The sequence below is a fragment of the uncultured Psychrobacillus sp. genome, assembly GCF_938022135.1.
Lineage (GTDB): Bacteria > Bacillota > Bacilli > Bacillales_A > Planococcaceae > Psychrobacillus.
The window spans coordinates 1-57671 of record NZ_CALIED010000023.1 but is presented as its reverse complement, the minus strand read 5'-3'; the positions used below and the strand labels follow the sequence as shown (position 1 = coordinate 57671).

Annotated in this window: 64 protein-coding genes and 1 riboswitch (1 of these 65 running past the window's edge); of the genes, 27 read left to right on the top strand and 37 right to left on the bottom strand. The window is 37.2% G+C overall.

All coding sequences use genetic code 11. From position 1 onward, the window contains the following. The 5 genes from Q0371_RS05835 to Q0371_RS05815 form a co-directional block, all read right to left on the bottom strand. Nucleotides 1-186, bottom strand: the 5' portion of a protein-coding gene (locus Q0371_RS05835; RefSeq protein ID WP_298469370.1) for a DUF4652 domain-containing protein. It extends 1173 nt beyond the left edge of the window; 186 of the gene's 1359 nt are visible here — the first part of the coding sequence; the start codon lies at nt 184-186; its stop codon lies beyond the left edge, outside the window. Beyond that, on the bottom strand, nt 179-703 hold the full coding sequence (locus tag Q0371_RS05830) for a sigma-70 family RNA polymerase sigma factor (protein WP_240949683.1): 525 nt from the start codon (nt 701-703) through the stop codon (nt 179-181). The genes Q0371_RS05835 and Q0371_RS05830 overlap by 8 nt, the downstream gene beginning before the upstream one ends. A 111-nt stretch (nt 704-814) precedes the next feature. Then, a complete protein-coding gene (locus Q0371_RS05825; RefSeq protein WP_298469365.1) occupies nt 815-1264 on the bottom strand; it encodes a hypothetical protein in 450 nt (149 codons plus the stop codon). 312 nt (nt 1265-1576) lie between these two features. Beyond that, nucleotides 1577-2143 (bottom strand): type II CAAX endopeptidase family protein, encoded by a 567-nt coding sequence (locus tag Q0371_RS05820; RefSeq protein ID WP_298469362.1) that lies wholly within the window; start codon nt 2141-2143, stop codon nt 1577-1579. Nucleotides 2144-2163: 20 nt separating this feature from the next. After that, nucleotides 2164-3051 carry an EamA family transporter gene (locus tag Q0371_RS05815; RefSeq protein WP_298469359.1) on the bottom strand — a complete coding sequence of 296 codons (888 nt, stop codon included), beginning with the start codon at nt 3049-3051 and terminating at the stop codon, nt 2164-2166. 90 nt (nt 3052-3141) lie between these two features. Between Q0371_RS05815 and Q0371_RS05810 the strand changes: the two genes are divergently transcribed. Continuing rightward, nucleotides 3142-3372 (top strand): excisionase family DNA-binding protein, encoded by a 231-nt coding sequence (locus Q0371_RS05810; protein ID WP_169359239.1) that lies wholly within the window; start codon nt 3142-3144, stop codon nt 3370-3372. Between the two features lie 65 nt (nt 3373-3437). Here the strand turns inward: Q0371_RS05810 and Q0371_RS05805 are convergent, their stop codons facing one another. Next, nucleotides 3438-4424: a homoserine dehydrogenase gene (locus Q0371_RS05805; RefSeq protein WP_169359240.1), complete on the bottom strand. Its 987-nt coding sequence runs from the start codon at nt 4422-4424 to the stop codon at nt 3438-3440. Between the two features lie 124 nt (nt 4425-4548). Beyond that, on the bottom strand, nt 4549-5841 hold the full coding sequence (locus Q0371_RS05800; RefSeq protein ID WP_298469356.1) for a PLP-dependent transferase: 1293 nt from the start codon (nt 5839-5841) through the stop codon (nt 4549-4551). Between the two features lie 121 nt (nt 5842-5962). Further along, nucleotides 5963-6079, bottom strand: a riboswitch (SAM riboswitch). A gap of 144 nt (nt 6080-6223) precedes the next feature. Between Q0371_RS05800 and Q0371_RS05795 the strand changes: the two genes are divergently transcribed. Further along, nucleotides 6224-6865 carry a glycerol-3-phosphate acyltransferase gene (locus Q0371_RS05795; protein WP_298469353.1) on the top strand — a complete coding sequence of 214 codons (642 nt, stop codon included), beginning with the start codon at nt 6224-6226 and terminating at the stop codon, nt 6863-6865. Between the two features lie 18 nt (nt 6866-6883). Continuing rightward, the gene (locus Q0371_RS05790; protein ID WP_251555227.1) at nt 6884-7471 is read left to right on the top strand and encodes a YdcF family protein; all 588 of its coding nucleotides are present in this window, start codon (nt 6884-6886) and stop codon (nt 7469-7471) included. Nucleotides 7472-7561: 90 nt separating this feature from the next. Here the strand turns inward: Q0371_RS05790 and Q0371_RS05785 are convergent, their stop codons facing one another. Beyond that, nucleotides 7562-7963 (bottom strand): hypothetical protein, encoded by a 402-nt coding sequence (locus tag Q0371_RS05785; protein WP_298469348.1) that lies wholly within the window; start codon nt 7961-7963, stop codon nt 7562-7564. Nucleotides 7964-8079: 116 nt separating this feature from the next. Next, nucleotides 8080-8835: a DUF2087 domain-containing protein gene (locus Q0371_RS05780; protein ID WP_298469345.1), complete on the bottom strand. Its 756-nt coding sequence runs from the start codon at nt 8833-8835 to the stop codon at nt 8080-8082. Nucleotides 8836-8982: 147 nt separating this feature from the next. Between Q0371_RS05780 and Q0371_RS05775 the strand changes: the two genes are divergently transcribed. The 3 genes from Q0371_RS05775 (at nt 8983) to pepT (ending at nt 12778) form a co-directional block, all read left to right on the top strand. Further along, nucleotides 8983-10680, top strand: coding sequence for a M3 family oligoendopeptidase (locus tag Q0371_RS05775; protein WP_298469342.1), 1698 nt, complete (start codon nt 8983-8985; stop codon nt 10678-10680). Nucleotides 10681-10864: 184 nt separating this feature from the next. Then, on the top strand, nt 10865-11518 hold the full coding sequence (locus Q0371_RS05770; RefSeq protein WP_298469339.1) for a lysoplasmalogenase: 654 nt from the start codon (nt 10865-10867) through the stop codon (nt 11516-11518). Between the two features lie 33 nt (nt 11519-11551). Further along, nucleotides 11552-12778, top strand: coding sequence for a peptidase T (gene pepT / locus Q0371_RS05765; protein WP_251555248.1), 1227 nt, complete (start codon nt 11552-11554; stop codon nt 12776-12778). A 70-nt stretch (nt 12779-12848) separates the two neighbouring features. Here the strand turns inward: pepT and Q0371_RS05760 are convergent, their stop codons facing one another. Both Q0371_RS05760 and Q0371_RS05755 read right to left on the bottom strand, forming a co-directional pair. Continuing rightward, nucleotides 12849-15005 carry a YhgE/Pip domain-containing protein gene (locus Q0371_RS05760; RefSeq protein WP_251555250.1) on the bottom strand — a complete coding sequence of 719 codons (2157 nt, stop codon included), beginning with the start codon at nt 15003-15005 and terminating at the stop codon, nt 12849-12851. Between the two features lie 147 nt (nt 15006-15152). Further along, nucleotides 15153-15500, bottom strand: a complete 348-nt coding sequence (locus Q0371_RS05755) for a DUF6054 family protein (protein ID WP_298469330.1) — start codon at nt 15498-15500, stop codon at nt 15153-15155. A gap of 925 nt (nt 15501-16425) precedes the next feature. Between Q0371_RS05755 and Q0371_RS05750 the strand changes: the two genes are divergently transcribed. Both Q0371_RS05750 and Q0371_RS05745 read left to right on the top strand, forming a co-directional pair. Then, nucleotides 16426-16740, top strand: a complete 315-nt coding sequence (locus Q0371_RS05750; protein ID WP_169359253.1) for a DUF3243 domain-containing protein — start codon at nt 16426-16428, stop codon at nt 16738-16740. Next, a complete protein-coding gene (locus Q0371_RS05745; protein ID WP_169359254.1) occupies nt 16730-16942 on the top strand; it encodes a hypothetical protein in 213 nt (70 codons plus the stop codon). Before Q0371_RS05750 ends, Q0371_RS05745 begins: the two co-directional genes overlap by 11 nt. A gap of 61 nt (nt 16943-17003) precedes the next feature. Here the strand turns inward: Q0371_RS05745 and Q0371_RS05740 are convergent, their stop codons facing one another. The 4 genes from Q0371_RS05740 to Q0371_RS05725 form a co-directional block, all read right to left on the bottom strand. Then, nucleotides 17004-17558, bottom strand: coding sequence for a biotin transporter BioY (locus Q0371_RS05740; protein WP_169359255.1), 555 nt, complete (start codon nt 17556-17558; stop codon nt 17004-17006). A gap of 144 nt (nt 17559-17702) precedes the next feature. Beyond that, complete coding sequence (locus Q0371_RS05735) at nt 17703-18092, bottom strand: DUF1992 domain-containing protein (RefSeq protein WP_169359256.1); 390 nt, start codon at nt 18090-18092, stop codon at nt 17703-17705. 9 nt (nt 18093-18101) lie between these two features. Then, the gene (locus tag Q0371_RS05730) at nt 18102-18548 is read right to left on the bottom strand and encodes a PH domain-containing protein (RefSeq protein WP_169359257.1); all 447 of its coding nucleotides are present in this window, start codon (nt 18546-18548) and stop codon (nt 18102-18104) included. Between the two features lie 11 nt (nt 18549-18559). Continuing rightward, nucleotides 18560-19648, bottom strand: a complete 1089-nt coding sequence (locus Q0371_RS05725; RefSeq protein WP_169359258.1) for an AI-2E family transporter — start codon at nt 19646-19648, stop codon at nt 18560-18562. Nucleotides 19649-19785: 137 nt separating this feature from the next. Here Q0371_RS05725 and Q0371_RS05720 point away from each other — a divergent pair, with 137 nt between their 5' ends. The 3 genes from Q0371_RS05720 (at nt 19786) to Q0371_RS05710 (ending at nt 21668) form a co-directional block, all read left to right on the top strand. Further along, entirely contained in the window at nt 19786-20229 is a 444-nt protein-coding gene (locus Q0371_RS05720; protein WP_298469322.1) for an NUDIX hydrolase, read from the top strand. A gap of 729 nt (nt 20230-20958) precedes the next feature. Beyond that, nucleotides 20959-21117, top strand: a complete 159-nt coding sequence (locus tag Q0371_RS05715; RefSeq protein ID WP_298469319.1) for a hypothetical protein — start codon at nt 20959-20961, stop codon at nt 21115-21117. Nucleotides 21118-21209: 92 nt separating this feature from the next. Continuing rightward, nucleotides 21210-21668 (top strand): PepSY domain-containing protein, encoded by a 459-nt coding sequence (locus Q0371_RS05710; RefSeq protein WP_298469317.1) that lies wholly within the window; start codon nt 21210-21212, stop codon nt 21666-21668. Between the two features lie 119 nt (nt 21669-21787). Here the strand turns inward: Q0371_RS05710 and Q0371_RS05705 are convergent, their stop codons facing one another. Continuing rightward, nucleotides 21788-23224, bottom strand: a complete 1437-nt coding sequence (locus tag Q0371_RS05705) for a DEAD/DEAH box helicase (RefSeq protein WP_298469314.1) — start codon at nt 23222-23224, stop codon at nt 21788-21790. Between the two features lie 248 nt (nt 23225-23472). Between Q0371_RS05705 and Q0371_RS05700 the strand changes: the two genes are divergently transcribed. Next, nucleotides 23473-23694, top strand: a complete 222-nt coding sequence (locus Q0371_RS05700; protein ID WP_169359263.1) for a DUF2187 family protein — start codon at nt 23473-23475, stop codon at nt 23692-23694. Here Q0371_RS05700 and recQ read toward each other — a convergent pair. Together recQ and Q0371_RS05690 are read right to left on the bottom strand one after the other, a co-directional pair. Next, complete coding sequence (gene recQ / locus Q0371_RS05695; protein ID WP_298469310.1) at nt 23679-25445, bottom strand: DNA helicase RecQ; 1767 nt, start codon at nt 25443-25445, stop codon at nt 23679-23681. The genes Q0371_RS05700 and recQ overlap by 16 nt on opposite strands. A 40-nt stretch (nt 25446-25485) precedes the next feature. Further along, on the bottom strand, nt 25486-25725 hold the full coding sequence (locus tag Q0371_RS05690) for a hypothetical protein (protein WP_251555282.1): 240 nt from the start codon (nt 25723-25725) through the stop codon (nt 25486-25488). 186 nt (nt 25726-25911) lie between these two features. Between Q0371_RS05690 and Q0371_RS05685 the strand changes: the two genes are divergently transcribed. Then, nucleotides 25912-27105 carry a class I SAM-dependent rRNA methyltransferase gene (locus tag Q0371_RS05685; protein WP_298469306.1) on the top strand — a complete coding sequence of 398 codons (1194 nt, stop codon included), beginning with the start codon at nt 25912-25914 and terminating at the stop codon, nt 27103-27105. A 322-nt stretch (nt 27106-27427) separates the two neighbouring features. Here Q0371_RS05685 and Q0371_RS05680 read toward each other — a convergent pair whose 3' ends face one another. Next, a complete protein-coding gene (locus Q0371_RS05680) occupies nt 27428-27853 on the bottom strand; it encodes a GatB/YqeY domain-containing protein (RefSeq protein WP_298469303.1) in 426 nt (141 codons plus the stop codon). A 137-nt stretch (nt 27854-27990) separates the two neighbouring features. Between Q0371_RS05680 and Q0371_RS05675 the strand changes: the two genes are divergently transcribed. The 5 genes from Q0371_RS05675 (at nt 27991) to Q0371_RS05655 (ending at nt 32021) form a co-directional block, all read left to right on the top strand. Then, entirely contained in the window at nt 27991-28326 is a 336-nt protein-coding gene (locus Q0371_RS05675; RefSeq protein ID WP_298469300.1) for a metalloregulator ArsR/SmtB family transcription factor, read from the top strand. 18 nt (nt 28327-28344) lie between these two features. Further along, nucleotides 28345-29640: an arsenic transporter gene (locus Q0371_RS05670; protein ID WP_298469297.1), complete on the top strand. Its 1296-nt coding sequence runs from the start codon at nt 28345-28347 to the stop codon at nt 29638-29640. Nucleotides 29641-29659: 19 nt separating this feature from the next. Then, nucleotides 29660-30079, top strand: coding sequence for an arsenate reductase (thioredoxin) (gene arsC / locus Q0371_RS05665; protein ID WP_298469294.1), 420 nt, complete (start codon nt 29660-29662; stop codon nt 30077-30079). 89 nt (nt 30080-30168) lie between these two features. Next, a complete protein-coding gene (locus Q0371_RS05660; protein ID WP_298469291.1) occupies nt 30169-30615 on the top strand; it encodes a MarR family winged helix-turn-helix transcriptional regulator in 447 nt (148 codons plus the stop codon). 71 nt (nt 30616-30686) lie between these two features. Further along, nucleotides 30687-32021 carry an NAD(P)-binding domain-containing protein gene (locus Q0371_RS05655; protein ID WP_298469288.1) on the top strand — a complete coding sequence of 445 codons (1335 nt, stop codon included), beginning with the start codon at nt 30687-30689 and terminating at the stop codon, nt 32019-32021. Between the two features lie 294 nt (nt 32022-32315). Here the strand turns inward: Q0371_RS05655 and Q0371_RS05650 are convergent, their stop codons facing one another. The 3 genes from Q0371_RS05650 to Q0371_RS05640 all read right to left on the bottom strand — a co-directional run bounded on the left by Q0371_RS05650 (nt 32316) and on the right by Q0371_RS05640 (nt 34576). After that, nucleotides 32316-32756, bottom strand: coding sequence for a cell wall hydrolase (locus Q0371_RS05650; RefSeq protein WP_169359273.1), 441 nt, complete (start codon nt 32754-32756; stop codon nt 32316-32318). Nucleotides 32757-32907: 151 nt separating this feature from the next. Beyond that, nucleotides 32908-33729: a phytoene/squalene synthase family protein gene (locus tag Q0371_RS05645; protein ID WP_298469283.1), complete on the bottom strand. Its 822-nt coding sequence runs from the start codon at nt 33727-33729 to the stop codon at nt 32908-32910. A gap of 79 nt (nt 33730-33808) precedes the next feature. Next, nucleotides 33809-34576, bottom strand: coding sequence for an SDR family NAD(P)-dependent oxidoreductase (locus Q0371_RS05640; protein ID WP_298469280.1), 768 nt, complete (start codon nt 34574-34576; stop codon nt 33809-33811). A gap of 150 nt (nt 34577-34726) precedes the next feature. On the opposite strand from Q0371_RS05640, the gene Q0371_RS05635 reads away from it, so the two are divergent. Beyond that, complete coding sequence (locus tag Q0371_RS05635) at nt 34727-34930, top strand: spore coat protein (protein ID WP_169359275.1); 204 nt, start codon at nt 34727-34729, stop codon at nt 34928-34930. A 62-nt stretch (nt 34931-34992) separates the two neighbouring features. Then, nucleotides 34993-35262 carry a spore coat protein gene (locus Q0371_RS05630; protein WP_298469276.1) on the top strand — a complete coding sequence of 90 codons (270 nt, stop codon included), beginning with the start codon at nt 34993-34995 and terminating at the stop codon, nt 35260-35262. A gap of 37 nt (nt 35263-35299) precedes the next feature. Here Q0371_RS05630 and Q0371_RS05625 read toward each other — a convergent pair whose 3' ends face one another. The 9 genes from Q0371_RS05625 to Q0371_RS05585 form a co-directional block, all read right to left on the bottom strand. Beyond that, entirely contained in the window at nt 35300-36958 is a 1659-nt protein-coding gene (locus Q0371_RS05625; protein ID WP_298469273.1) for a hypothetical protein, read from the bottom strand. A 387-nt stretch (nt 36959-37345) separates the two neighbouring features. Then, nucleotides 37346-38386, bottom strand: coding sequence for a siderophore ABC transporter substrate-binding protein (locus tag Q0371_RS05620; RefSeq protein WP_298469270.1), 1041 nt, complete (start codon nt 38384-38386; stop codon nt 37346-37348). A 219-nt stretch (nt 38387-38605) separates the two neighbouring features. Then, nucleotides 38606-39370, bottom strand: a complete 765-nt coding sequence (locus tag Q0371_RS05615) for an ATP-binding cassette domain-containing protein (RefSeq protein ID WP_169359281.1) — start codon at nt 39368-39370, stop codon at nt 38606-38608. Then, a complete protein-coding gene (locus Q0371_RS05610; protein WP_169359282.1) occupies nt 39367-40323 on the bottom strand; it encodes an iron chelate uptake ABC transporter family permease subunit in 957 nt (318 codons plus the stop codon). Before Q0371_RS05610 ends, Q0371_RS05615 begins: the two co-directional genes overlap by 4 nt. Further along, nucleotides 40310-41266: an ABC transporter permease gene (locus Q0371_RS05605; protein WP_169359283.1), complete on the bottom strand. Its 957-nt coding sequence runs from the start codon at nt 41264-41266 to the stop codon at nt 40310-40312. The genes Q0371_RS05610 and Q0371_RS05605 overlap by 14 nt, the downstream gene beginning before the upstream one ends. Before the next feature lie 845 nt (nt 41267-42111). Beyond that, on the bottom strand, nt 42112-43347 hold the full coding sequence (locus Q0371_RS05600) for an MFS transporter (RefSeq protein ID WP_298469267.1): 1236 nt from the start codon (nt 43345-43347) through the stop codon (nt 42112-42114). Between the two features lie 146 nt (nt 43348-43493). Further along, a complete protein-coding gene (gene helD, locus Q0371_RS05595) occupies nt 43494-45680 on the bottom strand; it encodes an RNA polymerase recycling motor HelD (protein ID WP_298469264.1) in 2187 nt (728 codons plus the stop codon). 208 nt (nt 45681-45888) lie between these two features. Beyond that, the gene (locus Q0371_RS05590; protein ID WP_298469261.1) at nt 45889-46575 is read right to left on the bottom strand and encodes a GNAT family N-acetyltransferase; all 687 of its coding nucleotides are present in this window, start codon (nt 46573-46575) and stop codon (nt 45889-45891) included. A gap of 14 nt (nt 46576-46589) precedes the next feature. Further along, nucleotides 46590-47702: a mandelate racemase/muconate lactonizing enzyme family protein gene (locus Q0371_RS05585; RefSeq protein ID WP_298469258.1), complete on the bottom strand. Its 1113-nt coding sequence runs from the start codon at nt 47700-47702 to the stop codon at nt 46590-46592. An 86-nt stretch (nt 47703-47788) separates the two neighbouring features. Here Q0371_RS05585 and Q0371_RS05580 point away from each other — a divergent pair, with 86 nt between their 5' ends. Then, a complete protein-coding gene (locus Q0371_RS05580; RefSeq protein ID WP_298469255.1) occupies nt 47789-49024 on the top strand; it encodes a hypothetical protein in 1236 nt (411 codons plus the stop codon). A gap of 94 nt (nt 49025-49118) precedes the next feature. Here the strand turns inward: Q0371_RS05580 and nhaC are convergent, their stop codons facing one another. The 3 genes from nhaC to Q0371_RS05565 form a co-directional block, all read right to left on the bottom strand. Beyond that, nucleotides 49119-50558: a Na+/H+ antiporter NhaC gene (gene nhaC, locus Q0371_RS05575; RefSeq protein WP_298469252.1), complete on the bottom strand. Its 1440-nt coding sequence runs from the start codon at nt 50556-50558 to the stop codon at nt 49119-49121. 92 nt (nt 50559-50650) lie between these two features. Continuing rightward, the gene (locus Q0371_RS05570) at nt 50651-51754 is read right to left on the bottom strand and encodes an amidohydrolase (protein ID WP_298469249.1); all 1104 of its coding nucleotides are present in this window, start codon (nt 51752-51754) and stop codon (nt 50651-50653) included. A gap of 60 nt (nt 51755-51814) precedes the next feature. Next, nucleotides 51815-52009: a YwbE family protein gene (locus Q0371_RS05565; protein ID WP_169359290.1), complete on the bottom strand. Its 195-nt coding sequence runs from the start codon at nt 52007-52009 to the stop codon at nt 51815-51817. Nucleotides 52010-52223: 214 nt separating this feature from the next. Between Q0371_RS05565 and Q0371_RS05560 the strand changes: the two genes are divergently transcribed. From Q0371_RS05560 to Q0371_RS05535, 6 genes are all read left to right on the top strand, one after another. Next, a complete protein-coding gene (locus Q0371_RS05560; RefSeq protein WP_169359291.1) occupies nt 52224-52664 on the top strand; it encodes a peptidylprolyl isomerase in 441 nt (146 codons plus the stop codon). 141 nt (nt 52665-52805) lie between these two features. Further along, a complete protein-coding gene (locus Q0371_RS05555) occupies nt 52806-52988 on the top strand; it encodes a hypothetical protein (protein WP_240949685.1) in 183 nt (60 codons plus the stop codon). Nucleotides 52989-53088: 100 nt separating this feature from the next. Continuing rightward, nucleotides 53089-53370 carry a metalloregulator ArsR/SmtB family transcription factor gene (locus tag Q0371_RS05550; protein ID WP_251555368.1) on the top strand — a complete coding sequence of 94 codons (282 nt, stop codon included), beginning with the start codon at nt 53089-53091 and terminating at the stop codon, nt 53368-53370. Between the two features lie 25 nt (nt 53371-53395). Beyond that, a complete protein-coding gene (locus Q0371_RS05545) occupies nt 53396-54088 on the top strand; it encodes an SRPBCC domain-containing protein (RefSeq protein WP_251555383.1) in 693 nt (230 codons plus the stop codon). A 417-nt stretch (nt 54089-54505) separates the two neighbouring features. Further along, nucleotides 54506-54697 (top strand): hypothetical protein, encoded by a 192-nt coding sequence (locus tag Q0371_RS05540; RefSeq protein ID WP_169359294.1) that lies wholly within the window; start codon nt 54506-54508, stop codon nt 54695-54697. Between the two features lie 192 nt (nt 54698-54889). Continuing rightward, nucleotides 54890-55093, top strand: a complete 204-nt coding sequence (locus Q0371_RS05535) for a YjcZ family sporulation protein (RefSeq protein WP_169359295.1) — start codon at nt 54890-54892, stop codon at nt 55091-55093. 91 nt (nt 55094-55184) lie between these two features. On the opposite strand, the gene Q0371_RS05530 is transcribed toward Q0371_RS05535, so the two are convergent. From Q0371_RS05530 to Q0371_RS05520, 3 genes are all read right to left on the bottom strand, one after another. Next, nucleotides 55185-55856, bottom strand: coding sequence for an SOS response-associated peptidase (locus Q0371_RS05530; protein WP_298469234.1), 672 nt, complete (start codon nt 55854-55856; stop codon nt 55185-55187). 113 nt (nt 55857-55969) lie between these two features. Continuing rightward, on the bottom strand, nt 55970-57082 hold the full coding sequence (locus Q0371_RS05525; protein ID WP_169359297.1) for a DUF5808 domain-containing protein: 1113 nt from the start codon (nt 57080-57082) through the stop codon (nt 55970-55972). Between the two features lie 3 nt (nt 57083-57085). Further along, nucleotides 57086-57469 (bottom strand): GntR family transcriptional regulator, encoded by a 384-nt coding sequence (locus tag Q0371_RS05520; RefSeq protein ID WP_169359298.1) that lies wholly within the window; start codon nt 57467-57469, stop codon nt 57086-57088. Nucleotides 57470-57671 lie beyond the last annotated feature (202 nt).

The following is a 57671-nucleotide window of genomic DNA, read 5'->3' as shown; positions in this document are numbered from 1 at the left end:
GACTAGTAGGAAGCAAGCAACAGCTATCAAACCTATAAAAGCTGCTATAGCTGTATAGCTAGCCAAACGCTCCGACTTTCTTTTTATGTGGGTCCCTTTTTTCTTTTGAATCTGCTCCTTCACTCTATCACCACGTTCGGAGGTGTTCCCTATTTTCAACAGCAGCTGTTGTTTAATATCATTCATTTACAAGCACCTCCCATTCCCCATCCTTTAGTTTTTCCTTCAATAGTGACCTAGCTTTTCTGAGCCTTGTCTTTACGGTACTATCTGAAATGATTAACAGCTGAGAAACCTCCAGGACTGATAACTCTTCAAAATAATAGTGTATGATCACTTCACGATATTTCAATGGGAGCTCTAGCACTGCTTCTGCCAGTTCTAATTTTTCATCACTTTCTATCATGACATTTCGAGACCTTTTAGTTGGTGATTTAAATGAATTAGTTAATGTATGAGTTCGATATCGCCAGCTCTTCAAATAATCCTTACATCTGTTAATGGTTATTCGTGCAAGGTATGTCTTCAAAGATGCTCGTTCTTCAAACTGCTCGAATTTCTGATAGAAGGTCAAAAAAACCTCTTGAACAATATCCTCTGCTGCAGGCCACTCCTTTACATATAAGTAAGCAAGCTTAAGCAGATAATCCATATTCTCCTGCATTACCTGCTGAAACCTCTGTTCTTCTAAATAACTGTCCAAATCCCATCCCCCTTCCAATCCCTTTTAATAATAGACGAGGCACCTGTACTGCACGTTTTAAAAACAGACATATTAATAAAAGCTGCTTCGACTCTTGCTCGAAACAGCGTGTTAATTTAAAAACAGTATTTCCTTTGTATATCGGTTAAAGATTACAACAATTTCATTGGAATCCTGAATAACATTCATACGATAATTCTCTTTACCTGTCTCCGCTTGAGGTATAGTAGTTAGAAAACTATCTTGGACCTCTACGTCATACTCCCTCGCTACTATTTGCTTTGCTTCTTCATACGTATAATTAGGCTTAACTATTTCATACATCAAAGTAATACAAACAATACCTAATAAGCACAATCCTGTCGTTTTAAAGAATTTTTCTCTTTCATCCATCCAAATAATATAAATTTGAACATACGATAATAAAATTAACGGAATGTAAATGGATAAAAAGTGTAGAGTTGGATCAATCCTTAAATATTTGCTGGAATCATAAAAGAAGTAAAGAAAGAAAGCAATGGACGCTATAAAATAAATAATAGACACAATTATTTCCTTCATCTTTTCAACTCCTCTTCCAGATTTCTATTTAGCAGAATTAGCATTACTTTTTTATATTATTCAACAAGTTGTTCTCTTTTACCTTTCAACCAAATTTGGAAAGCTTCACAAGAAAAGCGCAAGCGCCTGTCACTGCCCCGACAGGCAAATGGGAAAATGCGAGGAGGCAGTTCCTCAGCCACCGTAGTATTTTTCCATTTGACCCCGAGGGGCAAGGCGGTGGAGCTAGACATCAATTTATCCACAGGTTCAGAATTTTTAATTTCCTAAACTAAAATAAAAACAGCCTCTAAAAGAGACTGTCTTTCTAAATTATGCCTTTAGCGTAATCTTATTAAATTTAAACAATAAGGTCATACTAACATTCAATATAAAATGGACAATAATAGGCACCAATAAATTATCTGTATAAAAATAACACCAGCCAAAAACTAGGCTCGGAACTGTGATATTAAGGAGCATCAACGGTTTTTTATAGTACTGGACGTGAAATGCCACAAATAAAAAAGAAGTTAGTAAAATGGCGAGCCATCGATGATCGACGATTATAAATAAAACATTTTGTATAATTCCTCGAAAAAGTAATTCTTCAAAAAGAGCAGCCAGCAACATAAACGAGATAATTTCTAAAACTGAACTATCTTGATAACTTTTATTCATTTCATCTATGTACTTTTCCGGGGTTAGATAAGTCAGTAGGACTCCGAATAGAGTTAAACTAATCGAAGCCAAGATGATGACCAATATTATTTTTGAAGCTTCGTTAAAGGCTAAGACAGCGCCATATGCCAAATAGCCTTCTAGTAGCATAAAAAAGAGAATAGCACTACAAAATAAATTTAAGCCGATATAAGCTGGAATCATACTCTTTAAATTCATTTTATTTATTTGTCCTTTCCTCACTTGAGCTTGTTTGGTTTGGTTGCTTTACTACCCAAAGTTAAAATGACGATACTTCCAAGCAACAAACCAATTCCTATCCACGATGTAAACCCTAAAATTTCTCCCACTACCACTACACCAAGCAGTGCAGCTGTAGTTGGCTCTGCTAGCGATAGTGTCAATGCAGAGGATGCTGGTATCTTCCGAAGACCCCACCCATACAAAACATATGCCACACTCGTTGTAGCCAAGCCTAAATAGACGATGATTCCCACGTTACCTGGATCAGCTAGCCAGCTTATGTCATAGATAAAGAAAAATGGCGTTAACAGCAACGCACTTAGTGAGAATGTCACTGCCACTACAGGGATGGCTTCTTCTTTTTGTAAAAGGGACTTGCTCGTAAGCGTATAAAAAGCAAATATAAGCCCGGCAACTAGTGAATATAAAATACCTACCGGATCGATTGTTACTTCACCCTTCGTCAAAAATAAAAACAGACAGCCAACAATTGCTAGCCCAGTAGAGAGCCCCCACACTTTTGTAGGTTTCATTTTTAAGAAAATCCATTCAACCACGCCAGAAAAAACAGGCGCGCTTCCGATAGCAACTACACTGGCAATGGCAACACCGGTTAATCGAACGGATGAAAAAAACAAAAGCTGAAACAAGGATATGCAAATAGCAGCATATAATGTCTGTTTCCAAGGCCAAGTATGAAGCTTTATTTTTTTTAGTAAAATCATAATGATTAATAGGGGAATGCCTCCGGTTGCCGATCGTCCAGCGCTAATAATAAAGGGATGGGCATTATCTGGTAAAAATGTTTGGGCCGTTCCTGTCGTTCCCCAAAACATCGCTCCCAGTAATACGAATATGTATGGTATAACAGCCACTCTTTTCATCCTTTCTACTACAACTATTTTCTATGTGAGGACATTGAGTTACCTCCTTGTCTCCATTATACTAATAAATACGTAGGAGGGATTTGTACCATGTACATGACAGTAGAAGAAACAGCTGACTTCTTGTCGATGCCACTTGAACAAGTCAAAAGGTATATCGCCGATAAAAAGATACGTGCTGTCTTTGACGGAGAGCAGTATGTTGTCAATAGTGCACAGTTCGAAACCCATTTAGAGCAAGTGGAAGAATTAAAACGTCAAATTGATGAGTGGCGCAATACTCCAATTCCAGAGGACATTGATGTAAAGGACGAGGACTAGCCAATCCAATTTATGCATATCAGACAAAAAGGACTTTTTCCGAAGGGAAATTGTCCTTTTTGATTTTATATTGTAATAAAAAAGCCTGCTCTCTTACCGATAATCTCTGCGTAGTCCTCAACCATCACACTAGCAGTAGGATACATCCCCGCTCCAGGACCTACTAGTGTAAGTGTCCCAATATAGTTAGTATCAAGAGAAACAGCATTATTTACTCCTTCGATTGCATACAACGGATGATCTGCTCCTACCAGCTGAGGCCCTACTGATGCATATAACTCTCCATTTTCATCCTGTTCAATTTCTGCTACATGACGATAACGAAGACCTTTGTCCTTAGCTTCACGTACATCCTCTAATGTAATTTCATCGATTCCTACTACACGTACATCGTCCCAATCTGGCTGTTTTCCAAATGCCAATGCGCTTAAGATCATTAGCTTGCGAAATGCATCCTGACCAGATATATCGTTGTAAGGATCAGCCTCTGCATATCCAAGCAGCTGTGCTTCTTTTAAGGCACTCTCAAATGGCGAATCCTCTATACGCATTTGCGTCAAAATATAGTTGGATGTTCCATTCAATATTCCTTGAATTTTCTTTACAGAGTTCACTTGAAGCAGGTTTTTTAGAGTCTTGATAATTGGCACCCCACCAGCTGTAGTAGCCTCATAGCCTACAAATACACCTCGTGATTTTGCGCGCTCCTGTAAGGGAATACTATATTTAGAGAACATGACTTTATTTGCAGTAATCACGTGACAGCCTTTGTCAATCGCTCTGCATAAATAGCTATATGCGGGCTCTTCGTTGACAATTGCCTCAAAAACTACCTGGAGTCCAGGAATATTCTCAATATCCTCAAAGTCGTCTGTTACCAAAACTCCTGGAGTTTCAGGTCTTTCTTTTGCTAAATTATTTATCAGGATTGCACAAATCTCAATATCCAACCCTAATGATTTTTTTAAGTCTTCTCTTTTTTCATTTACGATGTGATAAATCCCTTGGCCGACTGTTCCAAACCCTAAAATCGCTGCTTTTATTTTTGCCATGCTGTCTCCTCCAAAATGAATCTGTACAATTGAATATAAATAATCGCACTTGTGTAATATTTCAATAAATTTATTGACTATTTTACATATTGTAGACTATTTTTATTCATTATACAATAGGATTCTATCTAGAGAGGACATTTGTTTTTCTCAAAAGTACTTTTTCGAGTGCATTTTGTAAGTCTTCAACAGCCTCCAAGCCAACAGACAAGCGGATTAGATCCTCTGTAACACCTGTTTTTACTAAATCCTCTGGAGTAAGCTGTTGGTGAGTAGTAGAAGCTGGGTGGATAATTAAGGATTTTGCGTCTCCTACATTAGCAACATGAGACCAAATTTCAATATTATCAATAATTTGTCTACCTGCTTCTCTGCCTCCCTTCACTCCAAATGTCAGAATAGAACCGAAGCCATTTTTTAAATACTTTTTAGCCAGCTCGTGCGTTGGATGGTTTTCAAGCCCTAAGTAGTTAACCCATGACACTTCCTCATTTGCATTTAAGTACTCTGCAATCTTCTGTGCATTTTCGTTATGTTTTGGCACTCTTAAGTGAAGTGTTTCTAGTCCTTGAAGAAAGGAAAATGCTGCCTCTGGGCTAAGAGTAGGACCAAAATCCCGAAGCAACTGAACTCTTAGCTTAATTGCAAATGCCACATTTGGTACGTCGATTCCATAACGTAGCCCATGATAAGTAACATCAGGCTCTGTAAATCCTGGAAATTTATCGGAGTTCCAATTGAAATTCCCTCCATCTACTACTACACCACCAATTGTTGTCCCATGTCCTCCAATCCACTTCGTTGCAGAATGTATAACAATGTTAGCTCCATACTCTATAGGATTTGAACCAAAAGGTGTAGCAAATGTGTTATCTACTAATAATGGAACTCCTACTTCATTTGAAATCTTTGAAACAGCTTCTACGTCTAGAACATTTAAGCTTGGATTTCCAATGATTTCTGCAAAGAAGCCTTTCGTTTTGTCTGTAACAGCTTTACGGAAATTTTCTGGGTCAGAGGAATCTACGAATTTTACTGTAATCCCATAACGTGGGAGTGTATGTGCAAATAGATTAAAAGTTCCTCCGTATAAATTTTCAGCAGCTATAATTTCATCTCCAGTTCCAGCAATGTTCAAAATAGAAAATGCTATGGCTGCTGCTCCTGAGGAAAGTGCTACTGCTGCTGTTCCTCCTTCCAGTAATGCAATTCTTTGTTCAAAAACATCTACTGTTGGGTTTGTGATTCTGGAATAGATATTACCAGTCTCTTTCAAGGCAAATAGATTTTGTGCATGCTCTGTGTTTTGAAATACATATGAGGTTGTTTTGTAAATAGGTACTGCTCTAGATCCTGTCACTGGATCAGGCGTTTGTCCACCGTGTAATAGAAGTGTTTCTTTTTGAAGATTAGTCATTTGAATTCCTCCGATTTAGTAGATTAGATGGATGCTGGAGGCCAGAGAGGATTATAGAACTGACAACTATAAAAACCCCTCTTCAATTAAGAAGAGGGGTCAAATTGATGACATGTTCCTCCTCTTATCTTCCAAATTCTATTAAAGAATTTGTAGGATTTAGCACCTTTCCAAGTTATAGAACTTGGTGGTTGCCGGACTTCTTAGGGCCTATTCCCTCAGTCACTCTTGATAAGAGTATTTGATTAGTATTCCATCTTGTTACACAGTATAAGTCTCCATATATTTAGATGTCAAGTCATTTTATAAAAATTCTGAAACTTCTTCTTTTTTTAATCGTTTAATATAATAGATAGAATAATTTTATAAGGGGTGTCATAGAATGATTGTTTGGATTGTTAGCATTCTCCTAACAGGCTACATTATTGGTTCGCTACATGGATCTAAACTCGCTCAATGGATGAGTGGAGTTAATATAAAAAAAGAAGGTCTAAATAATTCCGGAGCATCCAATGCTACTGTCGTACTTGGCTGGAAGTATGGTGTTTTAGTGGGAGTCATAGATATATTAAAGGGTGCCATTATGATTATTGGCGTACGTGTACTTTCTGAGCAGTGGAGCTTGTTTAGTTCATCAGAGCTGGATCTACTTCTTTATCTAGCTGGTGCCGCGGTTATTTTAGGACACAACTTTCCAGTTTTCACAAAATTTAAAGGTGGGAAAGGCACAGCCTCCATTATCGGGGTTTTACTTGCATTACATTGGCCGGTCGGACTGGCTGGATTGCTTATATTAATCTGCGTTACACTTTTAACAGATTATTTGTTGATTGGGGTTTTGTTTTTTTACCTCATATTTTTAGGAGCCTCTGTCTGGACAGCAGATGGAACAGGGCCAATCTTAATAGCAGGCTTCCTATTTTTAATGGCTTCCTTCTTACACATAGAGAATGTCCAACGATTAATACGGAACGAAGAAACAAAAATTTCCTCTGTTATAAAGAAAAAGAAGCCTTCGGTTTAAAGGAAAAGAGTGAGTTAAATGAGCAAAAAAAAGAGGTGGATTGTGGTCATTCCATTCATAATAATCGCATCGAGCGGATTAGGTATGTGGATGCTTACAAGTAAATGGCTCGAGGATGGGTTAAAGCCTAAGGCCGACGGTTCCAATGAGTATGCCATTGTGTTAGGGGCCAAGGTCAAAAAAGGGCACATCCCTTCTCTAGCACTTCTTTATCGTTTGGAAGCAGCACTAGATTATGCTGAAAAATACCCATCTGTAAAACTTGTTGTTACTGGAGGACAGGGACAAGATGAGGATATAGAAGAAGCTATAGTCATGAAGAACTATCTCGTAGAGAATGGAATTATGGAGAGTCGAATCATAGTAGAAGATCAATCTACCTCTACGTATGAAAACCTTTTATACTCTCAACAGCTTCTCCCTGACAGCGTTACCTCTGTCACAATTATTACGAGTGATTTCCATTTACAGCGAGCAAAAATTATAGCTGAGGGAATAGGATGGGACGCAGACGTGGTAGCAGCTAGGACACCACAAATTTCAGAGGCAAAACTACGTTTGCGCGAAAGAGCGGCCTTGCTAAAAACCTTTGTCTCCGGAGAATAACAAGGGAGGGATAAAAAAAGAAGAGTAGCTTTGCTACCCCCTTCTTTCTCCCTCCCCCAGCTCGCTCATTTGCGAATTATAGGAAAGTTATTAACCCTCGACCAGTGCATAATATTTCAGAAGTTTACCTTCTAATTCAACGAGTAAAATAGGGCCTTCTTTTTCTATAGTAGAAAAAATATTTGAACCCACAGGGAGCTTATTCGACATTTCATCTTCAAAGTCTGTGTCTGAATCATTTCTTATTTTTATTTCCCCTACTTGCTCGCCTTTTGTTAAAGTTAGTTCCTCAACCCAGTCAATTTTAGTCTTATAAATCACACCATCGAGTTGAAAAATATCGGCTTCAGGGTCTAATGTTAAAACCTCTTCCGCATCAGGATTTTTAGTTTCATGAACTTCTATTTTTTCTGTGTTCAATGAATTAGAACATCCAACAGCAGTTAATAAAACGAAAATGATCAAACCCCAAAATAATGCAAGTTGTCTCACGTTATCCCCTCCTTACATTGTTAGACGGACAAGGGTGGAATAAGTTACCTTTCAATACTTTTATATATGGTCTTTATACTTTTCTAATTATGAATTGGATTCAATTCCCTTCTTCCTCATCCTTTTAACCAATAAGCACTACCATCATCTTCTCTATCTAAAAACCCGTACTCTACTAAATAGCGTCTGAGGGTTACATAGTCATCGTATATGCTTTTTAGAATTTCATTTATTTCTTTCTCGCTATACTGCTTTTCCTTGTCAAATTGCTTAATAATTACTCGTAGTGTTGCAAGCTTTTGTTTTTCCTTTTTCGGAAACTTAATCATCCGACCACTTATTCCCTCTGGGAAGAATTTTTTCTCTACTTCTGCTTGTTCATCAGCTGTTATATTATAACGATCGTCTACCATCGTAGCGTTTTTATGAATTGGCAGGAAATTAGGGGCATGTCTGTCCTTTTCCTTCAACAGCTCCATCATTGTCAAAAATATCTTTGCTTGGCGTTCCTTTTCCTTCAAGACAAATCGATGATTTCGAATAGTCGAGGCACTCCCTATCTCTAACTCCTTTTGAATTTCTAAGTCACTTCTCCCTTCATAAAACAGTTGCAATAAGCTATTTTGATGGTCCGTCAAGCCAGTTAGCTTTTTGTTTAAGCCAATTAAATGATCAAATACAGAGTTATGTTGTTTCTCTATATGAAGCTTCATAAATCGCTCCGATTCATACAAAACATTATTTTCAGGATATATTAAGCCCTTTTCAACTTTCTCCCCACATAATAAACATTGATAGCATTCCTTTTCCTCCACATACCCTTTTTTCATCTCTTCCATAGATGCGTCCAAAAAGTTTTCAATTACTCTCATAACAAACATAACTCCTTTTCGTTTGTAAATATACAAACATTTTATATTAATATCTATTTTAAATCAAATTAAATAATACTGTTGCAATTTTTCTGAAAATAATAAACAATTAAAAGGAAGGATTACAAGAAAATAGGGGGAAATACATTGGTTACATTCAAAGAATACGAATACAAAAGACCAGATTTGCAAGAAATGAAGACAGCTTTTCATAGTTTATTAGATAAAATGAAGGAAGCTACTTCTGTAGAGGAGCAAAATTCAATAATTGAAGAGATTAACTCGATTCGCAACAACTTCTCTACTCAAGCAAACCTTGTTTATATCCGAGCTTCTATCGATACAAACGATGAATTTTATCAAAAGGAACGCGATTTTTTAGATGAAATCAGTCCCGAGGTAGATGAGCTTGTCACAGAATACTACAAGGTTCTTGTAGCTTCCCCATACCGCAATGAGCTAGAAAAAAAGTGGGGCAACCAATTATTTGATTTGGCAGACTTTCAGATTAAAGGATTCTCTTCAGAGTTGATCGGCTTAATGCAAAAGGAAAACAAACTAACCTCTGACTACTCTAAGCTTGTTGCATCTGCAGAAGTAGAGTTCGAGGGAGAAAAATATACACTAGCACAGCTTGGAAAGTTTACAGAGTCTACAGACCGCGAAATAAGAAAGAAAGCTAGAGAAGCTTCTATTGGGTTTTTCCAAGAAAATGAAGCCAAATTTGATGACATCTATGATCAACTTGTTAAGCTACGTCATGAGATGGCAACTACTCTTGGCTACAAAAACTTTGTAGAGCTTGGTTATATTCGGATGAACAGAATCGACTATAATGCGGAGATGGTAAAAAAATTCCGTGACCAGGTTCGTGATTATATAGTTCCTCTTGCCAATAAGCTACACGAAAGACAGGCTAAACGCATTGGTGTAGAGAAGCTTAAATTTTATGATGAACCACTTAACTTTTTAACTGGAAATGCAACTCCACAAGGTTCTCCTCAATGGATTATCGACAATGGAAAGAAAATGTATGAGGAGCTTTCTCCAGAAACAGCGGAATTCTTCCAGTTTATGATTGACCGGGACCTAATGGATTTAGAAGCTAAAAAAGGAAAAGAAGCTGGAGGATATTGTACATTTATCGATGACTATGAATCTCCTTATATTTTCTCTAATTTCAATGGAACATCTGGAGATATTGATGTGTTAACTCATGAAGCAGGTCATGCTTTTCAGGTTTATACAAGTAGAAATATCGGGATACCGGAATATATCTGGCCAACGTTTGAATCCTGCGAGATCCACTCGATGAGTATGGAATTTTTCACTTGGCCATGGATGGAGCTTTTCTTCAAGGACCAAACAGAGAAATATAAATTTGCCCATCTAAGTAGTGGTCTTCTGTTCCTTCCTTACGGCGTGGCAGTAGACGAATTCCAGCACATTGTATATGAAAATCCAGAAATGACACCAGCAGAAAGAAAAGCAGCATGGAGAAAAATTGAGCAAACGTACCTCCCTCATCGTGATTATGATGGAAACAGTTATTATGAGGCTGGTGGCTTCTGGCAGCGCCAAGGACATATATATGCAAGTCCTTTCTATTACATCGATTATACGTTGGCACAGATTTGTGCATTCCAATTTTGGAAGCGTTCAAGAGAGGATCGTGACTCTGCATGGAAGGATTACTTACACCTTTGTAAACTTGGGGGCTCTATGTCCTTCACTAAGCTTGTAAAAGAAGCTAACCTCATTTCTCCTTTTGAGGAAGGATGCGTCGAATCTGTAATTGGTACAATTGAGGATTACTTAAACAGCGTAGATGATGCGGCTCTTTAAAAAGGCAAGCTGAGTTACGCTAACTATACAAACATTTATAGAGGATGGTCGTGATTTTCGTCACGGCTATCCTCATTTTGGGTATTAGCCTTTTTGTATTTGTTAGAATCTTTTAGATAATGCGCTCATACAATAGCAGGTAATTCATAGAAGATAACGAATGTAAGTATAAAGGGGTGTTATTATGTCAAGTAAAATATTAGCAATTACAATTGCGATTATGGGAATTATTTATATATTTTTGATACCTCATGATCCGGTTGGTATTAAAATAATGTTCAAACTTATTCCTATGCTGCTTATTATTCTTTTTGCAAGTGTTCAACCACCTGGTTTACCCAAGAGCTACAAGACACTTATCATATTAGGATTATTTATATGTATGCTAGCAGACGGACTAATTTATTGGTTTATTATTGGTCTCATCACATTTTTAATAGGACATATCGTTTATATTTTTGCGTTCAGAAGAATAAAGAAAAACACAATCCCTAAGTGGGCAGCAGCTTTGTTACTTCTTTATGGGCTTATTATGATTATTTGGATTGCAGGCACCTTATGGACTGAAGGAGAATTTGTTTTAGTAGTTGCTGTTGTTCTGTATATAGGTGTTATTTTAACTATGGGCTGGCATGCATTACAGACAGGTAATAGGTTCGCCATAATTGGTGCCATCTTATTTATATTCTCTGATTCCATCCTAGCGATTAATAAGTTTATAGTAGCTATCCCTTATGAGCATGCACTTGTAATGCTCTCCTACTATGGTGCACAATTTCTCTTCTCATACAGTATATTTTCGCATTATTCCTCAACACGGAATAATCTGTTAAAATAAATATATGCTTTGCATATTGGAGGAGATTTTATCATGAAAGAAATTCTTATCGATCGATTAACTAGATACGCTAAAATAGATACACAATCCAATGCCGCTAGCTCTTCTTGTCCTTCTACTGAAGGTCAGTGGGACTTACTTCATTTATTGGAGAAGGAATTAGCAGAACTTGGGATGGAAGAGATCACATTAGATGATAATGGATACTTGTTTGCCTCTCTACCAGCTAACACAAATAAGGAAGTACCTACAATCGGCTTTTTGGCACATGTGGATACAGCAACAGATTACACAGGAAAAAATGTAAATCCTCAGCTAATTGAAAGCTATGACGGACGAGACATTCAACTGAATAAGAATACTGTTATGTCAATTGCAGACTTCCCTGAATTAACAAAGTACGTTGGTCAAACACTAATGACTACAGATGGATCGACCTTATTAGGAGCTGACAACAAAGCAGGTATAGCTATTATCATGACTGCTATGGAATACTTCCTTCAAAACCCCGAAGTAAAACACGGGAAAATTCGTGTGGCCTTTACGCCTGACGAGGAAATAGGTCGCGGACCACATAAATTTGATGTAGAAACATTCGGAGCTAAATACGCGTACACAATGGACGGAGGTCCACTTGGAGAACTGCAATATGAGAGCTTTAACGCTGCTAGTGTTAAAGTTACTACCCATGGGAAAAGTGTACATCCTGGCTCTGCTAAAGGAAAAATGGTGAACTCCATTACGATGGCAACTAAATTCCAATCCCATATGCCTGTGGATGAAGTTCCAGAAAAAACTAGTGGGGACGAAGGTTTTATTCACTTGATGTCCTTCAACGGGGATGTAGAAAAATCAGAGCTAGGCTACATTATTCGTGATCACGACCGCCAAAAATTCGAAGCTAAAAAACAACTGTTTCTAGATGTTGCAGAAAAATTTAAAGCTGAATACGGAGAACACGCAATCGTGGTGGATGTAAGAGATCAATATTATAATATGGGTGAAAAAATTACACCTGTTATGGAAATTGTAGATATTGCTAAGGATGTTATGATTTCCTTAGACATAGAACCATTAATTATCCCTATCCGTGGCGGGACAGATGGCTCTCAGCTTTCCTTCATGGGTATGCCAACACCAAACATCTTTACAGGTGGAGAAAACTATCATGGGAAATATGAGTATATCTCTATAAATGCAATGGAAAAAGCTACAGAAGTAATGAAAGGGATTATTCAAACCTTTGAAAATAAAGCATAACTAAGCTATAGATAAAAGAGACACTTGCCATATTTAGCGAGTGTCTCTTTTACCGTTTTAGCATATCTTATTACACTGTAGCTTCTGTTACTGGATTTCTTTCTGCAATGTAGCGAGATACATGCTTGTAGCTGACAGCAAATACGATAAATGTCAGTACAAGGAATGCCACTAAGCAAATTAGAAGTACAAAACCATTTGCCAGCATAAACCCTGGATCTCCTAAAGAAATAACGGATTTAAGCCCTGCATTAGAATACGTTAGCGGTAAGAATTTACTAAGCGCTTGTAAGTTCTCCGGTAACATAGGTATTGGTAGGTTCGAGCCTGTTGTAGATAATTGAAGAACGATGAATGCAAGAGCAATAAATCGACCAATATTACCTCCTAATGCTATCAAGAAGAATACAATAGACATAAACGCTAGACTTACAAAAACAGTAAACAGTATAAATAATCCCGCATTAGTAACCTGAAGTTTCAAGAAGAATAATGAAAATAAAGATACTAATAAACCTTGAGCAACTGCAAATAATGAAAGCTGCATAAGTTTACTTGCATACCAGCTAAATAATGAACCTGGCAAAGTAACTGGTCTTTTGAAATCAACGATAAAAGATAAGATTAAAATTCCAACAAATAAAGCTAAAGAAATAATATATGGGGCTGTAGAATCACGGTAATAATTATAGCTGTTCACCGTCTCCCCCTTAAAACTAACCGGATTAGAGAATTTAGCTATATTAGCTTCACTCACCTGAATACCATTTACTTGTTCCGCTCCACCTGCTAAGCCAGTTTGAAGCTCTTGGCTTCCAGATTGCAATTGATTTGCACCATCGTTTAGTGATGTTACCCCTAAAGTCATTGTCTCCCAACCAACTGCAACAGTTTGGTTACCATCACTAATTTGTGTAAGCCCTGCCTTTAAATCAGTAACTGCATTGCCAATCTTCGTCCATGAACTTGCAACAGTGGCATTCCCATTAGCCACTTGATTTGCCCCTGTTTTAAGTCGATTGATCCCAGCATTAGCTGCCGTTTGTCCTTCTACCAGTTGATTGATCCCAGCATTCAGCTGCTTAGACCCTGTGGTAAGCTGAGTCGCTCCAGCAACTAAAGCGTCAGCACCCTGCTTTAATGGTTGAACTTGCTGATCAAATTGAGTGAGACCTTTTGAAATTGCATCACTTGTACCTACAAGCGTCATAAATTCCACATCTTTTGCAAGCTCAGGATGTTTTGCTAAATAACCCTTCAAGCCTTCCGTAAGATTTTGAGATCCTCCTGAAAGCGTTTTCGTAGATTCTGTCACTTTAGCAATTCCACCTGCTAACTGCTCTGCCCCTGGTTTCAACTGTTTTTCTAAGCCTGCAGATAATGTGGAACTGCCTGTGTTAACAGTCTTTAAACCATTCAATACCTGGTCAGATCCAGCTTTTAGAGAATCTAAGCCTTGCACAACCTCTTTTGATCCTGCAGCCAGCTTTTTAATGTCATTCTCTCCGCTTTTAATCGAGCTAAGTAATTGGCTAGCTCCATCCTCAGCAGTTTTAGCTCCAACTGCAAGCTTCTGAACATCTCCTGATTTTTCGTTTAAAGATTGTAGCAGTTGACTTGTACCTGCCGAAAGACTTGTTGTACCCTCATACAATTTGTTAGAACCATCAGCACCGGAAGCAAATCCATTAGAAATATCACCAAATCGTGCAAATAATGTTTTGGTGTAGGTTTCCGTAATTTTGTTTCCTAGCTGTTCACGAATTTTTTCTGTAGCACTTTTCGTCACCTGTGAAGCCATGAAGTTCAAGCCTTCATTTTGTGTATAAATTATTTCTGCTACCTGTGGATTAGCATCTAGCACGGTTGTTACCTTGCTAGAAAAGTCCTCTGGAATCTCAATCGTCATATAATACTTCTGACTCTTGAGTCCTTTTTCGGCTTCCTCTTTCGAAACAAAATCCCATCCTAAGGCTGGATTTTGCTTCAAATCTGCCACTAAATCATTCCCCACATTTATTGGGGCTCCCCCTGATTCAGCACCTGCATCATTATTAACAAACGCTACAGGTAAATTATCTAGATTGTCATACGGATCCCATGTAGCAGATAACAAAACTGCTGCATAGACAATTGGAATTAGCAAAACTCCAATGAGTGAAAATAATACCCCTTTTTTCTCTGTTAGCTTGGATAATTCCACGCCCAACAATTTGAACGCACCCATACATAACCCCCTATTTTAAATTAAAAAAATGTAGAAACAAAAAATGAATGAGTATTCATTTTTATTCCTACATTAATTATATTTTAAATTTTTAGATTTTTCATTATTTTTGTTAAATAGTAATATTAGACAAAAATTATCAAAATTTCACTGTTTAACAATATACTGATCCAAAGCACGGCTTACACTCTCTACAAAATTACCGCCAGCTCCCCAATCAAAACGCATAAATGCTCCTGCCCCACCACCAGAGGCTACTGCATGAACCTTGGTAAATTCCTCCAAATTGTCTAATGTAATAGTTAAAGATGCTCTATTACTTGTTCGATAATAGAATTTTTCTATTACACAAACAACTATCTCTTGGTCTCCTACAGAGCGCTTATATACGTCTAACACCTTACCAGATATAGATCCTGTGACAATTGATTGTTCTATTACCTTTAATGCCTCAATAGGTGTAATATCCACATAAAAATCTCGCACGTCTTTCATAATAACCGCCCCCTTTCTAACTTCTACGGTGCGGAAGTTAAAAAGTTCCATGTCACAAGGCATTATTACATGATTAATAATTGGTACAACGCAAGATTCTTAAACGATTTTACCTTATGCTATATGCTCTTTTTTGCATGGGAGCACATCTGATGCATGTCCCAATTGATTGGATGTACAGAGAAGATAATTCCCATTTAGAATGGCCGCCGAAGTCTCAATAAATACATGTGATAAATTTGTAAATCCTTATTTTTGTATATTATTAATAATGCTTGATAAATTACACATAATAATTTCATACTATCAATTATTTAATTTTTTCTATTTTAAATTTTCCACGATTATTTCTTTTTAAACTTATATAAAAATATAGGTTCGTCCACCAAATATTCCTATTCCAATACCTGTAGGCTGTTCTCCGTTACAGCGGACGCTCTCTATTTATTGATAGTTACCTCGTAGCCTTGTTTTATCTCATAAAAAAGCGGCATCCATGCGGATGCCGCTTTACAAGGGACGAACTTAACGTTGAGGGGGTTAAGTCGTAATAAATACTCAGCTGTACTTTGGAGAAAAGTTGCTGGTAAGAACCTTCTCTATTGAGTAAGCTCTATACGATAATGATAATCATTTTCAATTAGTATGTCAACCATTTTTATTAATGTAATTTTTTACTTACCCAAGTTAAGTTTTACTTACTAATTGTTTTGGCAGTCGATTAATGGGGTGAATGCTTCTTTCTTTCCCATAGAAAGCGTTCGCCAGTGAGGAAATCGAAGTTACACACCTTTGAATAGAGGTTTGTTCGTTGTACTCCCCTTCTACTCGTTTGCTAATAACTTTATTGTAAAACTAAAATGCATATTCCTTTTAGCTTCGGGAATAGCTAATAACAATCCCCAAAAAAAAGGAGTGAGAAAGAATGGATCGAAAAATAGACAAACAAGTGGAAGTAGCATTAGAAAGCTTCAGTACAGACGAAAAAAATAATATCCTAAAAAGCTTTACTACATTTAAGGATTATCTAGCTGACAAAGTTAAAATGGGTGAAAAAATGGGTCTAAGTGATGAGACCCTTGCAAAAGCAACCGAGAAAGTCGCAGGTTATCTTGCAGCGCACGAAGAACCTAGAAACCGTGAAGAACATCTTTTACAGCAACTATGGAAAACTGCTGACAAAGATGAGAAGCAAGCACTTAGCCAAATGCTTTTAAAACTTACGAAACATGAAGGATAAACGAGAAGAGGCAGATGGTCGTTTGTTAGACAATCCTGATAGGGTTAAGACGACTAAAGTCAGCCTGTTCGATATGCATGAGGATATGCAAACTGTTGATGCAATTTCTGTAGAGGATTTGAACATTCAAGTTCAAGACGAAAGAGATCATACCCACACGAAAAACCGTTCTTCTAGCGAAGAACGATTTCCTCCTAGATAATGTTTCTTCAACCTAGAAATAAAAAAGAATGCTCCTTTCCCCTTGGAGCATTCTTTTTATATTAAAGAGGGGTAGCCCTAATCAATTTAGCTTGAACCAAACGACGTCTAATAACCACTCCTACTAATGCTGCAACTATAGATTTTACTAAATCGGGAATAAGAAAAATTAACATTCCACCCTTGAAGGCTCCCTCCCATGAAATACCGGAAACCATTTTTAGCCAAACCATACCGATAGATAGAATAATGACTACACTGAGCATATTGGCTCCAATAGCTACAAATTTGTTATGACCAAACATGTCTAACAAAAAACTTATACATATCACAGCTGGTAGCGTAGCTAAAATATATCCTCCTGTTGGACCGAGTAATATGCCTGGTCCTCCCGTCATACCAGCAAAAACAGGTATCCCACCGAGGCCAAGTAATATATAGATGATAATGGCAAGACACGCATACTCTTTAGGTAAAATAGTAGCCGTTAACATAACAGCAATCGTTAAGAGTGAAAATGGTACAGGTGGTATAGCGATCATTACTTGAGCCGCTACGGCAATAATGCCAGCAAACATAGCAGCAGTAATCATCATTTTCAAACGTTCATTTCTCATAATTTTTTCCCCTTTTATTTGTGTTAACCTCTTATAAATATAAGTTAACACAAATACGGTTAAAAGAGAACAAAATAAAAAAAGAAACCGAAGGATGATTCTCGGTTTCTTATAATAATTTGAAGCAAGTTTATCTAGCAATGCTTACAACCAACGACTAACTGCATTTTCTACTGATTCTAATCGTACTGTACTCTTTTGCATAGGGGGCGGACATGACTTGTTATAGGCCATAATTTTTTCATTTACTTTAGTAATTCGAAAATGGAGACCTTCTTTAAGACCATGTGTATAGGTAGACGCTATGTCCTGTAACTCATCACGAATTTCATGCTGTAGCTTAAGCCAGTGTGGTTTGTACCCCGCATCCTTGGCTATCTTTTGAAAGTGCTGAAAAATGTCTCCGGAGAAATATTCATCCGAGATCGGTTGACCCATTCCCTTGATACGATCCATGCCTCCAGACTTTTCATAGTTCCTAAGAATATCACCCATTAAATCGTTAACCGGTGGGGTATAATCGTCCTTATCCATCATCAAACCTCATTTCATAGAGATGTGTGGTGCTTTTTCAGACAAAATCCTTAAAAATTTCTGTTGTTCGCAAGGTGAGATAATTACACTTCCAAGCACTGCTTTTTTATAATGAATTTCTAACGCATCCTTAGAAGATAGAATTCGATAACCAGCTAAAATTTGAGATGTTTTATTGACTTTCGTTATATCCTCATAAGGAATTTTACTTTTAAACGGACCTCCTTTAATGAATAAGTACTTCTCTCTAAAAGAATACTCAATATCAAAGGTGATCCACAAAATAAATCCAACACACATGATAAATAGAATACTGGTAATAACCACTGCTTTTACATCTACATCATCTGAAAAGATTTCATATAAGGCAGGTACAAGAGTAGCAAGTGCTATTATAAAAATTGCTCCCCCTATAAAATAAGCAAAGGTTTTATCAATCTTAGATTTAAAGGTCATTCCATCCCCTCCTAGACAGATTTCGTGGCTGTATCCTTAATCCCTTCCCTATGTGCGTATATATTCTTTAAAATGGCTTTAATAACTGCATAGGTTGGAACCCCTAAAATGATTCCCATTAAACCTGCTATATTTCCAGCTGCTAAAATAATCGTAATAACCGTTAATGGATGAATATCCAAGGATTTCCCCATCACGTTTGGAGTAATGAAGTTACTTTCAATTTGCTGAGCTACAAGCATTATAATCGCTACATAGATAGCTAGTTTAGGCTCTTGGATTAAAGCAATTATAACTGCAGGAACTAGGGATATATATGGCCCTAAGAATGGAATAACATTCATAATCATCCCAAATAGCGCTAGTAGTAAGGCATATTCTAGACCAATTGCTGTATATCCGATGAATAACATTACTCCCACTAAAAAACTCACGAATAATTGTCCTTGAACGTATGAGCGAAGAGTATCATCTATATCAGATAAGGTTTTACGTATAAACTTTTTCTTTTCCCCCTTAAAAAACTGTGTAATGAAAGGGACAAATTTTTCATGATCCTTCAGCATATAGACCAGGAAGAATGGTACAAGCACCAATAAAAATACTCCTTGGAATACATTCTGGACGAACTTAACTATCAAACCGCCAGCAGATACTGCTATCGTTTCTATTTTTCCACTTGCACTATCTATCGTAGTTTGAATTGCCTCTGGCAGTTCACCAAATTTTTTTCTTTGGGAGATGGAATAATTAACGAATTCCTCTACCTCTTCTACCATCTCAGGTGTATTATCTACCAACGCATTCACCTGTTTTGTTAGGACAGGACTTAATAATGCAATGAATCCCCAAATAAGGAGACCAATTACAACAAATACTGATATAATACTAGCCCATCGTGGAAATTTTTTCGATTCTAGCCATTTTTGAAGTGGTCTGGATAAATAGAATAATACCCCACCCAATAACAGCGGCATAAAAATAGCCTGGGCAATTGTTAGAAAAGGGGAAAAGATCGATTTAACCTGCATAAACATAAAAATAATTAATAAAGTAAATAATATTGCGGTTCCAACCTGGAACCAAAGCTTTTTAGTCAACTAACTTTCACATCCTCCATGTAGGTTTAACATAATCTTATATACGAATTATCATAAGGTAAGTTTCATCATTATACGTATCGTACCATTTTTATAGTAAACTGTTAATAATTCTTAACTTGAATAGGGGGAGACTCTTGGAATACTATAAAAAATTGCGCCAATATGTTGGGCATCAGCCACTCATACTGCCTGGTTCAGTTGTGCTAATACTAAATGAACAAAACGAAGTGTTACTTCAAGAAAGAGCACCTGGCATTTATGGTCTGCCTGGAGGATTAATGGAGCTTGGCGAAAGCCTGGAAGACACTGCATATCGAGAGGTTTTGGAGGAGACCGGCTTGCGCATTGGAAAACTGACACTTTGCCAAGTTTACTCAGGTCCTGATTATTATATAGAAAATCCAAATGGTGATACCTTTTATTCGGTTACTATCGTTTACAAAACCAATGAATATGAAGGCCTACTTACACCGGATGAATTAGAATCTATCTCACTTCAATTTTTCCCACCGAATAACTTACCGAACGGTATCCTAGCATCTTATCGTACCTTTATAGAGGACGAGTTATTGGATTAACGTCTCCATAACATAATTCAATGCAAATACTACGCGTAATATGTATGAAACTTCTATAATTTTAGTATTTCTAAAAAAATAGATTGTCATTCAATTATCTCCAATTATTTTATAGATGAAAAATTGGATAGGAATTATAAAAGAGAAATAAAGGTCAGCGACTAGGAGATGCTGACCTTTTTGTTACTTTTCTTTTTATTCCTATCCAGGAAACCTTACCACTTCCCATTTTGTTTTGCGAAGAGATGAAATAACAATAAAGTTAACGTATAGCCCCTGGGATTATTTCATCTAATGCTGCTGAAATAAGCTGTGAAACAGGAAAATTTCTTAAATCTAATACTCTTACCGAGCCACCTGGCGAAGTTTTTGTCACAAGAACGGAGCTCACTCATTATCTAAACATGGAATATAGACCAGCAAGGCAAATACGATTGCTCTTTGATTGTTCAAAAACAATTTGATAATCTTTTAAATTGGATATTTATGTTAAAATATTTAAAAGTATGTTGCTGGGGGAATTGATTATTAAAATTAATACTTACTTTATTCAATTATCGCTAACAATGATTGTTATTTTCGGTGGAACTTTTGCCATTCGTTATTTTAGAACCACTGAACTCCTAGTAGACCAACTTATTGGAGCATCAGTGGGAGTTCTACTTCTTATAGCATCATTGATTTGGAGGAAAATAAAAAAGTAATTACAGTATTTAGGGGGTTTAATTAATGACTTTGAATTTGGATGATGTTATAGCGACTTTAATATTTTTGATTTTTATTGTTCTAGTTATTGCTATTATTTTTATCGCTATTAAAGGTTTGAGAAATTCAACTAAAGAAAAACAGCTAATTAACCAAAAGTTAGATACCGTATTGAAAAGTTAGAGGATAAAAGTTAATCCATTAAAATCTAAGCTATTATATTCACTCATCAGGGAACTCAGAAAAATTCATATAGAAGGAGTAGAGAAAAAATCATGAATAGAAAATCTATATTTATTTTGATTTTTTACTTCCTTATCGCAAGTTCATGCTCTTTTTATTTTTATAATAGAACCGTTGCTTACGCATTTGCTATTCCGTATTTAAATCTTGTTTTCTTCCCAATTATCACCTTTTTAGTATTGTTTTCCGGCGTATTTATCTTATATCTTAAAGATAGACAACACCTTGTTTTTAAAATGGCCACTTTTTTTATAGCTATATTAGTGGGTATGTTTATATTATTTGAATTGACTAGTCCTAATTATACGTATGACGAAGCTAAGGAAATAATAGAGAAGGAATATAATGTAACAGTAGTAGAAAGTGATCATAAGAAATTAATGGATCATGACGTTGGCAAAGAAGTTTATAGAATTACTGTTCTCAAAGATTCACAAACACTAGTGTACACGTTCAACCCGTATTCAAAAGAGATACTTTTTTTTAAATAACCTTTTTTATCGAGTATGTAAAAAGAATTAGAGGTACTTCTTAACATAGCCCTTTAATTCAAACAAAAAAACACCTCTAGATCACTCTTTAGAGGTGTTTTTTTCTTCTATTAAATATCTTATTTATGAGCAATATGGACTTTTAAAAGCTTACCCTTAATCGTTGTGTTTCTCATTTTTTTCAATACTAGAGGTCCTTTACCATTTAGAATTTCAACGTATGAAACGTTATCTTGAATAGTAATAATACCTATATCGTCAGCAGAAACTCCCTCGATTTTGGCAATTGTCCCTACGAAGTCTACCGCTCTGATTTTCTTTTTCTTACCACCATTGAAATATAGCTTAGTAATATTAACATTCAGCTGCTCGCCTTTTGATTTCTTAGCTTCTGGCTGCTCCTGCATCTTCAAATCAAACGCTGCTCTGTTTTGAGCAACCATTTCTGACGTAATTTCACGACCAGTTGGAATTTCAAAGCCAATAAATGCTTCAATCTCTTTTACAAATTTGTCTTCATGAGGAGTCGCAAGCATAATCGACTTTCCGCTTCTGCCAGCTCTTCCTGTTCTACCTGTACGATGTACATAGCTTTCTTGCTCTAACGGCACATCATAATGGATTACGTGCGTAATATCTTCAATATCAATACCACGTGCTGCGACATCCGTAGCGATCAAATAACGGAATTCTCCTTTTCTGAAATCATCCATTACCTCAAAGCGATCTTCCTGCATCATACCACCGTGAATCTTATCTGCCGTATAGCCTTTATTGTCTAATGCGTCTACTAATTGATCTACACGCTCTTTTGTCCGGCAAAATACAATACAGCTATCCGGATTTTCTGTAATCGTCAGCTTTTCTATGAAGGCTAGCTTCTGGTCATCTTTCACTATATATTTTAAATGCTCAATTTTAGGCGCATCTTCTTCAGCTGCGTCTATTTCTATTGATACCGCATCATTCATATATCTGCCGCTTAACGTTTTTATCTCCTGTGACAAGGTTGCAGAGAATAGCATAGTCGTACGTTTTTTAGGAAGCAGTTTTATAATAGATTCTACTTGTTCAAGAAAACCCATGTTTAACATTTCATCTGCTTCATCAATTACTAAGTATTCTATTTTGGATACATCCAATGTTCCTTTTTCTATATGATCTAACACACGACCTGGAGTTCCAACTACAATATGTGTTTTTTGCTTTAATGCCAGCTTTTGCTTTGCAAATGGAGATTTTCCATACAACGCTAATCCTTTAATTCGTTTATAGCGACCGATATTTGTGATGTCTTCCTGAACCTGCACTGCAAGCTCTCTTGTTGGGGTTAAAACTAAAGCTTGTGGCTTATTTTCTTCCCAATCTACTAGCTCACATAAAGGAGTGGCAAATGCTGCAGTCTTCCCACTACCTGTTTTCGATTTCACCAGAATGTCTTTCTTTGATAAGGCTACTGGGATAACCTTTTGTTGGACTTCTGTTGGCTCTGTGTAACCTAGTTGTTCAATTGCTTGCAATATTTTATCATCTAATTTAAATTCGTTAAAATGCATTCTGCATAATCTCCTCTTAGTTAAAGCCTAATTTATCTTCCGCGTTCTTTTTCTTGCCTTACTTCTATCATGTGCAAATGGGGTCATCTCAAACATAAAATGTGCTAGTGTCATTGGCCAAACTACAATTCGACAATATTCGTAGGGAATCTCTTTTTAATAATCTTAAACTACAATTTTCAACCCAGTTTTGTGGTATAATTACTATATCGCTCTGTGAGTGAATATATTAGAAAAGAGGCAGATACATGAGTTTCCAACGACAACCTAAGGATGTTTCACCTTTCGTGGCAGCACGGAAAATTGATGAGAAGATCTCTTTTACACGCAATGATGTTGAAGTACAGGGTACTATTTTTAAAATCCTAGAGCAATCTGTTATTGTCGAAATATCTATGGAGGATGCGAAGAAAATTAATGTTCCTTCGAATCTTACAGTAGTATCACATAAAAACTATACGGTGATATAACGGAGTATTTCTTCTAGAAAAGCTTGACCATATTTGTCACGCTTATTAGCACCAACTCCATGTACATCTAGTAGCTCATCTTCGGTTTGCGGACGCTTTACGCACATGTCTTGTAATGTTTTATCAGAAAATATAACAAACGGTGGAACACCAGCTTCGTCCGCAATTTTTTTCCGAAGCACTCTTAACCCTTCAAATAACGGGTCATTCTTAGCAATCTGCTTTGTGACCGCTACTCCCTTACGCATGATCTTTCTCTTCCCTAACAATACTTCTTTTCCTGCATCCGAAATATAAATCGTCGGCATACTTCCCTGTTTCACTAGAAGTAACCCTTCTGCAATCATAAACTCCATAAGCCCTAACACTTCTTTTAAGGATTTAGCCTTTAATATCCCATAAGTAGATAGTTTTTGAAATCCAAACTCTATTACCTTTTTGTTTTCTGAACCTGTTAGCACCTGAGCTGTAATCGTCTTACCAAATCTTTGTCCCATTCTAACCACACAAGACAAAACCATTTGTACTTCCTTTGTAACGTCCTGCATTTCTCTAGAATCTGTACAATTTCCACATTGACCACAAGTTTCTCCATTGGGCTCTCCAAAATATTGCACGATATACTGCTGTAAGCAGTTTTCTGTATGGCAATAATCTACCATCCCTTGAAGTTTTTCTAATTCTTGAGGAATTCTATCTCGGTCTAATGCCTGATCGATTAAGAATCGCTGTGTTTGTACATCCTGCGATGCATAGAGAACCACACATTCACTCGGTAGTCCATCTCGGCCAGCTCTTCCAGCCTCTTGATAATAGCTTTCCATGTTTTTAGGAAGCTGATAGTGAATAACATATCGAACATTCGATTTATCAATTCCCATTCCGAAGGCATTGGTAGCAACCATAACCTGTGCCTCATCTGTAAGAAACCTCTCCTGCTCCTTGTTTCTAAAGGCCTCAGGTAATCCGGCATGGTATTTAGCCGCTTGGACACCTGCCTTGTTTAATAAATCATATAACAAATCTACTGTTTTTCTCGTTGCTGCATATATAATGCCGACTTCCTGTGCATTCTTTTTAATAAATTCTTTTAAAAATTTATTCTTATCTTGTCCGAGCACAACAGAGAACGATAGATTTGAACGAGCAAATCCAGTTATAACCGTATTTTCATCTCGAATTTGTAATAGACGACAAATATCATCTCGTACAGCTGGTGTCGCTGTTGCTGTTAATGCAAGAACAACAGGCTGTTCCGTGAATACATCCTTTAATCGATGAATCGCACGGTAGCTGGGACGAAAATCATGACCCCACTGAGAGATACAGTGTGCCTCATCTACTGCAATTAACGGTACCTTCACTTTTTTTAATTGGTTCAAAAAGGCCTGTGATTCCAAACGCTCTGGAGCTATATAAAGCATTCGATATTGGCCATTTAAAACCTCTTCCATCGTTTCTCGTACTTCTTCAGAAGATAATGTGCTATTTATGAATGTTGCGGGTATACCTGCCTGCAATAAGGTATCCACCTGATCCTTCATCAAAGAAATCAATGGCGAAATTACTATGGTCGTCCCATCTAATAATAGAGAGGGAATTTGATAGCAAAGAGATTTACCACCTCCAGTAGGCATAACACACAGGCTCGATTTGCCATTCATTACATAATTGATAACTTTCTCTTGTCCTTCTCTGAAAGAGTCATAGCCATAATATTCCTGTAGTAACTGTGTTGCATTTTCTAGCATGCTAGTCGCTCCTATCTAGTGAAGTAAAAAGGGAAACAGATTATTTTCCGCTTCCCTTCTTTTTATTCTCTGTATGATTAGCTGATGGTTTTGGATCTACCTTGTCGATGTCTGGTTTTAAGAGGATATAACCTATGGAAGAGGACACAATAGCTGCACCAAGTGCGATAAGAATCTTATTTATAATAGTGACTTCATTATATTCTTCTTGAGATAAAAGAATGGCTGCCAACACGACCACAATTACCATGATCGGTATGATAACTTTTGATTTTTTCAAAACAAACTTCCTTTCGCGACATATAGATTAGTATATCATAATTCATAGGAAGAATGTGGCGAAGAGGGTGTAACGTCGAGTTAAATAAATCATTTATAAGCTACTTAATTAACTGGAACCTCGTTCCTTTTTAAATATAGCGGCTTATGTGATAATAGAGAAAACATAACTAGAAGGATGAAATGTATGCAAAAAGAAATAGATATTAAAGTAAAAGACTCTCTAGCACAAGATTTACAGAAGGGGGTTCCTGTTTTACTGAAGGATGGCTTTCACGAGACGGACTCATTGGTAGATGGAACAATACTAAAGCTCAGAAATCCTGGCGGAAAGTTTATAGGCAAAGGCTATGTCGGGAAGCAAAACAAGGGAATTGGTTGGCTGCTTACTAAAAATGAAGCAGAGACAATTGATACTGGTTTCTTTCAAAATAAAATTACCAATGCATTAAAGCACCGAAAAGATTACTATGAAAACGATGATACAACTGCCTTTCGCGTCTTCAATGGAGAAGGTGACGGAATCGGCGGTTTGACGATCGATTATTTTGATGAATTTTATCTACTTAGCTGGTACAGCGAAGGGATTTATGCATTTAAGGAGCAAATCTTAAAAGCTTTAGAATCAGCAGTACCTTCTTATAAAGGAATTTATGAGAAGAAGCGCTTTGATACGAAGGGTCAGTACTTAGAAGACGACGATTTCGTTAAAGGCGAACGCGGGGAGTTCCCTCTCTTAGTAAAAGAAAATGGGGAAAACTTTGCTATCTACTTAAACGATGGAGCGATGGTTGGAGTCTTCCTAGATCAGCGAGAGGTTCGAAAAAAAATACGCGATGAGTATGCAAAAGGAAAAACAGTTCTTAATACATTCTCCTATACTGGTGCTTTTTCTGTATTTGCTGCAGCTGGTGGTGCAAAAAAGACAACAAGTGTCGATTTAGCAAAACGCAGTTTAAGTAAAACGACAGAGCAATTTGAAATAAACGGGATTAATGTTGAAGAACAGGATATTATCGTGATGGATGTCTTCGATTATTTCAAATATGCAAAGCGTAAAGAATTATCTTTTGACATGGTTATTTTAGATCCCCCTAGCTTTGCCCGCTCGAAGAAGTATACGTTCAGTTCTGCTAAGGATTATACAAAATTATTAATGGATGCCATTGCGATCACAGAAAAAAATGGGGTAATTGTTGCCTCCACAAACAATGCAACCTTTGGCATGAAGAAATTTAAGACCTTTGTGGAAAAGGCATTTAACGAAAGCAATCGAAAGTATGTCATTGAGGATGAATTCTCGTTACCAAGTGATTTCCGTACTTCCCCTCTCTTCAAAGAAGGTAACTACTTAAAAGTACTTTTCATACGGGCAAAATAAGAAAATCGTAAGCACTACTTAGGCTCGATATGCAAATGGGGTAAGAGGAAGGGCAGGTTTCCGATTACTGCAAGGTTCTTGATGGTCTCCGCAAGGTTTCAGTCGATTTGTGCAAGGTTTATCTCTTGTTGCAAGATTCTTGCCGGTTTCCGCAAGCTTTGAGCTGATCTGTGCAAGGTTCTCACTTGTTTCCGCAAGGTTCTTTACCATCTCTGCAAGGTTTCAGTCGATTTGTGCAAGGTTCTCTGCCGGAGCCTAATTCATAAATAGTTTAAATATAAAAAGGAGGATCGTGACTCAATGAGTCACAATCCTCCTTTTTTTAGATTAAGCTTTTCACTACTTTAGACATTGTTGCTCCATCTGCTTTTCCTGAAAGTAAAGGTTTAGCAATTTTCATTGCGTCCCCCATGTTCATTCCCTTAGTAACTCCCGCTTCTGTAAGAGCTGTAGCAATTTCTTCTTCACTTAATTGTTTAGGTAAGAAGCTCTTTAATAATTCTAGCTTCGCTTCCTCTTTTTTAATTAAATCCTCACGCCCCGCATCTTTGGCTCCATCTAATGCTTGGTTCGTTTGTTTTACTTCACGATTTACCACTGCTACTTCCTCTTCTTGCGTTAGAGTAGCACCTTTTTCTTTTTCAGCTTTATCTAAAGCTGCTTTTAAAAGAGTCAATACACCTTTTGATAACACATCTTTATCACGCATCGCTTGCTTCAATTGTTCAAATACTGCTGTTTTTAACATTTAAATACTTCCCTTCTACTTTACGTTCCATATATTTTATTATAGTCCACCTCTTCTCCTACTGTAAAATTTAGTTGCACCGAGCATATAAGCAAAGTATTATATAAGCAAACGCTTATATAAAGGATGGATTACTCTTGGAACAAGAAATCGAACGTGCTGCGAATATTTTCAAGCTACTCGGTGATAAAACCAGACTTACTATGCTTAAGATGCTGGAATCGCATGATTATTGTGTTTGTGAATTTGTGGAGATTTTCAAGACGAGTCAGCCTGCAATTAGTCAGCATTTAAAAAAGTTAAAGGATGCAGGCTTAGTTCAAGAGTCTAGAAGAGGCCAATGGATTATTTATTCGCTAAATAGAAATCAGGAGCTCTTTTCACTCGTACAAGGCTTGCTCGAACATTTGCCAAATCAAGACTTTTACCTGGAACAGCTAGAGGAACAAGGAAGACGTATTTCATGTAAGTAATTATTGGAGGTTTCTATATTGTCACCACTTATTTTAGCAGCAACTATTTTTATCGTTACTTTGATTTTTGTCATTTGGCAGCCTAGAGGCTTGAATATCGGCTGGTCTGCCTGCGCAGGAGCTATTGTCGCGTTGTTAGTTGGCGTTGTCGGATTTAATGATGTCCTAACAGTAATAGACATCACCTGGAATGCTACCCTGTCTTTTATAGCAATCATTCTAATTTCATTGATTTTAGATGAAATTGGTCTATTTGAATGGGCTGCCCTTCATATGGCTAGAGTAGCAAAAAGCAATGGTATTAAAATGTTTGTCTATGTCAGTCTGCTAGGGTCGGTAGTTGCGGCGTTCTTTGCTAATGATGGAGCTGCTTTGATCCTTACCCCTATCGTATTGGCAATGGTTCGCAACTTAAATTTTACAGAGAAAATGATTTTTCCTTTTATTATGGCTAGTGGTTTTATAGCCGATACGACTTCTTTACCCTTTGTCGTCAGTAATCTAGTAAATATCGTTTCTGCTGATTTCTTTGGCATTGGATTTATAGAATATGCATCTCGAATGATTTTGCCAAATATATTTTCTTTAATTGCCACTATTACAGTTTTACTGTTTTACTTTAGAAAAAGTATTCCGAGAACGTACGATTTAACCATGCTTAAACAGCCTAAGGAGGCTATAAAAGATACGTCTATGTTCCGCTTGTCCTGGTATGTGCTTGCTATTCTATTAGTCGGCTATTTCACAAGTGAGTTTATAGGGTTACCTGTGTCATTTGTAGCTGGCGTGGTTGCCATATTTTTTATCGTTATGGCAAGAAAGAGTTCCGTTGTCGATACTCGCACGGTAATTAAAGGTGCACCATGGAATATTGTCTTCTTTTCTATTGGTATGTATGTAGTTGTTTACGGACTAGGAAATGCAGGATTGACTCATGCCTTGGCGGGGGTTATTGAGACTGCTGCTGGACATGGCTTATTTACTGCAACCATGTCTATGGGGTTCATCGCTGCGTTTCTATCATCCATTATGAACAATATGCCAACGGTAATGATTGATGCACTTGCAATCGCCGAGACGAATACTACTGGTACAATCCGAGAGGCACTTATTTATGCCAATATTATTGGCTCTGATTTGGGACCAAAAATTACACCTATCGGGTCTCTTGCAACACTTGTATGGTTGCATGTCCTTTCTCAAAAAGGCGTTAAAATATCTTGGGGAATCTATTTTAAAACAGGTCTCCTGTTAACAGTCCCTATTTTATTCATCACACTATTGGGCTTATATCTTTCCTTACTAGCCTATTAACTAAAGGAGCAAAACTACAATGACCAACAAAATCATATACTTTTTATGCACCGGTAACTCATGCAGAAGTCAAATGGCAGAGGGTTGGGCAAAACAATATTTAAGTAACGAATGGATTGTAAAAAGTGCTGGAATTGAAGCACACGGCCTTAATCCTAATGCTATAAAGGCCATGAATGAGGTAGATATCAATATTTCCAATCAAACCTCAGATCTTATTGAGATGGACACACTCCATCACGCCGAATTAGTCGTTACTCTATGTGGCGATGCTGCCGACAAATGTCCAGTAACACCACCCCATGTGAAAAGAGTCCATTGGGGATTTGATGATCCTGCTAAAGCAAAAGGATCTGAAGAGGAAATATGGAGCGTCTTCCAACGAGTTCGCGATGAGATTGGTGAAAGAATTAGGCACTTCGCGAAAACGGGTGAATAAGTATGATTTCGAGCACTTACGCTCGAAATTTTTATTAATTAATTGCATTTTACAAATAATGACCATATACTTTAATAGAGGTGAACCACATGGATAACAAACGGGAGCTATTTCAAATACTGACGCGTCGCTTTGGACTATTAAACAAAAATTGTTGTTCAGTAGGTTCTGTTGATATTTCAACTATTCAAAGCCACATTCTATACGAAATTGATAAACATCCCGATCGTTCTATGCAACAAATTGCAGATATTCTTGCAGTGGATATCACTACCTTTAGTCGACAGATTCAAACATTAATTAAAATGGAATTAGTAAAGAAATGTCCATCACCTAAAGACAAAAGAGTGTACCTGCTTTCTTTAACCACTCAAGGAAAGTTTGTCGCTACCACAATCGATCAATCGATGAATGATTATTTAGAGGAAGTATTTTCACATATGAATGAGTTTGAAAAAGAAACTGTCATACGCTCCATTCAATTATTAAATCAGGCAATGGCTAAATCCACTGTATGCTGTACTCCGTTACTTTAAGCAAGCAAAAGCTTGCTTAATAAAATATTATATAGTTGCAAATTACAAATAAATTACTGGAGGTTACTATAATGAATCAAATTAAATTAACGCCGATTAACACAGGATGCTGTTCTTCCACTCCTGAAAAGATTGAACCAAACAAAGAACTACCTATAGCCATTATCGGTGCTGGCCCCATTGGCTTGGCAGCAGCTGCTCACTTAGTAAATGCAGGAGAACACTTTATCATTCTTGAAGCTGGAAGTACTGTTGGACACCATATTTCTTCTTGGGAACATGTACGTTTGTTTTCTCCATGGCAATATAATGTAGATAAGGTTGCGGAGAAATTATTGAAAAAACAGGGATGGATTGCACCAAATCCTGAGCATCTTCCTTTAGGTAAAGAACTAATTAGCAGCTATTTAGAGCCTTTAGCAAAAATACCCGAAATAAAGTCTTCACTTTCGCTTAACACGAAAGTAGTATCCATTAGCAAAAAGGGATTAGACAAGATGAAAACTGCCGATCGATCAGATGTACCCTTCATTTTGTACGTGGAGCAAGCAGGACAATTAAAGAGACTAGAGACTCGAGCAGTTATTGACGCAACTGGAACGTGGTCTTCCCCCAATCCAATTAATGCCGACAACATATGGACAAACGCTGAAAAAGATTTAATAGACCATATTTATTACGGAATTCCTAATGTACATGGCTCTGCTCTAGACAAATATAAAGGAAAACGAGTAGCTGTTGTTGGTGGTGGTCATTCAGCTATTAATTCGATTTTAGAGCTAGCTCAATTAGATGACAAAGTTGAAATCATGTGGATTATGAGAAAGAGAAATGTAGAAGCGGCATTTGGAGGAGAAGACAAGGATGCCCTGGCAGCTAGAGGTGAATTAGGCAGTAAAGTACACCAACTAGTAGATGCCGGCAAAGTGCGGGTATTCACACCATTTCTTATTCATCACTTAACAAAAACAAAAAATGGAATCATTATAGAGGGTGAATCTCAGGGACAGGTTACCACTCTACCTCCCGTCGATGAAATTATTGCAAACACAGGTAGTCGACCAGATTTTTCTTTAACAAGAGAGATTCGCTTGGATATCGATCCGGTAACTGAAAGCGTGACAGCGATCGCCCCATTAATTGATCCAAATATCCATAGCTGCGGAACTGTTCGCCCCCATGGAGAAGAGGAATTAAGACAGCCTGAAAAAAACTATTATATTGTTGGGATGAAAAGCTACGGACGGGCACCTACTTTTCTAATGGCCACGGGATACGAGCAAGTACGTTCCATTGTAGCCTATATAACTGGAGATATAGCTGCGGCTAAAAAGGTAGAGTTAGATTTACCTGAAACGGGAGTTTGCAGTGTGAATATTCAAGACCCTACTTCTAGCTGCTGTTAAGCTTTGCTCATATATAATCTTAGCTGGGATTACATTAGACAAATAAAAACATCTTTCGTTGAAAAATGGGTATACACTACCTTAATTTTCAATCGGAGGTGTTTTTCTTTTGGAATATAAGTACTTTATTTAGTAGAAGTAAAAATGACTGCTATATTTTCATCTATCTCCAGTGATTTATAAAACTATGCTCAAAAAATAGACATATTCATTTTATCTGAATATGTCTTACAAATAGACTTATTGAAGAACATTAAATTCCACTAAAACTCCAGATTTAAAATACTGTATAACCTAGCCTATATAAACGCTTTCGCATGTTCCAGCTGCTGGTTCATAAAAACAATGATCTTTATATTGTCCAGAAAAAGGTTGACCATACCAAGTCGGAGGACATGGAGCGTATGGATTAAAATACCATAATGCATATTTTGCTGGGTGTTCTCTCCAATAGTCCAAAGCCTGCTTTGCTAACTTTTTTTCAGTACCTCTCGCTCTTTCATAAAATAAATTACCTTTTTGAACGGCTTCAAAAGAATAATTGCCCCCTTGTACCTGAAAAATGACATCCTCAATAGACCTTACATCTCTAAAGTCTAAACAATCAGCTTTAGCACGGTTTACAATTACATTTCCAACATATAACATCCCTTGCTTACCTTCACCTTCTGCTTCTGCTCTCATCATCCTTGCCATGAGGTCAACATCTTTATCTCGGTATTTAACTCTAGCCATTTTTTCACCCCCTAGATACTATATGATAAAAGCCCGAATTATGTCATTTTGATACTCCCTATTCATTTAGGTTATAAACCTTTTCCTTTAAATCAGCCTACTAAAAAATCTCGAGACACTACATCTCGAGATTGCTTTAGTCTATACAATTTTAAACTTCTGCTTGTACTTCAACTACGGTTTCTTCTACCTCAGAGCGACTCATTTTTTCTTTACCGCTCTTCAGTGCTTTTAACGTTTTATGAGCTAGCGCAAGCGGTAGCTTACAGAATAGTAGGATGCTTTTACGGTTGATGCTTTTTATATATTCGTCTGCTTTAGATAGGTTGTCCTCCGCATATTCAAACATATCTGCTCGTGTCCATCCCTCGGGGAAGAATTGTACCCCTCGCTCTTTGTCTTCGTCTTTATTTCTTAATATGTTTACTGCTTGCAAGCCTCTCCCGTACGCTATCGCTAAATCGCGGTCGGTTTCAATATCTGCATTCCACTTCCATAGATCAGAAAGCATTACTCCAACAAGCCCAGCTACATAGTAGGTATACTCGTCTAGGTCTTCTTTTGTTTTTACTTGCCATTCCTTCTCTACCCACTTCGCCATTCCTTCTGCCATTTCAGCGGTATAGGTCTTAACTGTAGCCACTAAATCAGTTGGACAGATTTCAAGCCAGTCGCCAAGTCGGAGGGAAACTGCTGGTAATTGTTCCTGATACGGAGCTACAAGCAGTTCATATTCTTTTTTATCAAAACCATTTACAAGCATCTTGCTAGTTTCGAACAATAAATGTTGTTTTACTAGTGCATCCAATGTTTCGTGGTCTTCAATCTCATCAATTGCACGCATACAAAGATATGCAGAAGCAACCGCCTTTTTCAGAGTGGGCTCTAAAAAAGTAATTGGAATATAAAAGGTTCTGCTTGTTTTCTTTAGCATATCCATTGCTTCTTTTTGTAATGTTGCTACTTCACGCACAACTAGGCGCCTCCATTTCACGTTCAAGATTCTATACCCTCTATTGTATCGGATTTTACCTAAAAGATAAAATGACTCCTTACAGTTGTCGTAAATCTGTTACAACTTCACTAGTATAATATTGATCACTTACCAAAAAACCTATCAGCTTGGATGCAACTTCCTCTGCACTACTTAGCTGACCAGTCACTTTATACTCTCTAAATTTATTTACTAACGCAAATTCACTTTCTTTGGCATCCCGAATCTTCCCTTGCATATTCGTATCAATAATTCCCGGAGCAATAGATACTAGCTTTACACCATTTGTTTTCCTCGATTCCTCGAGCTGTACTGCTTCTGTAAAACGATCAAGTCCTGCCTTCCCAGCACAATAGCTGCTCCATCCCTCATACCCATTTCGACCAGCGCCAGAAGAAATTTGCATAATTTTTTTCGGAACTTCTTTTTGTTCTGTCATTCTTATAAACGTTCCAGTTAATATCATAGGTGCAGTGAGGTTTACCGCAATGCTTTTTGCCACTAGATTAGAATCTATCTCTCCAGCTGTCCCAATTGGCTCAATGGTTCCTGCATTATTGATAAGGGTCAACGATGTTGCCTCTTCTATCACGTTATTCAACAGCTCTTCTAGAGTTTCTGCTACCTTTTCGGTTGTTGCTAAATCAAATAGAACGTGATGATAATTAGGATGTTCAAGCTTACTTTCTCCCCTTGCAATACCAAATACTCTCTTATTTTTATCTATAAGTTGTTTTACAAGCTCTTGTCCGATCCCGCTAGTGGATCCAGTTACGATAAATACGTCCATCTTTTCTCCTCCTTTAACTACTGCTTCTATTAGCATATCCTTCCTTCTGTCCCCTTTCAAATATCCTTCTCCCTTTCTATTTAAATGAAAGATGGAAATTTATTTCAAGTAAAATTTTTAGGATTTAAAGAAATAAAAGGGGGTAAATGATTTAAAACAAAATAATCTTGCATAGGAGGATTTCAAATGGCTACTAAAGAACTGGCATTGCACGAACAACTAGAGGTGCACGAGGTGTTAATCTTTAAAACTTCTTGTGTCGCAAAAAGTAAATTATTTATGGATTTAGTACAAGATAAAAAATTAAAAGAAATTTTAGAGGAAGACTTAGAGCTTTCTACAAAGGCTATTAAGGATTTAAGAAAAGTCCTTGCAGACGCAAGCAAATAATTAATTAGGAGGAATTTAAAATAGCTACTAAAAAAGAGGAAACAAAAACAGAACAACAAGAAATGGCAATGATTGACGACATGGCAATTGCGACTGATTTATTAATTACTTCCAAAGCAGCTGTTAGAAACCTAGCTACTGCAATTACCGAGACGGCGACTCCTTCTGTTAAGAAGCTACTGCGTCGTGAGTTGGATAATGCCATTGATACACATGATAAAATCGCACAATACATGATTAAAAATGAAATGTATCATGCGTATGATTTAAACGAACAAATGGAGCATGACTTAGAAAAAGCTGATATTGCCTTAAATTTAGCGAAAAAATAGGGATTCGGAGATAACTCCAAATCCCTTTTTTATAGCACTACTCAATTCCCTCTATCGTTACTTCCTTCACTGGTAAGAATAGCTCGCCAGTCTCTAAATATTTCACCTGTACCTTGTCGCCCACTTCCATGTATACAACGAATGGTGCCATTTCCGACGAGACAATGTAATTTGCTTTATTGTCTAGTAGGAACGATACTTGCGTGAAGTCTCCTACACGTTCTTTAAATACACGAACTACTGTACCAGACACTGATTTTTCCTCGGCGCTAGAACTACCGTCTACAGTGCTTCCGCCACGCTGAATAGCTGTTTTATAAAGCTTTAACGCTTCATTTGGCGTATTCCCGTAAACAGAGATTTCCGGGTTTGCTGCTGACACGATAAAGTAGTTTTGTAGAAACCCGTTTGAGTCTAATACTGGTGTTAGCCAGCTTGCTTCTCCATAAAAATTATAGAGAACAGGCATCTCACCAGACCATTTCTTTTCTATAAATTTCTTTTCAATAATTTGAAGTGCACCTTGTGAGTCCATATAGGAATCCTCTAGGTTACCAGTGTAATAGGTAGCTTTACCAGTTCGACCGTCCGTTAAGGAGTAACCCAGCATAGAGTCCACGCCTTCTTTAGGGCTAGTGAAATCTGTAAAATAATACATTTCTCCGTTTTCAGTGAAGATAGGACTTACATTAGCCTCCGTCCCTTCGTCTGAAGGAAGCTTCACTTCTTTTTTACCGATCAAGCTATTAATAAAACCATGTACATATTTTCCATAATAACTGTTTTGTAAGCTTACAGTTTCTGGTGAAACAGCACCATCAATAAATTCAGGTACATCTGCTAAAGCAAATGATTCCGTTTGACCTGTAGCTGGGTCTACAACAACGATCCCCTCTACATCAAAGCCATTACGTGCAGTGATAAATTTACCGTATGAACGAATATAGTATGGTTTTCCATCTTCATCAATTTCTAATTGGGCATCTCCATAGAAAATTTTAGTCGGATGCTTCATACGCATATGTCTTTCTAAGTTTTTATGAAGAAATGACGATGGTGTATAGGTCATTTGGGATTTCACAAATTTAGGATTATCCGCTGAATCAGTTGCACTCATTGTAAAATAACCTGGAGTGACATCCCCATTCCACCATTTAAAAAATCCTGAAAATTCTACCGGTGCGATATATACGTACTTGCCATCTACCTTTTGAATTTGTAAATTACCTAATTCATAGTAGCTTGTATCTGGTACTTGGCCAAATGCCTTCTTCATTTTGTTACGCGCAAACTTAGGAGGAACACTCGCTGGTGTTTTTGTTTCATCGAATGCCTCAATTTCAACTTCTTCATCCATTTTTGCTACTTCATACTTTTTATCAGCATTCCACACAGGTGCTGATAGCATATAAATTGCTAAAGCTAAGCTTCCTAGTAAAAGGATACCTTTTACCTTTTGTTCTACACCTCTTGCCAAAAACGTTCCTGCAAAGGTGATCAATACTAGCCACGGCCATAGGGCAGTCCAGTTTCTATCTAAATTTGTTACATAATATATGATTGCGACTACAACGAACGTTAGGATTGCAAGTAAAGCAATAGAAGACACTTTATCCTTACGATCGCCGCCAAGTGGGACTACTAATAATGCAGTGACTACTGCGACTACGGCTGAAATAATAAATACAAAAGCCATTTATCCATCCTTCTTTCTTTTTTTCTACTTCTTTATACGGTTGAAAGAAGAAATGGTTTCAAGCATTATCCTTCATTGAATTCTCTTTTGACATTTCCGGAGGCTAATTCAATAAATTTCCACATAGTACTTGACCACTGATTATATTCAACAGAAATAAAAAATGTATATCCGTTTAAGAAAATAGGGTGTAGTTGATTCCCGCTTTCGGTGGACGCTTTCCGTGGGGTGAGCGATAAGCCATCACAACCACGCGCGTTAGCGATGGGCGATGGGTGATGGCTTATCGCAAACCCCACTACTAAAAAAACCCTATAAGATGACCTTTTTTTCAAAGTGTCTATCTTATAGGGTTTATTTGGTTATGATAAGAATCTTTTTAGGAGATTATTTTAACTCATTTAAGATTTCATCTAATTTTTCTGTTTCTGTTGTTACACCATTGCTTGAGAAGTACCAGTTAACACCATCTAGGTACACAATTTTTCCTTCTTTGTAAGCACGAGTTTGTTTAATAATATCATTTTCAATATCTGCTTTAATTGCATCTACATCAGAAGCAGTACGGTCAATTATTAATAAAACTTCTGGATCTACAGAAAGAACCGATTCATAAGAGAAATCTGAACCATGAGATGATGCCTCAATATCAGTAGTTGCTGGTTTGAAACCAAAGTCATTGTACACATATGCAAAACGAGAATCTGCTCCGTTATCGAAACCAGAGATTTTTTTGTCATTGTACATTGCTACTAATGCATTTTCATAACCTGCTGCTTTTTCTTTCACTTCATCCACTTTTGCTTGTAGATCTGCTTTTAGCTTTTCAGCTTCAATTTCTTTATCAAAGATTTGAGCTGCTAAGTCAACTGTTTCATTTACAGCGTTAATATAATTTTCATTGTCAGAACCGATGAATACTACATTTGGTGTAATTTCTTTTAATTCCTCATAGAATGGTGCTTGACGACCTGAGATGAAAATAACATCTGGTTCAGCAGCTGCTACCGCTTCAAAGTCGATTTGTTTTAGCGTACCAACATCAGCTACACCGTCAACAACATATTTTTCTTTTAAGTGTTGTGGGATATTACCTTTACCACCGTTCGCTGCGATTCCTACAATTCCCTCTACTCCAAGTGCATCAAGTGTATCTAAGAAACCGTAATCTAAAGTGATAATGCGCTCCGGCATTTTATCTAAAGTTACATCTTCAAATGTAATTGTTGTACCTTTTTCTTCATCTTCGCTTGAAGCTGTCAAAGAAGATATTTTCATTGGAAATGCAGATTTTTCAGCCGTGTCAGTTGCTGCTGAAGTTGAATCTTTCTCTGTAGATTCACCAGTTGCTGAATCATCATCTGAGTTACATGCTCCTAGCATTAATGTTAAAGCTGCAACTGCAGTTAAAAACTTCCATTTTTTCATCTTTCTTTTCCTCCTAAAATATACTTACTTTAATTGAAAATGATTATCATTTTCATTTCTAACTCTAGTTTAAATGAAACCCTCAAAATTTGTCAACTGATTTCTGCAATTAATTATCATTCTCATTTAGCCTCATGAAACACGTGCATAAGTGTCTGACTTATGCACGTACATGGAATCTACTGATTACAAACTAAAAGAAACCTTTCGTCTACAAAGTTATTGAGAATTAAAGTATACGCAAATACGGCAACCATCCTGCACTTGTACTGGGATATCCATATCGTAGACATCACGTAATGCTTCAGAATTGATAATCTCATGTGTTGGACCATCCTTTACAAGGCGCCCCTCTTTCAGTGCAACGATACGATCAGAATAAACAGAAGCAAAGTTAATGTCATGTAATACAATAACGACAGTTTTTCCTAAATCATCTACAAGTTTACGTAAGATTTTCATGATTTGTACGGAATGTTTCATATCTAGATTGTTTAACGGCTCATCCAATAAAATATATTCCGTATCTTGAGCAATTACCATGGAAATAAAAGCACGCTGCCTTTGACCACCTGATAACTCATCCAAAAACTTATCTTGCATATCTGTTAAATTTAAATACTCCAGCGCTTGATCTACCAACTTCTCGTCCTCTGCATTTAGTCGTCCTTTGGAATAAGGATAGCGACCAAAAGCAACAAGCTCACGTACTGTTAAACGGATATTTAAATGGTTGGCCTGCTTTAAAATAGCCACACGCTTTGCAAAGTTATTCGATTTCATTTTCTTTACATCCGTTTGATCTAAAAATACTTCCCCTGTATCCGCATCTAAAAGGCGGCTTACCATGGATAACAATGTGGATTTACCTGCACCATTTGGTCCAATAAAAGAAGTGATTGCCTTTGGTTGTATTTTTAGTGTTACATTTTCAACGACCGGTTTTTTCCCAAAGCTTTTAGAAAGCTCTTTAATTTCTATCATGCTGCTTTCCTACTTTCCTTTAGTAATAAGTAAATAAAGTAAATCCCACCGACAAAGTTAATGATGACACTAATAGTTGTATTTAAATGAAACACATGCTGTACGATAAATTGTCCTCCGACAAGGCCGATAATACTAATCAAGCTCGCTCCAACAATTAGTACAGAATGCTTATACGTATCTAAAAATTGATAAGCTACGTTCGCTACGATTAGTCCTAGGAATGTAACAGGACCAACTAGAGCTGTGGAAGTAGCTATTAACACAGAAGATAAAATCAAAACTTGTAGAACAATCTTGTCATAGTTAACACCGAGGTTAATGGCATTGTCTCGACCTAACGAAACAACATTCAAATCTTTTAATAACCTAGAGCCATACAAAAATGCCAGTCCTAGTATAACCATGGCAATTAGTAATAATTCGGTTTTCACATTCATAAAGCTTGCAAACAACCGAGCTTGTAAACTTTCATATTCAACAGGATCAATGATGACCTGCATAAATGTCACTAGACTTCCTAGCAAAGTCCCAATAATCATACCTGCTAATAAGAGAAGGAAGATTGGATACTTATCTGCTCGGAATAAGAAACGATATAAAAGCACCGCGAAAATGATCATTGCCATAATCGATACACTAAAGTTCAAATAACGATTTACGACGAATAAAGAGGCAGAGCCTGCTGTAAAGTAAATCACCGTTTGTACTACCTCATACATAGAGTCAACACCCATTACGGATGGTGTTAATAAACGATTATGTGTTACTGTCTGGAATATAATCGTTGCATATGCAATTGCAGTACCCGTGATTACCATTGCAGCTAAACGTTCTACACGCTTTGGAAAGGCATAACTAAAGCCGCCTTGAATATTATAAAATGCAAACAATGCCATACATACTAATGCAATAACAGCCAAAATAATTAGCTTCTTACTATTTTTTCGCATATGCTTTCCCCCTAAACAACATAATTAAGAAGATCGCACTGCCGATTACGGCAACTGTTGTATTTACCGGAATCTCATAGGGATGAACTATTAGTCGGCTGATAATATCACATGCGAGTAAGAATGCTGCTCCCATGAAAATAGTATGCGGGATTGTCTTGCGTAAATTATCTCCTAAATACAAAGAAACAAGGTTCGGTACGATTAAACCTAAAAACGGTATAATACCTACTGTTAAAACGACCGTTGTAGAAATAATTGCTACAATAACAAGACCTATATTTAATACTGTACGATAACTTAAACCTAAGTTTTTTGCAAAGTCCTCACCCATACCTGCTACAGTGAATTTGTTTGCGTAAATATAAGCTATAATAATGGCAGGTACGGCTACGTATAGTAATTCATAGCGTCCAGAGACAATTAGTGTAAAGCTTCCTAAGAAGAAGGAATCTACATTTTGTAAGACATCTGCTTCGTATCCTAAGAATGTGGAAATGGCACCAATGATATTACCATACATAATACCAATTAAGGGTACGAACATAACATCCTTGAATTTAATACGCTCAAGCAATTGCATAAAAATAAACGTACCGATTAGTGCAAATGAAAAACTAAAGAAAATTTGTCCCATATAAGACATATTTGTAAAGAATATCATCGAAACTATGACACCTAGTTTTGCTGCATCCAGCGTACCGGCCGTTGTCGGTGATACGAACTTATTCCGACTTAAACTTTGCATAATTAAGCCTGCAATACCCATTCCTGCACCAGCTAAAATAATTGCCATTAAACGTGGCAATCGACTCATTACAAAGATTTGGGTCTTCTGGGAGTCCAAATCAAGCAGATCACTCGGTTTTATATCAATGGCACCTATAAATAGCGAAATAAAGGATAGGATAATAGTTGCTACTACTAATATCCATAATCTCATTTGTAATCCCCATAAAAAATATATTTCTCAACTTTGTTGATAACGATTATCATTATTGAGTCGTCTTCCATTATAAACAACGAATATAGTAAAATCAACATGTACTACTTAATTACATTGTTAATTTCAACAATTCTTTGTACTCTAAAATTATGGAATTGACGTTAGTTTATAAACATATGTTTTACAATATAGTTTAGGGTAGGATATTAACCTGAGAATCCTAGTTTTTTAGACCTAATAGCTTCCAGCAGGCAAAATTATAAAAAAGATTAAATTCGGGTTATATAGAAGCTTCTTTGTAAATTACTGTTTATATTTTGGCTATATTAAAGGGTTGGGTTGATTGATGATGCAAAGAAATCTTAGATCAGAGAGTAGAATTGATTTTTCGCACCAGCCGGACGCTTTCCTCGGGGTAGCGATAAGCCATCACTCATCGCTAGCGCGTATTTATGCTGTCTTATGTATCTCACTCATCCCGTAGGAGTCGATGTCTGGCACTCCAAGCAATAAATGGGATCAGGTTTAGGATCGATAAAGCGCTAATAAATTTACTCGCATAAGCGAAGCTGAAAAACTGTCACCAACCCAATTTCGTCATCTATTTTATGATTTTAATAGTAATTGGAATGTCCTTTTTATAATGTTTACAGTCACCATAAAAAATTGTTAGTCAAAATCAACGAATAACTTTAAGCTTATATTTTTAAAATTCCTCTACATTTCACTATCAAGAGAATATGAAAAAACTGCTCTTCATATTCCACCTTACGAAAGAGCAGTTCTATTGATTTATTTATTAAGTTTCGTAGATTACCTATAGAACTTCATGACTCATCTGTTTACAGACTGACTTCCTCTATACAAATAGCTTTCTTATTTCTTACCGAAAAGCCTTTCCTCCAGCTAATTGTAACCATGAAGGCCGACGCGACCAATAGTCCACTTAATATATAGAAACATATGATAATTAATCCGGAAGAGACCATTCCTGTAAAAAGTGCAAGCAATAAAATTCTGATGAGCAAGCCAATAGAACGGAACAAACTATCAACTCTGCCAATAATCTTGTTCGGAACTTGATCCATAAGGAACGAATTTCTCGCTACTCGAGCCCCACTGTTTCCGATAGCTAAAAACAACATTAACGATAGGTATACAGGTAGTTCTACAAAAACAATCAAAGAAATGGCAACGGTATAAATAAGCACTCCTAATATAATAGTCTTCTCATTTCCTAGTTTTTTCGCAAGCATCGGAACAAATGCCCCTGCTAGCACTGCTCCAGCAGCATATATCATTCCTTCTAAGCCATAAACGCTAGCATCCGCCTCTAGTACTTCCACTAAATAAACAGGAAACAAATAATTCGTCAGCATAACTCCTATAAAGGGCATAAAGGCAAATACCAAAAAAACGAACATGGCTGGACGTCCCATCATATAAACTAACCCATCCCAAGCTCTACCTTTCTCTTCCTTCTCTGCTTCTGATCGTTTCGCTCTGGTATAAGGAAGTTTAACATAGAAGTAAATAGCTGCTCCGTAAGTCAAAACATCTAATAGTAAAATAAAATGTAAATCCCATTTCATTAACAAAATACTAGCTACTCCTCCAGCTATCATGCTAGAAAGCTGCCCCTGTACCTCCATCGTCCCGTTTAAAGATTTATACTGATCCTTATGAAAAATTTCCTGATTCATCGCAAACATGGTTGGATAAAAAATAGTGTAATACAGACTGCCAATCATATAAATTAGTGTGTAATGCCAAATTTCATAGGATAAGCCCAAGAATCCAATGGAAGTGAAAAACAATAAGGCAACTAAACAAACTATTTCACTAATTAACAGTAACTTTTTTCTGGACATTCTATCTACTAACGAGCCAACAAAGGGCGTTATGATAAAACTAATGATAGTCATTGAAATCGTAATATAACCGAATACTGCGTTACCGTCGTCACTCGTCACGAGCATCCAGGGAATTGCTATCATTGTAATTCCTGAGCCTATAGAGGAAGCTATATTAGCCAATATGATCAGCCAAAATCTTGAGTCTTGATATAAATTTTTCATCGTCAAACACCCCTTCAAATATTCTTACTATTCTTAATGTAAGGGAATTGACATAGATTGCATTCAGCCAATGGTCTTAAATCATCCTCATACCTTTGACCGAAGAAACCCACCTTTACAGTCAGATACAGGTGGGTTTCTTTGTTTTATTTTAAGGTTTCCGTAAGATATAAGTCCTTTTGGATTTGTTTCAAAGCATCCGTAAGCTCTATACGATAGAAAATAATTAAGTTTCTGGTTGCTCGCGAGACCATCGTGTAGAGAAGAAACTTGTCATTGGGCCCATCGTAAACCGATTGGTCAGCGTCTGCTATTAATACAGTCGTAAATTCAAACCCCTTTGCCATGTATCCTGGCATGATTAATATCCCTTTCATATATACCTTTTGTTCCTGTGATATTAGTTGAATAGAGGGAATGATATTCTTCAATTCCTCATAGAGCATCCGACAGCTTGCCATGTCCTTACATAATATAACCAAAGAGGTGTTGGTCTCATAATAAGAATCTACCACTGCTTTTATTTCCGTTAGCCGCTGCTCCTTATCCACTTTTTTTACTAATGGCTTTCTCCCACTCACTCCTAGCGAGAGGACCTTATCTTGCTTTAAAACAGCACTCATAAAATCTGTAATTTCATGCGTAGAACGATATGATTTGTTAAGTTCTACTATAGATATATCGGAAAGCTCCCTTGGTATATGATCTTTTTCGGTTGGATGTACTACTTGGTTTTTATCTCCCAGCAAGGTAAAGTGAGCTTTCGGAAAAAGCTGCTGAATAGCTTTAAACTGAAGAAATGAATAGTCCTGTATTTCATCGATTACAATATGCTTGATGTCTAGGTTTCTGTCAATTCCTTTGATTTTAGCTTGTATATACATAAGCGGACCTAAATCTTCATAAAAAAGTTGTTTGGATTTTATTTGTCGAATCGTTAATTCATAGACTTTTTTAGCCTCCGTTGTATCCATACTCCTAATGGAACCCGTATAAATTTTCATGATGTTAACGAATCCCAGTTCTTCTATTGCACTATGGAGGGGTGAGTACTGCTTTTCTATCTCTTTTTTACTCTGTCTCATTAAATACTCGTCATCACCGATGTATTGGTCGACTCCCCTAAGCTCCTCGTATCTCCTCAAAATCGCCTGTTCCTTCCATTCCCTTAACCTAGGCATCAAGTGATTACGAATCTTTTTTAAACGGAAGTCTATTTCCAAGTTTGTATATTTTCGATAAAACAATTCTTGCAGCTCTGTAGCTGATATAAAAACTTTCTTACCAATACTTAATGTGTAAAAAGGTAAGCCGGCCATTGCTAAATCCTGTAGGTATTGTACGAGATGAATTGCATAAGCATTTGAGTTTTTCCAGTAAAAGCTTTCCTGATGTATCAAGTCGGCCTCTTGTAGCCGCTCTACATTTTCATAAAAGGTCTCTGCCACTAATGGAAGGCGCTTCATGCCTTTATATAAACGATAATAGGTAGAATGGACGACATTCTCCTCTCCTAATTCCGGTAACACATTAGAAATATAATCATTAAACAAATCGCTTGGGGAAATAAGCATAATATTTTTGGCGGAAAGTGTCCTGCGGTATTGATATAGAAGATAAGCGATGCGTTGCATAGCTACAGATGTCTTTCCACTTCCCGGTGGTCCTAGCACCATCATATTATGATGACTTTCTGAACGAATAACTGCATTCTGATCACTTTGAATGGTCGTCACAATACTCTTCATCTTTTGTTTTGCCGTATCCGTCATAAGGCTTTGTAGCACCTCATCACCGATATATATGTCTGCATCAAATATTTGTAAAAGATTATCGTAGGAGATTTTAAATTGTCGGCGTCTTTGGATCTGGACGGGCACTATCTCTTCACTAGGAATTTGGTAGAACGCTTCACCTAACTTATTTTCATAAAACAGACTGGATATAGGGGCACGCCAATCATGGATAATAATATCACCTGTGTCTTCTTCACCAAACGTAGCGAGTCCAATATAAAGGCTTTCCAGTTGTTCATCCTCTATATCAATTCGTCCAAAATAGGCACTTTTATAGAGTAGCTCTAACTTAGAAAGCACATCATTAACATGGATATAACGTAGTTCTTTTTCCTTGAGAGTAGGTAGTATGGTTGCAAAATCAATTCCACGTTCATCAGACAAATCTGAGAACTCCTTTGAAACGGATTGCCGCTCTTCTATTAGTTCACCTTTTTGTTTTTTAAGAAAAACTTGAAGAACATCTATATGTCCCTTTAGCTTTTCAACTACTGTGGTTAAATGTCGCTGTTCCTCATCCCAAATATGTTTTTCCATCCACTAACCTCCCTGACATAGCATGCTTATGTATTATTACAAAAAATTCTAACAATTTGCAGTCTTATAATAAAAAAATAAATCTGCTATAATGAATATATAAGAAAGGCAGAGACACTAGTGTCCCTGCCTTTTATAGTCTATGCAAATAAGCAAAAATTTATAAGAGTTACCTCAAGGCTATAGCTCTAAAGGTATTCCCATTACTTTAAATCGTTTCTTTATAGACTACGTACCACTCTTCTTCTTTTTGTAGAATGTTGGTGCCTACCCAGCCTGCTTTAAGTAGCTTTTGCTGTTCCTCTATGTCAGACATTTTTATATTCATCTGATTTTCACCAAATACAATATAGGCATTTCCGTCGAGCCTCTTGCAAAATATGTAACGTAACATATTATCATACTTACGTTTAAGCGCTTTAATAACCATTCCTTGGCTAAGCTTGTCCTTCAAGCTGGCAAAGTTAAATGGAGCTACTGTCGCACAAATGTAGATGTACGGAGAATCCTGCAGGAGCTCCATTACTAGGTCTGCTAGTTTTCTTTGAAGACCGTAGCCTCGATATTCTGGATGGACATTTGTAATTTCCTGATAAACCACATCACCTAATTCTGCTTCGGAAAGACCGATATCATATCCTAGATGATGCTCATCCATTACCGGGATTGCAAGGGTACGAAACGCAATTAGCTCCTCACCAGCAAATACTCCTACCATTAAACGATGCTTAAGAGAATCTTCAAACTCCTCTCTTGTGAGGGGCTGTAAAAACTCCTTGTTCTCTAAGTGTTGGAGAACAACGCTCTGTAACGCTAAAATTTGTTCCATGTTGCTCGTTGTTAATTCTCTAGCTGGATAATCTTTTTCCCCTAGACTGACAGTCCATTCTTTCATTGACACACTTCCTCTTACTTCATGACTTTTACGGAGAACTCGGTTAACTCTTTTAACATATTTTCATCCACATCAATTCCTAAACCTGGGCGCTCATTAAGTTTAATAAATGGGACATCATAGCGTAAATTTCCAACGTCCTTCGAGAATTTAAGTGGGCCGGTCAATTCGACACTCGTAAATGCTTTTTTAGAAAATGCTACATGAAAACCTGCTGCTGAACCAATGGAAGACTCCACCATTGAGCCAATCTGGCATTCAAGTCCAGCCATTTCTGCCATATGAGCGAGCTTCATAGCAGGATATATACCGCCACATTTCATCAGCTTGATATTCACCTTATGCGCGGCTTGTTTTTCTATTAATTCACGCATGTCTCGTATTCCTCTCAACCCTTCATCCATCATGAGGGGAGTACTAGTTTTTGCCTTGACCTCCACCATGCCATTGAAGTCATCTGCCATAACAGGCTGCTCTAGCCAATCTAATCCTATATGCTCCAGCTGACGCATGGCAGAAATCGTGTTGGCACTGTTCTTCCACCCCTGGTTTACGTCCACTCGGATAGCAATCCCATTACCCACTTTTTCTCTAACGGCTTGGATTCGTTGTACATCAGAAGGCACTTCTGTTCCTACCTTCATTTTAAACGAAGTATAGCCCTCTTTCATACGTTTTTCTGCTTCTTTTGCCATCGATTCTGGTGTCCCTATACTCAAAACATGAGTTACCGGAAATTTTTCATGATACCGTCCGCCTAACAATTGGTAGACAGGAACGCCTAGTTTTTTACCTACTACGTCGTAACAAGCAATGTCTAAAGCTGCTTTAGCTGCTGGAGCTTGATAAACCGCCTTATCCATTTTTTCATGAAGTCGCTCAAACTCCATTGGATTTTCTCCAATCAACGCCGGTGCTAACGTATTTTTCAGCATCGCATAAGTGCTCTCCCACGTTTCCCCTGTTACATGCTCGTCTGCTACTGCCTCCCCATATCCAATGAAACCATCTTCTGTTGTTAGCTTAACTATGAGCGAAGGCATATCATCGTAAGTATGATAGCTGATGATAAATGGGTCAATTAATGGTAATCTAATAGCATAAATTTCTATTTCTTTAATTTTCATATTTTTCTAACTTCCTTTACATTTTTATATTATTTAGTTATAGTTGTCGTTAAATAGTCGTTAATTTTGTAAAAAAGGAGGGTGTCATGCAAACACGTATAGCAGTACTTGGTTCCGAAAATTTTATAAACCGCTTAAAGCTTTTCGAACAAGAAATACCTTCCATTCGTTTGGATTATTATCAATATCATACTCCAAAAGAAGCAAAGGAACTACTAAAAAATATCAAACCGTGCGATGCTGTATTCTTCTCCGGTTCGCTTCCCTACCTTTATGCAAAACAGGAGAGAGAAATGTTGCCGGTACCTTCCTATTATCTAAAACAGGACGGCACTTCTGTTGCTACTACATTATTAGCAACCTATAGCACTCCTATACAACAAATATCCATGGATTTAATAGAACCTGCCCTTGTAGAGAGTGTCCTACAGGATATTAATCAAACCGATTCAGTACCCTTCCTTAAGCAAATAGATCCGGCGTTCTCTTTAGAGGAAGTGGTTTCCTTTCATATAAATCTTCAAAGGACAGGAAAAACCAAATTGGCTATTACCTCAGTGCACGCTGTACATGAGGTACTGGTACAAAGGTGCGTACCTGTTGTACGAATGATTGACCCTAAAAACTCTATTTTAAAATCGATTGAGGAAACTAAGACATTGGCGTTGCTAGCAAAAAGTGAGGCTGCTAAGATTGCCGTTTGTTCCATCTCCCTTACCGAACAAGACATGAACACGGCATCAGCATTGCAAAGAATTACAGATTCAATTGATGCTTCTATTGTGAAAGCCGATGACCTCCTTTATTTGCTATTCACTACTCAAGGTAAAGTTCAGCAAGCCTTAGAGCACAATAAGGTTAATAATTGGCTTGAGCTTTTTAGTACACCAATTCGTATTGCCTTTGGTTATGGAACGACAGCAATAGAAGCAAGTGCAAATGCAAAAGATGCTTTAGCACATGCAACAGAAAATACAGTCTTCCTTATGAATGAGAAAAAACAATTGACTAACCCACTCTTCCAGGAAGAGAACAAGATCAATTTAAGAACGAGCGATCCTAGACTCGTTGTATTGGCTAAGGAAACAACATTAAGTCCAGCAAATCTATCTAAAATTATGCTTTTTAGTCGCCTCCATCATTCCGTTGCGTTTACGGCACATGATTTAGAAATCTTTTTAAAGGTCAGCCGCAGGACTACCGAAAGGATACTAAAGAAGCTGTTGAACCACGGGTATGCATCCATTGTTGGGGAAGAAATGACGTACCAGCAAGGACGCCCGCGAGCGATCTATGAATTTAATTTTCCTACCTACCAATAAATGTGTATGGGCATCAGCTAATCTTTTTATCCATATTCGATCATGAACCTATAAAAAAGAAAGAAAGTTCAGCTTGTCACTGAACTTTCTTTTTTTACGCTTCGGCAATCTCTCTGTTTAAAATTTCTTGCTTTTCTTCCTCTGTAATTTTCACAATAGAGTATCCTACTGCTGCAAAAATCATAGATAAAATAGGCACTGTATAATTTAATATTGCATATGGTGCATATTCAAAGGCACCTACTCCAAGTGTCGCTAAAATGAAAACACCACATGTGTTCCAAGGGATGAACACCGAAGTCAGCGTTCCTCCGTCCTCTAAAGCACGAGAAAGGTTTTTAGAGTGAAGCCCCATATTCGTATATGCTTTAGAAAACATTCTTGCTGGCACAACGATGGAGATATATTGCTCAGAGCATGTCGCATTCGTTGTAAAGCAAGCTAATATAGTAGAAGCTATCATCGAAAAAGCAGTCTTTGCTAGCTTTAAAATTTGATTCATAATAGATTGAAGCATACCTGAAAATTCTAAAATCCCACCAAATGTCATCGCCACAATGGTCATCGACACGGTATACATCATGGACTCCAATCCACCACGATTAAATAGTTCATCCACCATTGTGTTACCTGTTTCAATTACAAATCCACTTTGAAGAGCGCTAACAGCTGATGCTACGTCTCCCCCTTGTATAAAAATTTGAGAAAGGAATCCTAGTAAAATACCAACTACTAAAGCTGGTATAGCTGGTACCTTTAAAGCAACTAATACAATTACTGCTAACGGGATTAACAATAACCATGGAGATATTACAAAGCTTTGATCAAGCACACCTATTGTTTGCTGGATGCTCTCCTGATCAATACTGCTATTTTTATATTTCATTCCTAACAGACCGTAAGCTACTAACGCAATTACCGCTGCTGGTATAGTTGTATAAAACATATGTCGGATATGTACGAACAAATCTGTCCCTGTAAGACCAGCTGCAAGATTGGTAGTATCAGAAAGTGGCGACATCTTGTCACCAAAATAAGCTCCAGAAATAACTGCGCCCGCAATCATAGCTGCTGGAATCCCCATGCTTAGACCAATCCCCATACCTGCAACCCCGATAGTCCCCATTGTAGACCAGGAGCTACCAATGGCCAGAGAAACAATCATACAAATCACACAAATAGTTACTAAGAAGAAGGACGGAGTAATGATTTTTAGTCCAAAATAAATCATGGTGGCTACTACGCCTCCACCAATCCATGCCCCAATAATAAGGCCGACCAATATAATGATGACTACTGCTGGTAGTGCTAGTTTAATCCCCTTATACATCATTTCTTCGATATCATTCCATTTAAAGCCATGCTTCCAAGCAACAAAAGCTGCTACGATTGTACCGACTATTAGCGGAATGTGAGGACCTTGCTCCAACTTAACTACAGCAATAACCATTGTTATAATCATTACTATTAAAGGCGTAATCGCCCATATTAATGACATTTCTTTTTTCTCTGTTTGTTCCTTCTTTTCTACCATTCCACTTCACCCCTTCACGACTTTTTCGACAATTTATAATTGTCGTTTATTAGTCGCTATTAGAGATATATTAATCTTTTATTAAAAATTCGTCAATCTTTTTTAGCAACTTGTAAAAGCGTTTTCATAAGGACTTGAGCGCCGATATAAAGGGCTTTACGGTCAAAAGACATATGTGGATGATGAAGACCAGGAGAAAGGTCTGCACCGACCCCAATCATAGTAGCCTTTAAATCTGGCTGTCTAATCGTATAAAAATGGAAATCATCACTACCAGATGTGATAACCTCTTCCGCCAGGCTAACTTCTCCTATCGCTTCTATGATACCTTCTTTAGCTATTAAAGCAGCCTCATTGGAGACTTCTGCTCCTGGAGTGATATCCTGCCATTCCCATTCTATATCTATATCAAAAAGAGTTTGAAGAGCATGTAAATTCTTTTCAATTTGTACTTTCATCTGTTTTAGCACACTATTCTTTTGAGCACGTGCATCAATTGAAAAGCTAGCTGTACCAGGAATAATATTAGAGCTCTCACCGCCAGCCTGAATTTTAGTTAGTTTAGCGGAATATGCCTCAAAAGGAGAAAAATATAAATTCTTTAAGGATTGATGTATAGCGACTGCTACATCAATTGCATTCTGCCCTTGATGAGGTCTGGCTCCATGGGCATCCATTCCCTTAATTTTACCTTCAAGAAACATAGCTGCTCCGTGGTGAATTGCTGGTGAAACCTTACCAAAAGGTAGTTCTTCTATCGGTCTTAAATGCACACCAAAGAGATGCGTAACTCCTTCAAGCGCTCCTCTATCAACCATAGAATTCGCACCATTTCCTTTTTCTTCTGCAGGCTGGAAGATGAAACGAATACGTTTATTTAATTTTTCATCCTTGAGTAAAAGAAGGGCTCCTAAAACCATAGAGATATTAGCATCGTGACCGCAGGAATGATTGGCGCGGTAAACCCCGTCCACCTCCTGCCACAAAGCATCTATATCTGCACGAATTGCGATCACTTCATCCCCTTCACCTATCTCTGCTAGGAGGCCTGTAACATCATCAAATAATCGATATGATACGTGGAGCGAATCAAGGATCTCTGTTATTTTTTTCGTTGTTTCGAATTCCTTCCAGCTAACTTCGGGGTATTTATGAAAATGTTCAAACCACTCTAAAATTTGAGATTCTACCTGCATCTTTTCTCATTCTCCCTTTACACTTTTTTATTTTTAGATCTCTTTTGAAGCCCCAACTTTTTACTTTATGATTTCACACACACGGCCAATTTGACCATCTGTGAGTCTTACTTTAATACCGTGTGGATGAAAGGATGAATTCGTTAAAATATCTTGAACGATTCCTTTTGTTTTGTTACCGGTACGCTGATCCTTCTTCAAAATAATATAAACTTCTAGTCCTGCGTGAATGTCTTTTCTATTTTGTCCGTTCATATAATCACCTCTTTTTGTATCGTACCACTTTCATATCATGCTTACATCCATTTGTTTAATTGAAACCGGTTTTCCTTAGTAAGTTTTTAGAAGAAATGGTCGTCATTTTATATTTAGTACACTGCACATGCCAATAACAGCTATGTTCTTTGGAAAAAGCAAGACTTCATGCTATACTGTGAAAGAATTTTCATTACAAAAGGAGTGTTTTATAATGGCGAAAAAAGGTTATTTCCTTATGGAATCTGGAGACAAAATTGAATTTGAACTATATCCAAACGAAGCACCAAACACAGTAGCTAACTTTGAAGAATTAGCTAACAGTGGTTTTTACAATGGTGTAGTGTTCCACCGTGTAATTCCTGGTTTTGTAAGCCAAGGTGGCGATCCAACTGGTACTGGTATGGGTGGAAGCGGTAAAACTATTAAATGTGAAACTGCTGGAAATCCTCACAAACACGAAGCTGGAAGCCTTTCTATGGCTCACGCTGGAAAAGACACTGGGTCAAGCCAATTCTTCATCGTTCACGAACCACAACCACATTTAAACGGTGTTCACACTGTTTTTGGTAAAGTAACTAGCGGTTTAGAAGTAGCAAAAGCTATGAAAAATGGCGACAAAATGGAAAAAGTCGAAGTATTCGACGAAGCTTAAGTTAGATATTTTAGGTCTTGGGGTGATTATTTCCAAGGCCTATTTTAAATAACAAAATTACACCCCTCCCCCAGCTAAATCCCCCGTATCGTAAATCACTGAACAATATAAACAGATCATTACATCATAGGAGGTAAAAGGATGAAGGATTTCCATTGCTGTGCAACTTGCATTCATTTTAGCAGTGAAAAAACGACTAAAGGCATGTATTATAAATGCAAAAGATTAGGCTTTCAAACTGAACCCTCTCATAAATTCAACTGTTGGAACCCAAAAGAAAATGTAAGAAAGCTAATGGAGAAGACAGACACTAGTAAGTCTTAAACGATTTAACTAAAATATTACAACTATATATTTACACCGCTTATCCAATATTGTATATTTTACATATAACCAAAAGGTTATGTGTTGAGGAGGTCATTTTTTGACGGACATTTACAGAGCAATAGCAGATCCCATACGTCGTCGTATCCTCACCATATTGTCTCAAAAGGAATGTACTCAAACCGAACTAGTTGATCATTTCCCAATCTCCCAGCCTGCAGTAAAAAAACACCTCACTATATTGCTAGAAGAGGAATTAATTGAGGAAAGGAGAGAAGGAAAATATCGCCTCTATCGTTTAAAGCAAGACAATTTTGCTGTTCACTATAAAAAATTGCAAGAAGAGATTGGTTTGATATTAGAGGATAAGCTCACAAGCTAAAAAACTATTTAGAGGAGGATTAAAATTGGTTAAAGTCGTTCAGTCGGTTCAAAAGGAAATCTTCATAAAATCTACACCTGAGAAGGTATGGAGAGCACTTACGCAAGCAGACGAACGTAATGCCTGGGAAACCAGAAGTTGCGAAATGGATATAAGTATCGGCGGACAGGTAACCCTAGATTATGGGTGGGGCGCTAGCTATGTTGGAACTATTATAGAGTTAGAGGAAGAACAAAAACTCATTTTGCAAGGGAACGACAAGCAATTGACCACATGGACCATTACCTCTGAAGCAGATGGTGTCCTTGTCTCCATTGAATATACAGGCTCTTGGGCTGGGGACATCGGCTTAATGGAAATGGACAATATGCTTTTTGGTACTTATCAGTTCATGTTAAACCTTAAGAGTGTATTAGAAAAGGAAGTGGATTTACGCAAAAACTTTTGGAAAAGTTGGATTGGTGTCTTGCATCGTACTGCAGATAAGCGAGAAGGAACTAAAGTAGTTCAAGTAATAGCCTCTACTCCTGCTGATGGGTTACTAGAAGTAGATGACGTGATTACAGCAGTAAATGGGAATACGGTTCAATGCTATGACGACTTGGAAAGTTATGTATTTTCATGTGATCCCGGGCAAAATTTAATTATTTCTCTTATTCGAGATGGGCAGGAACTGCCGGTTAGCCTTCATACGATTGGTTTTGGTCATTCCAATTAATTTCGCTATATTGGAATCCAAGTAGGCCCTCCTTCGAGAGCCTACTTTTTGTTATGAGGATATCTGTCGGACTAGCAACAGACCATCTCTCGTCACTAATCGTAAAGCCTTATCCATCAACCCGCTCGCTTCGCCACCTACCGTTTTATAAGACCTACCCTCTTAAGTACTTTCCTTCCAACTCATTGCATTGGTTTTTAAAACAGTACTTCAGTTCTTATAACATCTCCGTAAAATAAAAACTACTACATTGTAAATAAATTACTTTTATAGTCATAATTATTTATTATTTTAATATTTGGTTACTATATTACAATACAGTAACAATTATAATATAAATTTGTATATTTATACCTTTTATATGTTTTTGTCGGTATAATAAATTATAACAAAATAGTGATAGGCGGAGGTGTACCTATGTTTCTAATCACTCGCAAAATCAATGGTACAACAGAGACCTTGAAAAATTCCAACAGCCAATTCAATAAAACTTTTACAACTTATGAGGATGCCCATAAATTTGTTCTAAAGTTAAATAATAATATTATTCCTTCTAAGCATTGGAAGGTTACCGAAGAGACGATGGAAGTTACAAACGAGCAGTCATAACTGCTCGTTTTTTATTATTTTACAGTTTTGCTTACCTGTCCGACCTCACCATATCCCGTCAATACCAGTGAACCCCAACATTTTTTCGTATCGCCTAAAAAATAATATGAAAAATCGTTACATATTCATCAGTCTAACCTTATCCCTCTACATATAAATAAGATAACTCTTAGCGAGGAGGAGGTGTTAATAATGAGTTATTCAAATTATTGTGGTGGTGGCTACGGCGGTGGATACGGCGGTAACACTGGCGGTGGCGGTTACCCAGGCGGCGGAGCTGGCATGGGTTCTGGATTCGCTTTATTAGTTGTTTTATTTATTCTTTTAATCATCGTAGTTGGTACTTTCGGATACGGAAGTGGCGGCGGCGGTTATGTTGGCGGAGAGTCCTGCTAAATAAAATGTGTTAATGTTCCTCCTAGTTACTATACTTTACCTCACAAGACGGGCTTTTAGGAGCCTGTCTTTTTTGTTACAGGTAGTTATTTTATAATGAGTTTAAGAGCTCAGCGTAATTATTTTTTGGAGTATTTACTTCCTTCGAAACTGGATAAGCCTCCATTAAGGCTGATTCAAAAGGGCTTAACATTGCTTTAAGCCTATCTTTATCACGAAGGTTTGGATCTAACCAATTCCCGAACATTTCTGGTGGTAGTATGACTGGCATACGATCATGAATAGTCTTTACTAAATAATTAGCTTCGGTTGTGAGAATAGTGCAGGAATGAACCGTTTCTTCATTTTCCCTTTTCCAGGTCTCCCATATTCCGGCTACTCCAAATAGTTCATTGTTTTTCATTTTTATAAGCATTGGAATCTTTTCCTTTTCATTTGCGATCCATTCATAAAAGGAATTCATAGGTATGATACATCTTCGTTGTGTAAAAGCATTGCGATAGCTAGGTTTTACATCAACTGTTTCAGACCTTGCATTGATCATTTTGTAACCTATCTTCTCGTCCTTCGCCCAGCTGGGTATCAACCCCCACCGTAGCTTCCCCATTCTATTGCTGGTTCCATCGTTAATAATAGCTACGACAGACTGAGAAGGGGCTATATTATAATTAGGATAATAATCCTCTTCATTGGATACAAACTGCACATCAAATCGTTCTTTCATCTGTTCCATATCCGTATATAGACTAAAACGTCCGCACATAAGAGAACCTTCCTTTCTGTTATCTGTCCTATATCCTTTTCCTATTTATTGTTCGTTCAAACGCAGGCAAAAATTAAAAAAATCCCTAGAGTGTTTTACTCTAGAGACATTTTCTATAAGAGAAATGAAATACCAATAATGAGTACGATAGGTCCTAAAATAAATAACCAGGCTAACGGTCTTGCAAAGTTGACAGACCAGCCAACTCCAAAGCGTTTTTCTACAAAAACACTTGGATCATCTTTGTTGATATAGAAAATACCGCCCTTCCAAAATCGATCATCATCTACAGATGTACTATGAGGATTTCCTGCAACCACTTCTTCCTCCCCTACTTTCAAACGTGATCCTCCTTGACCAACTTTTACAGTAAAAATAGCTACACTAGCAAAAGCAAGCACCAAAAATCCTATTGGTAAAGCAATCATAACTAGGGATGAGGTTATTTCAGGATGTATTGTCTGTAAGTGAAGATATCCCATCAGCAAGGTGACTCCTACCGACATGACAAAAGAGAGCCAGCTAGAGTATTTCCGAAATGCAAGCTGCTGCTTAACGGAAGTTTTTTTGCGTTGAGGGCTAATGCTTGTTCCCGACATTTTAATTCCCTCGCTAGTAAATAAAAACATTACCTGCATTATCAATAAAATTAGTGGAAGGGAAATAACAGTAAGATAGCTTTTCTCACTAAAAGCATCTGCTTCCCCAGTCGGACCCCAATGAGTAGGAATCATGTCCGGCATCTGTGGATATTTTATAAGCGTATAAAATATAAGCCCAATCGATACAATCATGGGAATAATAAATAAAATTCTCGGCAGCAGTTGAAGCTTCTCTTGAAATCCTAAATCAACTACTTTGACTTCATTTTTGTCGGAAAACCAGCGACGCTTCTCTTTTAATTTCTTCATTTTCGTATGCATGATGAAGTAATAGGCAACGCTCAAAAATAGAACACCAATTTGAATTCCAACACTAACAAGAGCCAATACCTCTTCCTGAGGATTTTGAAGCAACGCCCAAGCAATATAGCCCGCAAAAATAACTAACCCACCAAAAAGAACTACAGCTGTGTATCTATTTTTTAACTGAAGGATTTCCTTGTCCTTTTCATGCTGCTCAGGAACATTTACACCAAAAACAATCGTTGGTTTTAGAAATCTTGGAATGTATGCCTGTAAAATCGTAATAAATAAAAGAATAAATCCAAATAACAACAAAATCATTATTTACCCCTCCTTAATATGTCGAACAAGCTCTCGTACCATTACAACCATTTCTTCCTCTGAAAGTTGCAATACCATCCCCTCTGCTAGCAATGGGCGAATCTGTTCAGCTAACAATTGCTTTTGTTGATCTGTTGCTTTTTCCATGCCTTTTGGTTGTATAATTACCCCTGATTTCGGAACAATTTGAATGAAATCTTTCTCTTCCAAAAGATGATAAGCCTTATTAACCGTATGCATATTCATACCCAAATCAGCGGCAAAGCTTCTAACAGATGGCAAGGAATCCCCTGGCTTTAGCTCTCCTCTAGCCATTCCTTCCATCAATTGTTGCGCTAGCTGTAAATAGATCGGCACAGATGAATTCGGCTTTATCTCTATAAACATTTCATGACCTCCTATTTACCTCTTGTTCTATGTATATTATAACACACTGTTCTATATGTAGTATATCAAAATGTTTTTATTTTTGGCTATGTTAAAAGGTAGAGTTGATTTATGATGCAAATACATCAGAAAGTAGAATTGATTTTTCGCCCCAGCCGGACGCTTTCCGCGGGGTGAGCGATAAGCCATCACCCATCGCTTA

Excerpts from the sequence above, each read along its gene's own strand:
- Q0371_RS05825 (WP_298469365.1), bottom strand. The coding sequence starts at position 1,264 with ATGAAGGAAATAATTGTGTCTATTATTTATTTTATAGCGTCCATTGCT.
- Q0371_RS05820 (WP_298469362.1), bottom strand. The coding sequence starts at position 2,143 with ATGAATTTAAAGAGTATGATTCCAGCTTATATCGGCTTAAATTTATTT.
- Q0371_RS05815 (WP_298469359.1), bottom strand. The coding sequence starts at position 3,051 with ATGAAAAGAGTGGCTGTTATACCATACATATTCGTATTACTGGGAGCG.
- Q0371_RS05810 (WP_169359239.1), top strand. The coding sequence starts at position 3,142 with ATGTACATGACAGTAGAAGAAACAGCTGACTTCTTGTCGATGCCACTT.
- Q0371_RS05805 (WP_169359240.1), bottom strand. The coding sequence starts at position 4,424 with ATGGCAAAAATAAAAGCAGCGATTTTAGGGTTTGGAACAGTCGGCCAA.
- Q0371_RS05800 (WP_298469356.1), bottom strand. The coding sequence starts at position 5,841 with ATGACTAATCTTCAAAAAGAAACACTTCTATTACACGGTGGACAAACG.
- Q0371_RS05795 (WP_298469353.1), top strand. The coding sequence starts at position 6,224 with ATGATTGTTTGGATTGTTAGCATTCTCCTAACAGGCTACATTATTGGT.
- Q0371_RS05790 (WP_251555227.1), top strand. The coding sequence starts at position 6,884 with ATGAGCAAAAAAAAGAGGTGGATTGTGGTCATTCCATTCATAATAATC.
- Q0371_RS05780 (WP_298469345.1), bottom strand. The coding sequence starts at position 8,835 with ATGAGAGTAATTGAAAACTTTTTGGACGCATCTATGGAAGAGATGAAA.
- Q0371_RS05770 (WP_298469339.1), top strand. The coding sequence starts at position 10,865 with ATGTCAAGTAAAATATTAGCAATTACAATTGCGATTATGGGAATTATT.
- pepT (WP_251555248.1), top strand. The coding sequence starts at position 11,552 with ATGAAAGAAATTCTTATCGATCGATTAACTAGATACGCTAAAATAGAT.
- Q0371_RS05760 (WP_251555250.1), bottom strand. The coding sequence starts at position 15,005 with ATGGGTGCGTTCAAATTGTTGGGCGTGGAATTATCCAAGCTAACAGAG.
- Q0371_RS05755 (WP_298469330.1), bottom strand. The coding sequence starts at position 15,500 with ATGAAAGACGTGCGAGATTTTTATGTGGATATTACACCTATTGAGGCA.
- Q0371_RS05750 (WP_169359253.1), top strand. The coding sequence starts at position 16,426 with ATGGATCGAAAAATAGACAAACAAGTGGAAGTAGCATTAGAAAGCTTC.
- Q0371_RS05745 (WP_169359254.1), top strand. The coding sequence starts at position 16,730 with ATGAAGGATAAACGAGAAGAGGCAGATGGTCGTTTGTTAGACAATCCT.
- Q0371_RS05740 (WP_169359255.1), bottom strand. The coding sequence starts at position 17,558 with ATGAGAAATGAACGTTTGAAAATGATGATTACTGCTGCTATGTTTGCT.
- Q0371_RS05735 (WP_169359256.1), bottom strand. The coding sequence starts at position 18,092 with ATGGATAAGGACGATTATACCCCACCGGTTAACGATTTAATGGGTGAT.
- Q0371_RS05730 (WP_169359257.1), bottom strand. The coding sequence starts at position 18,548 with ATGACCTTTAAATCTAAGATTGATAAAACCTTTGCTTATTTTATAGGG.
- Q0371_RS05715 (WP_298469319.1), top strand. The coding sequence starts at position 20,959 with ATGACTTTGAATTTGGATGATGTTATAGCGACTTTAATATTTTTGATT.
- Q0371_RS05710 (WP_298469317.1), top strand. The coding sequence starts at position 21,210 with ATGAATAGAAAATCTATATTTATTTTGATTTTTTACTTCCTTATCGCA.
- Q0371_RS05705 (WP_298469314.1), bottom strand. The coding sequence starts at position 23,224 with ATGCATTTTAACGAATTTAAATTAGATGATAAAATATTGCAAGCAATT.
- Q0371_RS05700 (WP_169359263.1), top strand. The coding sequence starts at position 23,473 with ATGAGTTTCCAACGACAACCTAAGGATGTTTCACCTTTCGTGGCAGCA.
- recQ (WP_298469310.1), bottom strand. The coding sequence starts at position 25,445 with ATGCTAGAAAATGCAACACAGTTACTACAGGAATATTATGGCTATGAC.
- Q0371_RS05685 (WP_298469306.1), top strand. The coding sequence starts at position 25,912 with ATGCAAAAAGAAATAGATATTAAAGTAAAAGACTCTCTAGCACAAGAT.
- Q0371_RS05680 (WP_298469303.1), bottom strand. The coding sequence starts at position 27,853 with ATGTTAAAAACAGCAGTATTTGAACAATTGAAGCAAGCGATGCGTGAT.
- arsC (WP_298469294.1), top strand. The coding sequence starts at position 29,660 with ATGACCAACAAAATCATATACTTTTTATGCACCGGTAACTCATGCAGA.
- Q0371_RS05660 (WP_298469291.1), top strand. The coding sequence starts at position 30,169 with ATGGATAACAAACGGGAGCTATTTCAAATACTGACGCGTCGCTTTGGA.
- Q0371_RS05655 (WP_298469288.1), top strand. The coding sequence starts at position 30,687 with ATGAATCAAATTAAATTAACGCCGATTAACACAGGATGCTGTTCTTCC.
- Q0371_RS05650 (WP_169359273.1), bottom strand. The coding sequence starts at position 32,756 with ATGGCTAGAGTTAAATACCGAGATAAAGATGTTGACCTCATGGCAAGG.
- Q0371_RS05640 (WP_298469280.1), bottom strand. The coding sequence starts at position 34,576 with ATGCTAATAGAAGCAGTAGTTAAAGGAGGAGAAAAGATGGACGTATTT.
- Q0371_RS05635 (WP_169359275.1), top strand. The coding sequence starts at position 34,727 with ATGGCTACTAAAGAACTGGCATTGCACGAACAACTAGAGGTGCACGAG.
- Q0371_RS05630 (WP_298469276.1), top strand. The coding sequence starts at position 34,993 with ATGGCAATGATTGACGACATGGCAATTGCGACTGATTTATTAATTACT.
- Q0371_RS05625 (WP_298469273.1), bottom strand. The coding sequence starts at position 36,958 with ATGGCTTTTGTATTTATTATTTCAGCCGTAGTCGCAGTAGTCACTGCA.
- Q0371_RS05620 (WP_298469270.1), bottom strand. The coding sequence starts at position 38,386 with ATGAAAAAATGGAAGTTTTTAACTGCAGTTGCAGCTTTAACATTAATG.
- Q0371_RS05615 (WP_169359281.1), bottom strand. The coding sequence starts at position 39,370 with ATGATAGAAATTAAAGAGCTTTCTAAAAGCTTTGGGAAAAAACCGGTC.
- Q0371_RS05610 (WP_169359282.1), bottom strand. The coding sequence starts at position 40,323 with ATGCGAAAAAATAGTAAGAAGCTAATTATTTTGGCTGTTATTGCATTA.
- Q0371_RS05605 (WP_169359283.1), bottom strand. The coding sequence starts at position 41,266 with ATGAGATTATGGATATTAGTAGTAGCAACTATTATCCTATCCTTTATT.
- Q0371_RS05600 (WP_298469267.1), bottom strand. The coding sequence starts at position 43,347 with ATGAAAAATTTATATCAAGACTCAAGATTTTGGCTGATCATATTGGCT.
- helD (WP_298469264.1), bottom strand. The coding sequence starts at position 45,680 with ATGGAAAAACATATTTGGGATGAGGAACAGCGACATTTAACCACAGTA.
- Q0371_RS05590 (WP_298469261.1), bottom strand. The coding sequence starts at position 46,575 with ATGAAAGAATGGACTGTCAGTCTAGGGGAAAAAGATTATCCAGCTAGA.
- Q0371_RS05585 (WP_298469258.1), bottom strand. The coding sequence starts at position 47,702 with ATGAAAATTAAAGAAATAGAAATTTATGCTATTAGATTACCATTAATT.
- Q0371_RS05580 (WP_298469255.1), top strand. The coding sequence starts at position 47,789 with ATGCAAACACGTATAGCAGTACTTGGTTCCGAAAATTTTATAAACCGC.
- nhaC (WP_298469252.1), bottom strand. The coding sequence starts at position 50,558 with ATGGTAGAAAAGAAGGAACAAACAGAGAAAAAAGAAATGTCATTAATA.
- Q0371_RS05570 (WP_298469249.1), bottom strand. The coding sequence starts at position 51,754 with ATGCAGGTAGAATCTCAAATTTTAGAGTGGTTTGAACATTTTCATAAA.
- Q0371_RS05565 (WP_169359290.1), bottom strand. The coding sequence starts at position 52,009 with ATGAACGGACAAAATAGAAAAGACATTCACGCAGGACTAGAAGTTTAT.
- Q0371_RS05560 (WP_169359291.1), top strand. The coding sequence starts at position 52,224 with ATGGCGAAAAAAGGTTATTTCCTTATGGAATCTGGAGACAAAATTGAA.
- Q0371_RS05555 (WP_240949685.1), top strand. The coding sequence starts at position 52,806 with ATGAAGGATTTCCATTGCTGTGCAACTTGCATTCATTTTAGCAGTGAA.
- Q0371_RS05540 (WP_169359294.1), top strand. The coding sequence starts at position 54,506 with ATGTTTCTAATCACTCGCAAAATCAATGGTACAACAGAGACCTTGAAA.
- Q0371_RS05535 (WP_169359295.1), top strand. The coding sequence starts at position 54,890 with ATGAGTTATTCAAATTATTGTGGTGGTGGCTACGGCGGTGGATACGGC.
- Q0371_RS05530 (WP_298469234.1), bottom strand. The coding sequence starts at position 55,856 with ATGTGCGGACGTTTTAGTCTATATACGGATATGGAACAGATGAAAGAA.
- Q0371_RS05525 (WP_169359297.1), bottom strand. The coding sequence starts at position 57,082 with ATGATTTTGTTGTTATTTGGATTTATTCTTTTATTTATTACGATTTTA.
- Q0371_RS05520 (WP_169359298.1), bottom strand. The coding sequence starts at position 57,469 with ATGTTTATAGAGATAAAGCCGAATTCATCTGTGCCGATCTATTTACAG.